Genomic DNA, 57,671 nt, shown 5'->3' on the forward strand with positions numbered 1-57,671 from the left:
TCAAGAGCGGATGAATATGTGTGAGTAATTATATAAACAATTTTGTATGTTTAGCGGACAAAAAAAGGCCCCCTGCATTGAGGGGGCATGAGAGCTCACGTTTAGATAGAGTGGGTAAAAGTTCGCGAAATTACATCCTGCTGCTGCTCGCGCGTCAGCGCATTAAACCGCACCGCATAACCTGAAACGCGGATTGTCAGGTTCGGGTAATTCTCCGGGTGCGCGATGGCATCGAGGAGCATTTCCCGGTTCATGACGTTGACGTTCAGATGCTGCCCTCCCTCAATAGAGGCTTCGTGATGGAAATACCCGTCCAGTAGCCCCACCAGGTTGGTTTTGCGCACCAGCTCGTCCTTGCCAAGCGCCTGCGGCACGATGGAGAAGGTATAGGAAATCCCGTCTTTCGCATAGGTGAACGGCAGTTTGGCAACCGACGTTAGCGAGGCCACCGCCCCTTTTCTGTCGCGCCCGTGCATTGGGTTCGCGCCTGGGGCAAACGGCGTGCCGCCGCGTCGTCCGTCCGGCGTGTTCCCGGTCTTCTGACCATAAACCACGTTGGAGGTGATGGTCAGGATCGACTGAGTTGGCACCGCGTTGCGGTAGGTCCGCAGCGCCTGAATTTTCTTCATAAAGCGCTCCACCAGGTCGCAGGCAATGCTGTCCACGCGGTCGTCGTTGTTGCCGTACTGCGGATAATCCCCTTCAATCACGAAATCGACTGCCAGTCCGGTATGGTCGCGCACCGGCTTCACCGTGGCATATTTAATGGCCGACAGGGAATCCGCGGCTACCGACAGCCCGGCAATGCCGCAGGCCATGGTGCGATAGACGTCCCGGTCGTGCAGCGCCATCAGCGAGGCTTCGTAGCTGTACTTATCATGCATGTAGTGAATGAGATTCAGGGCGCTAATGTACTGCACCGCCAGCCAGTCCATAAAGTGATCGAGGCTCGCCATCACGGTGTCGTAATCCAGCACGTCGTCCAGCAGCGGCTCGGTTTTAGGACCGACCTGGATCTTCAGCTTCTCGTCCACCCCGCCGTTGATCGCGTACAGCAGCGTTTTGGCGAGGTTGGCGCGCGCGCCAAAGAACTGCATCTGCTTGCCGATCACCATCGGGCTGACGCAGCAGGCAATGGCGTAGTCGTCACTGTTGAAGTCCGCACGCATCAGATCGTCGTTCTCATACTGCAGCGAAGAGGTGACGATCGACACCTGCGCGGCGTATTTCTTGAACGCGATCGGCAGCTGTTCTGACCAGAGGATCGTCAGGTTCGGCTCAGGTGCTGGCCCCATGGTGTGCAGCGTGTGCAGATAGCGGAAGCTGTTCTTGGTCACCAGCGTGCGCCCGTCCAGCCCCATGCCGCCGATCACTTCCGTCGCCCAGATCGGATCGCCGGAGAAGAGCGTGTCGAACTCCGGCGTGCGCAGGAAGCGCACCATGCGGATCTTCATGATGAAGTGGTCGATCAGCTCCTGCGCCTGGACTTCATTCAGCCTTCCTGCCTGCATGTCACGTTCAATGTAGATATCGAGGAACGAGGCCGTGCGCCCCAGCGACATCGCCCCGCCGTTCTGGGATTTCACCGCGGCAAGGTAGGCAAAATAGAGCCACTGCACCGCTTCCTGGGCGTTCATCGCCGGGCGTGCGATATCAAAGCCATAGTTCGCCGCCATCTGCTGGATCTGCAGCAGCGCGCGCTTATGCTCCGCCAGCTCTTCACGCAGGCGGATCGTCGCCTCCAGATCCTCACCGCGCTCCAGCCTGCCCTGCAGATCCGTAAACTGGAGTTCACGCTCGCGCACCAGATAAGCGATCCCGTACAGCGCCACGCGGCGATAGTCGCCGATGATGCGTCCGCGCCCGTAGCCGTCCGGCAAGCCGGTCAGCACGCCGGACTTACGGCAGCGCATCATCTCTGGCGAATAGACGTCAAACACGCCCTGGTTGTGGGTTTTGCGCAGGTCGGTAAAGAGATATTCAAACTGCGGATCCATCTCCCGACCGTAGGCTTCGAACGAGCTGCGGATCATGTTGATCCCGCCGTACGGATGCAGGGCGCGCTTGAGCGGCTTGTCGGTTTGCAGGCCGACGATCGTCTCCAGATCCTGGTCGATATAGCCCGGCCCGTGGGCCGTAATGGTGGTGGCAATGTTGGTGTCAAAATCCACCGGGGCGTGGGTGGCATTCTCCTGACGAATGCCGACCATCACCTTCTGCCACAGCGCCGTCGTTGCTGGCGTCGCCTGCGCGAGGAAAGCTTCATCGCCTTCATAAGGGGTGTAGTTATGCTGAATAAAATCGCGGACGTTGACGGCGTTTTTCCATTCTTCACCGCGAAACCCGGCCCATGCGTCGCTGTAGGGCGCGACGCCCGTATCGATTGTTACTTTCATGTGTTTCTCGCTTTATCAGGCGTAAGCCGCAGCCGGGGTAACCTTCCCAAGACGGAGGGCGTCCAGCGCGATCATTTTTTCTTCGTTGGTAGGGATCACCGCGCAGGCCACGCGGGACGACTCGGTGGAGATCACGCGCTCACCCGCGCTGCCCGGCAGGGCATTTTTGGCGTCGTCGAGGCGGATGCCGAACACGTTCAGATGTTCCGCCACCAGCGCGCGGACAAGCGTCGAGTTTTCGCCAATACCGCCGGTAAAGACCACCCCATCGAGGCGGTGCAGTGACGCAGCGTGCCCGGCGATATGCCGCGCTATACGGTGAACGAAGGTCTGGATAGCCAGCTGCGCCCGCTCGTTGCCAGCGTGCCAGGCTTTCTCCAGCGCGCGTAAATCGGAGGAGATGCCGGAAATCCCAAGCAACCCGGACTCTTTGTTGACCACGCGTTCCAGATCCTCGAACGACTGCCCGGTCTGCTGGGCAATCCACGCCACTGCGCCGAAGTCCACATCGCCGCAGCGCGTACCCATTACCAGCCCTTCCAGCGGCGTCATCCCCATGGAAGTATCCACGCTTTCGCCGTTGCGCACCGCGCAGATGGACGCTCCGTTGCCGAGGTGGGCAATCACCAGGCCGCTGTCATCGGGGGACAGCCCGAGAAGCGTATGCGCCTGCGCGGCCACGTAGCGGTGAGAGGTGCCGTGGAAGCCGTAGCGGCGCACGCCCAGCTCTTCAAAATAGCGGTACGGCAATCCGTACAGATACGCCTGCGGCGGCAGCGTCTGGTGGAAGCTGGTATCAAATACCGCGACCTGCTGCACGCCCGGGAACAAGCGCTCTGCGGCTTCCACGCCGCTCAGGTTAGCGTAGTTATGCAGCGGCGCCAGCGGAGAGACCTGGCGGATCTGCTCAATCACCGCTTCCGTAATCAGGGTCGACTCGCTGAAGAGGTCGCCGCCGTGCGCAATGCGGTGGCCAATTAAGGCCACGCTGCTCATCAGGTCACGCTTCTCCAGCTCCAGGGCGATGGCAGCCAGCGCCCCTTCGTAGTCCTGGTGAGCCAGTCTGGCTGGCTCACCCCCGTTCACGGAAATAAAGGCCTTCTCGGTGTTGATGCCGTCTGCAATGCCCGTCATCAGGGCGTCGCAGCTGCTGGCGTCGAGCACCGAAAACTTAACAGAGGACGAACCGCAGTTAATTACCAGTACAACCGGAAACTCAATCATCATGTGACTCCGCTCTTCCTGAGCAATGGGTTAGAACAGTTTGTAAACGATATTCAGAATGGTCAGCAGGCCGACCGCGGTAACGAAGATGTTCTCGGTACGCCCTTTGTATTTCGCCAGAGCCGGGGCTTTGCGGATGGCGTACATCGGCAGCAGGCACAGCAGAGAGGCGATGATTGGTGCGCCCATGGCTTCAATAAGGTCGAGAATGTTCGGGTTGGCGTAGGCCACAACCCAGGTGGAGCCCATGATGAACACCATGCTGATGGTGTTCAGTTTGCCAACGGAAACTTTCTTCTTATCGCCCTTGTAGCCGAACTTGAGGATCAGGCCATTCAGACCTTCCAGCGTGCCCAGGTAGTGCCCGAAGAAGGATTTGAAGATAGCCACCAGCGCGATGATGGAGGCACCGTATTCCAGTACCGTCGCGAACGTCGATTTAGTTCCGGACATTGACGCAAAGTGGTTCGCCAGGTAAGAGAGCACCGGAATATTCTGCGCCTTGGCGTCCGCCATGTTCTGCGGAGAGAGCGTAAACAGACAGCTAAAGGCGAAGAACATCACCACAGCCACCATCAGCAGGCTGGCGCGACCGATGATTTTGGAACATTTCTGCTCGGTGAACTCTTTACCGAACGTTGGCTCGTACTCTTCGCGCTTGGAGACCACAAACGAGGAGACGATAGGCGAGAAGTTGAAGGAGAAGACCATGATGGAGATACCCAGCCACACGGTGACCAGAATGCCGTCATGACCGGTGAAGGCGATATCGCTCAGGTTGACCTGGTCGATCACCGCCGAGTTCCAGTAAGGGATCAGCGACAGGGAAATCAGCACCAGGCTGGCGATAAACGGGAACACCAGGAAGCTCATGACCTTCACCATCAGGTCTTTACCAAACCAGATAACAAAGGCCATCAGCAGCAGCAGGAACAGCGCCACCACGCCGCGGTTCAGCGCTGGCAACTGGAGCTGGTTTTCCCAGAAGGTCATAAAGGTGTTGGTAATGGTGACGCCGTAAATCCACAGCAGCGGGCAAATGGCAAAGAAGTAGAGGAACGTGATCACCACCCCGCCGGTTTTACCGAAATGCTCTTCCACCGTTTCGGTGATGTTTCCGGAGACGTTGCTGCCGGACAGACACAAACGCGCCAGCGCGCGGTGGCAGTAAAACGCAATCGGGAATGCGAGAACCAGCATCAGCAGGATCGGGATCAATCCGCCAAAGCCTGCGCGAATGGGGAAGAACAGCACGCCTGCGCCAATGGCGGTACCAAACAGGCCAAGCGTCCAGGTGGTATCAGACTTACGCCAGGAGGACGTTTTTGTCTGGCCAACGATAATGCTTTCTGTGTTGCTCATAGGTCACCTTTATGCGTCAACGAAGCCGGTAATTTGGGAAACACGGGAGAGGTCGATATTGCCGCCGGAAATAATGCAGACGGTTTTGCGGCCCTGAATATAGTGGTCAAGTTTGCCGCTTAATAACGCAGCACAAGCCAGTGCGCCAGCGCCTTCCGTCACCACTTTATTTCGCTGAATAAGGGCAACCATGCTGTTGCGAATATCGTCTTCGCTCACCAGCACAATGTCATCGACCAGTTCACGAACGATTTCGAAGGTTAATTTCCCCGGACGAGAGACGTCGCAGCCGTCGGCTAACGTGCCGGTAACGCGATGGTTGGTTATTTCTCCTGCCTGCCAGGAGGCTGCCATTCCGTGCACGTTTTCAGACTGTACGCCGATAATATTAATGGTCGGGTTGATGGATTTAATCGCCGTCGCAATCCCGGCAATTAATCCGCCGCCGCCGATAGGTACAATGACGTTATCCACGTCGTATAAATCTTCGAGAATTTCCAGGCCGATGGTGCCCTGCCCGGCAATCACTTTTGGGTCATCGTAAGGCGGAATAAAAATACGCCCTTCCGTCTCAACGATTTCGCTCACTTTGGCGATGGTATCGTTGAAGTTCTCGCCGTGCAGCACCACTTCGGCGGAGTAGTCGCGGGTGGCGGCAACCTTGGATTTCGGTGCCCCCTTCGGCATCACCACTTTGCCGTCGATGCCGAGCATGGCGCAGGAGAGGGACACACCCTGCGCGTGGTTTCCCGCGGAGCAGGCGACAACGCCTTTGCGTTTTTCAGCGTCGGTCAGCGAGCTTAACTTGTTAAACGCGCCGCGGATCTTAAACGAGCCGGTACGCTGCATATTCTCAAATTTCAGGAATATTTCGCCCTTACAACGTTCGCTGAGATAATTCGAACGTGGCATACCGGTTTTATATATTTTTCCTGCCAGTCGTTTTCTGGCGTCCTGAATATCTTCAATCGTTACCGGGAGATCGTAGGTAATATGCATAATATCCTCGTTATAATAATTCATTCTTTTCAGGCAAAGTCAGGGTATCAGCGCGTTAACACGTTAACGCTCTGGGTGTTCTTTAAAATGGGTACTAATTATTCATCGTCGTCTTTCGATATTCATCGACGAATATTGTTTTGCCAGCTCAACTAATACTGACGCCGATTTTTTAATCCTGTAATTTTTTGACCACACGGCGGCATAACGCGCCACGGGTAATTCATCTTCCACTGGCAGCACAATAAACTGGTCAGAACCGAACGGTGCAATCATGTCGCGGGGAATAACCGTCAGATAATCGGCATTCAGCACAAGGTTATAAATGGTGACGACGGAATCGGTCTGGACGATGTTTTCGATGCTGATGTGATTGTCTTGCAGGGTGGTCAGAAGTTCTTTGTAGTAGCCCATATCGGTTTGCGGCATCACCCACTGCTCGTGCGTGAGCGATGCCAGTGTCGTCGGGCCGGTGCACGTTCGCGTTTTGCTGGCGACCAGCACAAACTCGGACTCAAACAGCGGTTCGACGTGCAGATCCTGCAGCAGCATTTCATCACTCAGCGTGCCGATAGCGAAATCCAGACGACCGTCGCGAATGGCCGGCAGGAAAGAGGAGAGCTGGGCTTCATACATCGAGACGCGTGCTTTCGGGAACACTTCCTTAAATTTTTTGATCATTTCGGACAGGAAGGTGAAACCGATCAGCGACGGGTAACCAAAGGAGACGTCCATAACGGTGCTGAAACTCAGGCTGTTAATCTCACTCACCATGTTTTTCATTTCGCGGGTGATGGACTCTGAGTACGAGAGCAGAACCTGGCCCGCAGCAGTGAGTTTTACGCCGGTGTTTTTACGCACCATCACTTCCACACCGAAGTAGGACTCAATATCGCTGATGATTTTGCTGACGGCGGGTTGCGTCAGACCCAGCTGTCTTGCTGCAGAACCTATGGAGCCACTTTTAATGACTTCCTGAAATACCACGAGGTGCTGTGTTTTCGGTAGAATAATAGTGTTCATAATATTCTGCACTTATTTCCCTATGACGGGGTGAATTCTACTCAATAATGTTTGAAGGGGTATGTGCTGTTACTCACAATTTGCTTTCCAGGCCCTTTATCACGCACAGCGAAAAACCATAAAAACGCTTACTTATCAAAGGAATAAATAGAGACAAATATGCTACTACGCTGATATTGATCAACAAAAATAGCGGTAATAAATTTATTTTATGGCGATAACCCGGATAAATTTTACCATCCGGAAAAAATCAATAAAGGCGATATTTCAGGCAATTAAAGACCAATAAATAACCGCTATTTGTTTGAAACATTCTTTCAATTTATCAAATTTTTCCGACGCGAATTTTCAGGCTGGCGGAAAAGAGTGGAATACGTCACATATTCACAGGAGAAATGTATTTGATTTCAATGTATGCATATCAAACGAGAAAAGTTTCGCGATCATTAAGATAACAATCATAACAAATTATCAATACTGAAAATCGCGATTTTTTTAGCGTGAAATTTTGTGATGACGATCGTCCGCAGACACAGGAGCGATACGGAAGGGGTAAAAACAGTGAAATGTGCTTAATGTCGCAAATATGAGAATTGATGTCGTTTGTCTGGTGCCGGGTGGCGCTGCGCTTACCCAGCCTACCCCCCCTGAAAGCAAAAACCCCGCCGAAGCGGGGTTTTCTAAGAAGTTGAAGCTGACCGATAAGCCGGGTTCTGTCGTTGGACAGTCATTCATCTAGGCCAGCAATCGCTCACTGGCTCAAGCAGCCTACCCGGGTTCAGTACGGGCCGTACCATGTGAACCCCTATTTGGCCTTGCTCCGGGTGGAGTTTACCGTGCCACGGACTGTTACCAGCCGCGCGGTGCGCTCTTACCGCACCCTTTCACCCTTACCTGATCCCGCTTGCGCGGGCCATCGGCGGTTTGCTCTCTGTTGCACTGGTCGTGGGTTTCCCCCCCAGGCGTTACCTGGCACCCTGCCCTATGGAGCCCGGACTTTCCTCCCCTCCGCCCGTCTCCCCCGAAAGGGACGACGACGAAGCGGCGACTGTCTGGTCAGCTTCGGCGCGCAGTATAGAGGGTTTGCGCGCCGCTGTCACCCTCAGGTATGGGCAAGGCGTGATTAACGCGCCACTTCCACCTTCGCCAGTTTTTCGTAGTAGCATGCAATCGCGCTGTGATCGGCCGTGCCCAGGCCATCGGCACGCAGCGCCTGCATCATCTCCATGACCGCCGCGGTCAGCGGCAGCTGCGCGCCCACGCCGTGTGACGTATCCAGCGCGTTGGCCAGATCTTTGATATGCAGGTCGATGCGGAAACCGGGTTTGAAATTACGATCCATGACCATCGGCGCTTTGGCCTCCAGCACGGTACTGCCCGCCAGGCCACCGCGAATGGCCTGATAGACCAGGTCCGGGTTGACGCCCGCTTTGGTTGCCAGCGTCAGCGCTTCGGACATGGCGGCAATGTTCAGCGCCACAATCACCTGGTTTGCCAGCTTGGTCACGTTACCCGCCCCGATATCCCCGGTATGCACCACGGAGCCCGCCATCGCTTTCATCAGGTCGTAATATCTATCGAAAACGGCTTTATCACCGCCGACCATCACCGACAGCGTACCGTCTATCGCTTTCGGCTCACCGCCGCTGACCGGCGCGTCCAGCATATCGACGCCCTTTGCTTTTAGCGCCTCGCTGATTTCACGACTTGCGAGCGGCGCAATAGAGCTCATATCAATCAGCACCAGGCCCGGCTTCGCGCCATCGATAATGCCGTTTTCACCCAGCGCGACCTCTTTAACATGCGGTGAGTTTGGCAGCATGGTGATGATGACGTCGCACTGCTCGGCAATCGCTTTGGCTGTGGTGGCCGTTTCTGCGCCCGCCGCCATCACTTCCGCCACGGCCTGTGGATTATGATCGGATACCACCAGCGAGTAACCCGCTTTGATGAGGTTCTTACTCATTGGTTTACCCATGATCCCCAGGCCAATAAAACCCACTTTCAGCGTCATAATCTGTATCCTCAATGATGGTTATTTTTTAAAAGCGTCCGCTAATTTCTGCGTGGCCGAGCGGAATACGCCGAGGTCGCTGCCGACGGCAACAAACGTGGCTCCCCACTCCAGATAGCGACGGGCGTCCGCCTCAACCGGCGCCAGAATGCCGCACGGTTTGCCGTGTGCTTTGGCGCGGGCAAAGATGTGCTGGATCGCGCGCTGTACGTCAGGGTGGCTGGCATTGCCCAGATGGCCAAAGGCGGCAGCCAGATCGCTTGGGCCGACGAAGATACCGTCCACGCCGTTTGTGGCGGCAATCGCGTCGACGTTATCAACGCCCTGCTGGCTCTCGATCTGAACCAGAATGGTGATGTTGCTGTTGGACTGCGCGAAATAGTCCGGCACGGTGCCAAACATATTGGCGCGGTGCGAAACGGAGACGCCGCGGATCCCTTCCGGGGGGTAGCGCGTTGACGCAACGGCCAGCGCCGCTTGTTCTTCCGTCTCCACAAACGGGATCAGAAAGTTGTAGAAGCCGATATCCAGCAGACGCTTGATAATCACCGGCTCGTTGGTGGGTACACGCACCACCGGGGCGCTGTGGCTGCCTTTCAGCGCCATCAGCTGCGGAATAAACGTGCTGATATCGTTCGGCGCATGTTCGCCGTCCAGCACCAGCCAGTCGAAACCGGCCAGGCCCAGCACTTCGGTGCTGATTGGGTTTGCCAGCGCGGACCAGCAGCCAATCTGAATCTGGTGCGCCGCGAGGGCCGCTTTAAATTTATTCGGGAAGATATCGTTACTCATCGTATTTACCTTTTTATTCCGCAGCCTTTTCCAGTGTCATTTTATTTATTCATTCAGACACCGTGCCAGCATGATATTTATTATTCTGACGTATTCTGGCGTGATAAAATCGTCATTCAGTATAAGACGCCATCCGCGACCGCACATTGTTTTAATGCTCAGGTATTACGGCATATTTTGATAAAAATTTTTGCATATGCACAAAGCACTGGGCGCTAATGCACAGAATCAAGGATTACGGGTTCGGGAGCGATCGAGATCACATTTTAATATCCCCTATGCTGACATGCTTTATTTCTGAAAGCCGCGTATTTATTTCTACCATTAGAAAATTGGCTGAATTTATTATCAGACACTTTGCTGGAGAATAGTGAACAATGGCCGACATTGAAATTCGACAGGCATCGCCGACGGCGTTTTATATCAAAGTACACGACATCGATAATGTGGCGATTATTGTCAACGACAATGGCTTAAAAGCGGGCACTCGATTCCCGGACGGGCTGGAACTGATTGAGCATATTCCACAGGGACATAAAGTCGCCCTGGTGGATATCCCTGCTAATAGCGAAATCGTACGTTACGGTGAAGTCATCGGCTATGCCGTTCGCGCTATACCACAGGGTAGCTGGGTTGAGGAGTCGCTGGTGGCACTTCCAGAAGCGCCGCCGCTGAACACGCTTCCGCTGGCAACCCGCGTGCCGGAACCGCTTCCTCCGCTGGAGGGCTATACCTTCGAAGGCTACCGCAATGCGGACGGCAGCGTCGGCACCAAGAATCTGCTCGGCATTACCACCAGCGTGCACTGCGTGGCGGGCGTAGTGGATTACGTGGTGAAAATTATCGAACGCGATCTGCTGCCAAAATACCCGAACATCGACGGCGTGGTGGGCCTGAACCACCTCTACGGCTGCGGCGTGGCGATTAACGCGCCCGCTGCCGTGGTGCCGATCCGGACCATCCACAATATCGCCCTCAACCCGAACTTTGGCGGCGAGGTGATGGTCATCGGCCTCGGCTGTGAAAAATTGCAGCCAGAACGCCTGCTGCAGGGTACCGAGGATGTCAAAGCCATCCCGGCAGACGAGGCCAGTATCGTGCGCCTGCAGGACGAACGCCACGTTGGTTTCCGCTCAATGGTCGATGACATTCTGCAGGTGGCAGAGCGACATCTGGACAAACTCAACCGCCGCCAGCGCGAAACGTGTCCGGCCTCGGAACTGGTCGTGGGCACCCAATGCGGCGGCAGCGATGCCTTCTCCGGCGTGACGGCCAACCCGGCGGTAGGCTTTGCATCCGATCTGCTTGTTCGCTGCGGCGCTACGGTGATGTTCTCCGAGGTGACCGAAGTGCGAGACGCCATCCATCTGCTTACGCCACGCGCCGTTAATGAAGAGGTCGGCAAGCGCCTGCTTGAGGAGATGGCCTGGTACGATAGCTATCTCGATATGGGCAAAACCGACCGCAGCGCCAATCCCTCCCCCGGGAACAAAAAAGGCGGCCTGGCAAACGTGGTGGAAAAAGCCCTTGGCTCCATTGCCAAATCCGGTCAGAGCGCCATTGCAGAAGTGCTCTCTCCGGGCCAGCGCCCGACGAAACGCGGCTTGATTTACGCGGCAACGCCGGCCAGCGATTTTGTCTGCGGCACGCAGCAGGTGGCATCCGGCATTACGGTACAGGTCTTTACCACCGGGCGCGGCACGCCGTACGGCCTGATGGCGGTGCCGGTGATTAAGATGGCGACCCGCACCGAGCTGGCAAACCGCTGGTATGACTTAATGGATATCAACGCGGGCACTATCGCCACCGGAGAAGAGAGTATTGAGGACGTGGGCTGGAAACTGTTCCACTTCATTCTGGATGTCGCCAGCGGACGGAAGAAAACCTTTTCGGATCAGTGGGGATTGCATAATCAGCTGGCGGTGTTTAACCCGGCACCGGTGACGTGACTTCCCGTCACCCAGCCCTCTCCCCCCAGGGGAGAGGGTAAAAAACCTTAAACCAACACCACCTCAATCCCGCTTTTTCGCAGCCCTTCCAGGCTCTCCGCCGGAATGCCTTCATCGACAATAATCATATCAATCCGTTGTGTATCAATGATTTTATGCAGGCTCGAGCGGTTAAATTTGCTGGAGTCCGTCACCACAATAATGCGTTCTGCCACCTCGCACATTTTGCGATTCAGACGGGCTTCGTCTTCGTTGTGCGTGCTCACGCCGCGGTCGAGATCGATGGCGTCAACGCCCAGGAACAGCAGGTCAAAATGGTAATTCTGTAGCGACTGTTCTGCCTGGTCACCGTAGAAAGATTGCGACTGACGGCGCAAATGTCCGCCGGTCATCAGCAGTTCCACCCCTTCCGCTTCCAGCAACGCATTCGCCACGTTCATCCCGTTGGTCATCGCGATGACGTCCGTGTGCTGACGCAGCATGCGGGCGATTTCAAACGTCGTGGTGCCAGAGTCCAGAATAATACGGTGCCCGGGTTTGACCAGCGCGGCAGCAGCCTGCGCGATACTGCGCTTCACCGCCGTATTCAGCGAGCTTTTATCCTCCACGGAAGGCTCAGCGCCCGGCATGTTGCCTTCGCAAATCAATGCCCCACCGTAAGCGCGAACGGCAATGCCCTGCTTCTCCAGGAACGCCAGGTCGTTGCGGATTGTTACCGTCGATACGCCGTACAGATGAGACAGATCGTTAACCTGTACGCTTCCCTGCGCCCGCAACCGCTGAATGATCTGCTCCCGCCTTTCACTGGTGCTGGTGATGCGCTTTTCCGCGGATGAATCGGTGCTGCTCATACGAGCTCCTTAATCAATATTCTTTCGTTTCATTTCGTTTTGCCTATTAAGGCCTTTCCTTTACGGGAATGCAAGCCCTGCATAGTGACGATACGCAAGCTGGCACCGCGCTGAAACCTTTCATTATGTTTCTTTTGTGAAACAGATCGGAAAACTATTATCTTTCGTTTTATTTTTAGATCACCATGATGCAGGATTAAATGAAACAAAACGAAAGATAAATATCATTACCATCCGAAATGGAGAGGAAAGTGAAACATCTGACAGAAATGGTGGAACACCATAAACGGGGGAATTCAAACGGGATTTACGCCGTCTGCTCCGCACATCCGCTGGTACTGGAAGCTGCAATTCGTTACGCGCATTCACATCGATCCCCGCTGTTGATCGAGGCCACCTCCAACCAGGTGGATCAGTTTGGTGGCTATACCGGCATGACGCCCGCTGATTTTCACGGGTTTGTCTGCCAGCTGGCCGAGTCGCTCGGTTTCCCGACGTCACAGCTGATCCTCGGCGGCGATCACCTGGGCCCTAACCGCTGGCAAAACCTGCCTGCGCAACAGGCGATGGCAAATGCCGACGATCTGATCAAAAGCTATGTTTCTGCCGGATTCAAAAAGATCCATCTCGACTGCAGCATGTCCTGCGCGGACGACCCGGTTCCCCTGACCGACGCGATCGTTGCCGGACGCGCCGCACGCCTGGCGAAGATTGCCGAAGCGACCTGTCGCGAGCAGTTTGGTGAATCCGATCTGGTCTACGTTATCGGCACGGAAGTGCCGGTTCCCGGTGGCGCGCACGAGACGCTCACCGAACTTGCCGTCACCACGCCAGACGCGGCCCGCGCCACGCTTGAAGCGCACCGCCACGCGTTCGAAAAGGAAGGCTTAAGCGACATCTGGCCGCGCATTATTGGCCTGGTGGTCCAGCCTGGCGTGGAGTTCGACCATGCGCACGTCTGCGACTATCAGCCGCAGAAAGCCGTTGCCCTGAGCAAAATGGTTGAAGCCTACGACACGCTGGTGTTTGAAGCACACTCCACCGACTACCAGACGCCGCAGGCGCTGCGAAAGCTGGTCAACGATCACTTCGCGATTCTGAAAGTTGGTCCTGCCCTGACCTTCGCCCTGCGCGAAGCGCTGTTCTCGCTGGCCGCTATAGAAGAGGAGCTGCTGCCGGCAAAAGCCAGCTCCGGCCTGCGTCACGTACTGGAAAACGTCATGCTCGACCGCCCGGAATACTGGCAAAGCCATTACCACGGTGACGGCAACGCGCGTCGCCTGGCGCGCGGCTACAGCTACTCTGACCGCGTGCGCTACTACTGGCCGGACAGTCAGATTGACGACGCCTTTGAACGCCTGGTGCGTAACCTGGCAGACGAGCCCATTCCGCTGCCGCTGATCAGCCAGTACCTGCCGTTGCAGTACAGCAAAGTTCGCGAGGGCGCTCTCAAGTCAACGCCACGGGAACTCATCATTGACCACATTCAGGACATACTCCAGCAGTACCACGCCGCCTGCGAAGGCGTAACAACGCAAAACGCATAATAAAAAGAGGAAAGCGCTATGCCAAACATTGTCTTATGCCGCATTGATGAACGCCTGATCCACGGTCAGGTGGGCGTGCAGTGGGTGGGGTTTGCGGGGGCAAACCTGGTACTCGTCGCCAACGATGAGGTGGCTGAAGATCCGGTTCAACAGAACCTGATGGAAATGGTGCTCGCGGAAGGGATCGCCGTGCGCTTCTGGTCGCTGCAAAAAGTGATCGACAACATTCACCGCGCCGCTGACCGCCAGAAAATCCTGCTGGTCTGCAAATCACCCGCCGATTTTCTGAAGCTGGTTGAGGGCGGCGTGCCCATCACCCGTATTAACGTCGGAAACATGCACTACGCCAGTGGCAAACAACAAATTGCCAAAACGGTCTCTGTCGACGCGAACGATATCGCCGCGTTCAACGGCCTGAAAGCGGCCGGTGTGGAATGCTTCGTTCAGGGCGTTCCAACAGAAACTGCTTTGGATCTCTTTAAACTGCTCTGAGGGATTCACAATGGAAATCAGTCTGTTGCAGGCGCTTGGGTTGGGCATACTCGCCTTTATCGCCGGTCTGGATATGTTTAACGGGTTAACACACATGCACCGCCCGGTGGTGCTCGGGCCGCTGGTCGGTCTGATTCTGGGCGACCTGCATACCGGTATTTTGACCGGCGGTACGTTAGAGCTGGTCTGGATGGGGCTGGCCCCGCTCGCCGGTGCCCAGCCGCCTAACGTCATTATCGGCACCATCGTGGGTACCGCATTTGCCATCAGCACCGGGGTGAAGCCAGAAGTTGCCGTTGGCGTCGCCGTCCCGTTTGCCGTCGCGGTACAGATGGGAATCACGTTCCTCTTCTCGGTGATGTCCGGCGTGATGTCACGCTGCGATCGCATGGCGGCCAATGCAGATACTCACGGTATTGAACGGGTTAACTATCTTGCGCTGCTGGCGCTCGGCATCTTCTATTTTCTGTGCGCCTTCCTGCCGATCTACTTCGGTGCGGAACATGCGAAAACCGCCATTGATGTTCTGCCGGCACGGTTGATTGACGGCCTCGGCGTCGCGGGCGGCATCATGCCAGCCATCGGCTTCGCCGTGCTGCTGAAGATCATGATGAAAAACGTTTACATCCCTTACTTCATTATCGGTTTTGTCGCCGCCGCCTGGCTCAAGCTTCCGGTGCTGGCGATTGCGGCGGCCGCGCTGGCGATGGCGCTGATCGACCTGATGCGTAAAACACCTGAGCCGACGGCTTCAGTAGCCCAGAAAGAGGAATTCGAAGATGGCATCTAACCAAACCACCCTGCCGGACGTGTCTGAACGCGAAGAGACGCTGCTGACCGGCGTGAATGAAAACGTCTACGAAGACCAGAGCATCGGTGTCGAGTTAACTAAAAAGGATATTAACCGCGTGGCCTGGCGTTCCATGCTGCTGCAGGCCTCGTTTAACTACGAACGTATGCAGGCCTCCGGCTGGCTGTACGGGTTGCTGCCCGCGTTGAAAAAGATCCACACCAACAAGCGGGACCTTGCGCGGGCAATGAAAGGCCATATGGGTTTCTTTAACACCCACCCGTTCCTGGTGACCTTTGTAATCGGCATCATTCTGGCGATGGAGCGCTCCAAGCAGGATGTGAACAGCATCCAGAGCACCAAAATTGCCGTCGGCGCGCCGCTCGGCGGTATTGGCGATGCCATGTTCTGGCTAACCCTGCTGCCCATCTGCGGTGGTATCGGCGCCAGCCTGGCGCTGCAAGGGTCGATTCTGGGGGCCGTGGTCTTTATCGTGCTGTTTAACGTGGTGCACCTCGGCCTGCGTTTTGGCCTGGCGCACTACGCTTACCGGATGGGCGTGGCGGCCATCCCGCTGATTAAAGCCAACACCAAAAAGGTCGGCCACGCGGCGTCTATCGTCGGGATGACGGTGATCGGCGCGCTGGTGGCAACCTACGTCCGCCTCAATACGACGCTTGAAATCAAGGCAGGTGATGCCGTTGTCAAACTGCAGGCCGACGTTATCGACAAGCTGATGCCCGCGTTCCTGCCGCTGGTCTACACCCTGACCATGTTCTGGCTGGTGCGTCGCGGCTGGAGCCCGCTGCGGCTGATTGGTATCACCGTGCTGCTGGGCGTTGTCGGTAAATTCTGTCACTTCCTGTAAAAGCAAAGAGGTTGCGATGTTAGGCATTATTTTGACGGGTCACGGCGGGTTTGCCAGCGGGCTTGAGCAGGCGATGAAGCAGATCCTCGGCGAACAGCCGCAGTTTATCGCCATCGATTTTCCTGAAACGTCCACCACCGCGCGGCTGACCGCTCAGCTTGAGCAGGCGGTGAGCGAACTCGATGCAGAGCACGATATTGTGTTTCTCACCGATTTGCTCGGCGGCACGCCGTTTCGCGTGGCATCGACGCTCGCCATGCAACGGCCGGGCAGTGAAGTGATCACCGGCACCAACCTGCAGCTGCTGCTGGAGATGGTGCTGGAGCGCGACGGATTAAGCAGTGAAGCATTTCGTCTGCAGGCACTGGAGTGCGGGCACCGCGGCCTGACGAGCCTCGTAGACGAGCTGGGACGCTGTCGCGAGGAAGCCCCTGCCGAGGAAGGGATATGAGCCAGCTGCTGCGCGCGAGGCGGGTGCTTACCGAACAGGGCTGGCTGGATGACCACCAGCTACGCATTGAAAACGGCGTGATTGCGGCTATTGAGCCTGTCCCGGCAGGCGTGACGTCGCGCGATGCAGAGCTGCTCTGCCCGGCGTATATCGATACGCACGTCCACGGCGGCGCGGGCGTGGACGTGATGGATGATGCGCCTGACGTGCTGGATATTCTCGCGATGCATAAAGCGCGCGAAGGCGTGGGCGCCTTTTTACCCACAACCGTGACCGCACCGCTGGAGACTATCAACGGCGCGCTCGCGCGAATCGCCCGGCGCGCTCAGTCGGGCGGCCCCGGGGCGCAGATCCTGGGCAGCTACCTGGAAGGACCGTACTTTACGCCGCAGAACAAAGGGGCGCACCCGCCCGAGTTATTCCGGGAACTGAATATCACGGAGCTGGATGCACTGATCGACGTCTCGCATAACACGTTGCGGGTAGTGGCGCTCGCGCCAGAAAAACCCGGCGCGCTGCAGGCGATCCACCATCTTAAACAGCGCGGTTTACGCGTGATGCTGGGCCACAGCGCTGCCACGTACCGGCAAACACTCGCCGCGTTTGATGCGGGTGCCGACGGGCTGGTTCACTGCTACAACGGCATGACGGGGCTGCACCACAGAGAGCCCGGCATGGTCGGTGCAGGGCTGACGGACAAACGGGCGTGGCTGGAGCTAATTGCCGACGGCCACCACGTCCATCCTGGGGCGATGCGCTTATGCTGTTGCTGTGCGAAGGATCGCGTGGTGCTGATTACCGATGCCATGCAGGCGGCAGGTATGCCGGACGGACGCTACACGCTCTGTGGTGAAGAGGTCTCAATGCAAAACGGCGTGGTTCGAACCGGCTCCGGCGGGCTGGCAGGTAGCACGCTGTCGCTGGATGCCGCGGTCAGGAATATGGTGGAGTATGCGGGCGTAACCGCCGAAGACGCTATCCATATGGCCTCGCTACACCCTGCCCGGCTGCTTGGCGTTGACGGTCAGCTCGGATCCTTAGCCCCGGGTAAACGCGCCAATATCATTGCGCTGGACGGGGGTTTGCACCTCCAGCAGATCTGGATTCAGGGCCAGGCTCTCCCCCTTTAGCCCTTTCATTGTGTCTCCTGTTGGCCTTACGGCACCCGATCGTATGGCCTTTCTTTTCCTTTCCTTAAATTTTCCCTTTCCTTTCACGATCACACTTTTCGTTTTATTTCTTTTCTTCCATTGAAGTTTCGATTTCTTTTCTATAGATTTTATTTAACTGCTAAAGTGAACAAGTGAAACGAAACGAAAGATAGCGACACGATTGCCAGCGTCTGATGTGGAATTCACACGACTAAGGACTGAGTTATGCCACAAACTACCACCGCCGCAACCGGCACCTGGACCGAGGAAGAGATCCGCCAGCAGCCTGCCAGCTGGATCCGCTCGCTCAACAATATCGATAGCCTGCGTGCTTCGATCGACAGCTTCCTGACGCCGCTGCTGCGCAAGCACGATCTGCGGATCGTCCTTACCGGCGCGGGCACGTCCGCCTTTATCGGCGATATCGTTTCTCCCTGGCTCGCGAGCTACACCGGGAAAAACTTCACTGCCGTCCCAACAACCGATCTGGTCACGAACCCGATGGACTACTTCAGCCCTGCGCATCCGCTGCTGCTGGTTTCGTTTGCCCGCTCCGGCAACAGCCCGGAAAGCGTCGCAGCCGTCGAGCTGGCAAACCAGTTCGTGCCGGAGTGCTACCACCTGTCGATTACCTGCAACGAGGCGGGGAGCCTGTACCAGAACGCCGTCGACAGCGATAACGCCTGTGCCCTGCTGATGCCTGCCGAAACGCACGATCGCGGGTTCGCAATGACCAGCAGCATCACCACCATGATGGCGAGCTGTCTGGCCGTATTCGCCCCTGAGACGATCAACAGTAAAACCTTCCGCGACGTCGCCGATCGCTGTCAGGCGATCCTCACCTCGCTCGGCGATTTCAGCCACGGCGTCTTTGGCAATGAAGCGTGGAAACGCGTCGTCTATCTGGGAAGCGGCGGCCTGCAGGGCGCGGCGCGCGAATCGGCTCTGAAGGTGCTGGAGCTGACGGCGGGCAAGCTGGCGGCATTCTACGATTCCCCGACGGGCTTCCGTCACGGGCCGAAGTCTCTGGTGGATAACGAAACGCTGGTGGTGGTGTTTATCTCGAGCCATCCGTATACGCGTCAGTACGATCTGGATCTGCTGGCCGAGCTGCGCCGCGATCGCCAGGCTATGCGCGTCGTCGCCATCGCCGCTGAAAACGATCCGGTCATTGAAGCGGGTCCGCACATTCTGCTGCCGCCTTCACGTCCGTTTATCGATATGGAACAGGCGTTCTGCTTCCTGATCTATGCCCAGGTCTTTGCACTCACCCAGTCGCTCAGCGTAGGCAATACGCCCGATACGCCATCCGCCAGCGGAACGGTCAACCGCGTGGTGCAGGGCGTTGTTATTCATCCGTGGCAGGCTTAAGAGGATCTGATTATGAGTATTATCTCGACGAAATATCTTCTGCTGGACGCGCAGGCAAAAGGCTACGCCGTTCCGGCGTTCAACATCCACAACGCGGAGACGATCCAGGCGATCCTCGAAGTGTGCAGCGAAATGCGATCGCCGGTGATCCTCGCGGGCACGCCGGGCACCTTCAAGCATATTGCGCTGGAAGAGATCTACGCCCTGTGCAGCGCGTACTCCCACACCTACGACATGCCGCTGGCGCTGCACCTCGATCACCACGAATCGCTGGACGATATTCGCCGCAAGGTCAACGCGGGCGTGCGCAGCGCGATGATCGACGGCAGCCACTATCCGTTTGAACAAAACGTGAAGCTGGTGAAGTCGGTGGTCGATTTCTGCCACCTCAACGACTGCAGCGTCGAAGCCGAGCTGGGCCGCCTGGGCGGCGTGGAAGATGACATGAGCGTGGACGCCGAAAGCGCGTTCCTTACCGATCCGCAGGAGGCGAAACGCTTCGTCGAACTGACCGGCGTCGATAGCCTTGCCGTCGCCATCGGCACCGCGCACGGCCTGTATACCAAGCGCCCAAAAATCGACTTCCAGCGGCTGGCAGAAATTCGCGAAGTGGTCACGGTGCCGCTGGTGCTGCACGGCGCGAGCGATGTGCCGGATGAGGATGTGCGTCGCACCATCGAACTGGGCGTGTGCAAAGTCAACGTGGCCACCGAACTGAAAATTGCCTTCTCTGACGCGGTTAAAGCCTGGTTTGCCGAAAACCCGCAGGGTAACGATCCGCGCTTCTATATGCGGGTCGGCATGGACGCCATGAAAGAGGTGGTCAGAAGCAAGATCGCCGTTTGCGGCTCGGCAAACCGATTGCTGCTTTCGGCAGAAGCCTGATTAAAAAGGAGCTTACGCTGATGAAAAAAATCTTCGCACTCTCAGTGCTGGCCCTGTGCGTTTCCCATAGCGCGGCGGCGGCGAACTACGCGCTCAATAACGACAATATTGCCCTCTCGTTTGATGACGCAAACTCAACGGTAGTGGTTAAGGATAATAAGGCTAACCATCCGCTCACGCCGCAGGAGCTGTTCTTTCTGACGCTGCCGGATGAGACAAAAATCCACACCGCTGATTTCACCATCAAGCACGTCGAAAAGCAGGACAACGCAATTGTCATCGACTTTACCCATCCGGACTTTAACGTGACGGTGAAGCTAAACCTGGTGAAGGGAAAATACGCCAGCATCGACTACACCATTTCCGCAGTCGGCCAGCCGCGAGACGTGGCGAAAATTACCTTCTTCCCGACCAAAAAACAGTCTCAGGCCCCCTATGTCGACGGAGCAATTAACAGCTCGCCGATCGTTGCTGACTCATTCTTTATTTTGCCGGACAAGCCAATCGTTAACACTTACGCCTATGAAGCGACCACTAATCTCAACGTAGAACTGAAAACGCCGATCCAGCCAGAGTCGCCGGTCAGCTTTACCACCTGGTTCGGCACTTTCCCGGAAACCAGCCAGCTGCGCCGCAGCGTGAACCAGTTTATTGATGCCGTTCGTCCGCGACCGTACAAGCCTTATCTGCACTACAACAGCTGGATGGATATCGGCTTTTTCAATCCGTACACCGAGCAGGATGTGCTGGGGCGGATGGACGAGTGGAATAAGGAGTTTATTACCGGACGCGGCGTGGCGCTGGACGCCTTCCTGCTGGACGACGGCTGGGACGACCTTACCGGGCGCTGGCTGTTTGGCCCGGCATTCAGCAACGGTTTTGGCAAGGTTCGGGAAAAAGCCGACAGCCTGCACAGCTCGGTTGGACTGTGGCTCTCACCGTGGGGAGGCTACAACAAGCCGCGCGACGTTCGCGTCTCGCATGCAAAAGAGTATGGGTTCGAAACCGTCGACGGGAAGCTGGCGCTGTCAGGGCCGAACTACTTTAAGAACTTCAATGAGCAGATCGTTAAGCTAATCAAAAACGAACACATTACCTCGTTCAAACTTGATGGGATGGGTAATGCCAACGCGCATATCCAGGGCAGCCCGTATGCCTCGGATTTTGACGCCTCCATCGCCCTGCTGCACAACATGCGCAGCGTCAACCCGAATCTGTTTATCAACCTGACGACAGGTACCAACGCCAGCCCGTCCTGGCTGTTCTATGCCGATTCTATCTGGCGCCAGGGCGATGACATCAACCTGTACGGCCCCGGCACGCCGGTGCAGCAGTGGATGACCTACCGCGATGCGGAAACGTACCGCTCCATTGTGCGCAAAGGCCCGCTGTTCCCGCTGAACTCGCTGATGTACCACGGGATCGTCAGCGCGGAAAACGCCTATTACGGGCTGGAGAAAGTGCAAACGGACAGCGATTTTGCCGACCAGGTCTGGAGCTACTTCGCCACCGGCACGCAGTTGCAGGAGCTGTATATCACCCCGTCAATGCTGAACAAGGCGAAGTGGGATACCCTGGCACAGGCGGCGAAGTGGTCGCGGGATAACGCCAGCGTGCTGGTGGATACGCACTGGATTGGTGGTGATCCAACCGCACTGCAGGTTTACGGCTGGGCATCCTGGAGCAAGGACAAAGCGATTCTCGGCTTGCGTAACCCGTCGGATAAGCCGCAAAGCTACTTCCTGGATTTGGCGAAAGATTTCGAAGTCCCGACAGGAAACGCGGCGCAGTTTAGTCTGAAGGCGGTGTATGGCCGTAATTCAACCGTACCGGAGGCGTACAAAAATGCGGTGGTGATTACACTGCAGCCGCTGGAAACGCTGGTGTTTGAGGCGATGCCAGTTAACTAAAAGGTGTATCAAGCTCTGTAGGCCGGGTAAGGCGCAGCCGCCACCCGGCAAAACAGGCGTCAGGGACTTACTCCCCCTGCTGCTCCAGCGCATACTTATACAGCGCATTTTTCTTCACGCCGTGAATTTCTGCCGCCAGCGCAGCGGCTTTCTTCAGCGGCAGTTCCGCCTGCAGCAGCGCCAGCGTACGCAGCGCGTCGGCAGGAAGCGCGTCTTCTTCCGCCTTGTGCCCTTCGACAATCAGCACCATTTCGCCCTTGCGGCGGTTTTCGTCTTCCTTCACCCACGCCAGCAGTTCACCCACCGGCGCGCCGTGGATCGTTTCCCAGGTTTTGGTCAGCTCGCGCGCCAGCACCACGTAGCGGGCTTCTCCCCAGACGGTCACCATATCTTCCAGGCTCTCCAGCAGGCGGTGTGTGGATTCGTAGAAAATCAGGGTGCGCGGTTCCGCTTCCAGGTCTTTTAAGACGTCGCGGCGGCCTTTGGATTTGGCAGGCAGGAAGCCTTCATAGCAGAAACGGTCAGACGGCAGACCTGCGGCGCTCAGCGCAGCAATGGCAGCGCATGGACCCGGCAGGGGCACAACGCGAATACCGGCTTCGCGACAGGTACGCACCAGGTGATAGCCAGGATCGTTGATCAGCGGCGTACCGGCGTCGGAGACCAGGGCGATGTTCTGCCCCTCTTTCAGCTTCGCCACCAGCGTTTCGGCTTTTTGTTGCTCATTGTGATCGTGCAGAGCGAACAAACGGGCGTTAATCGCGAAATGTTGCAGCAGCAGGCCAGTGTGGCGGGTATCTTCAGCAGCAATTAAATCAACAGCTTGCAGTACGGTGAGCGCACGTTGGGTAATATCAGACAAATTCCCGATAGGAGTAGGTACAATATAAAGCTGGCCTTGAGAATTATCTGCCGTTTCGTGTTGTTTCATTGTTTCGTCCGTATTGCCGATTTAATATTGAGCATTGCGTAAAAAAAATCACTGGATACAGTATGGTACCGTTAACGTTTCTTCGAAAAAAAGCCACGCGCAGCGTGCCGCTTCTGCTGGCAGCCCTGATCTTTGCAGGCTGTGGCACCCAGGCACCTGACCAGAGCACCGCCCATCTCCAGGGTTCTGCTCAGGCTGATTCTGGCTTTTATCTGCAACAAATGTCGCAGAGTTCAAATGATACCAAGACCAACTGGCAATTACTCGCCATTCGTGCACTGCTGAAAGAGGGTAAAACCCAGCGGGCAGCCGAGCTGTTTAACCAGTTGCCAAAAGATCTTAACGACGCCCAGCGTCGTGAGCAGAGCCTGCTCTCTGCCGAGCTGAAAGTCGCGCTGAAAGATTACGCCGCCGCGAAGAAGATCCTCGGGGATATTGACGTGAGCGCGCTGGATAAAAATCAGCAGGCGCGCTTCTGGCAGGCGGGCATTACCGCTGAGCAGGGACGCCCTTCGCTGACCTTGCTCCGCGCGCTCGTCGCGCAAGAGCCACTGCTTGGCGGTGCCGATAAGCAGAAAAATATCGATGCCACCTGGCAAGCGCTGGCGTCGATGACGCAGGAACAGGCGCAGGCGCTGGTCATCAACGCCGATGAAAACGTCCTGCAGGGCTGGCTGGATCTGCAGCAGATGTGGTTTAACAACCGCAGCGATCCAAAGATGCTGAAAGCCGGTATTACGGATTGGCAGACGCGCTACCCGCAAAACCCGGGCGCGAAAATGCTGCCAACCCAGCTAGTGAACGTGCAGAACTTTAAGCCTGCGTCTACCAGCAAAATCGCTCTGCTGCTGCCGCTCAACGGCCAGGCGGCGGTGTTTGGCCGCACCATTCAGCAGGGCTTTGAAGCGGCGAAAAACGGCACGACGTCGGTAACCGGCAGCGCGGTTCCCGCGCAGGCGGCCCAGGCGGCTAACGTGAATGATGTTGTCAGCCCATCTGCCGCAGAGACCAGCGACCTGACCACGGCGCAAGCGTCGGCGCAGGGCACGATGCAAAACCCGGTGACGGCTCCGACGACGCCGCCAGCTACAGCGGCACCGGCTACTACAGCACCTGCGACCCAGGCTCCGGCCGAGACGCAAGCGGCACCTGCACCTGTCACAACAGCAGAACAACCTCAACAGCAGCCTGCGCAACCCGCGGCCCAACCTGCCGCGCAGCCGCAGGCCGTGGCAACCACCAGCGCCAATCCGGGCGCTGAGTTGAAAATCTACGACACCAGTTCGCAGCCGCTTGATCAGGTGCTGGCGCAGGTTCAACAGGACGGGGCGAGCATCGTTGTCGGTCCGCTGCTGAAAAACAACGTGGAAGAGCTGATGAAGAGCAATACCACGCTGAACGTACTGGCGCTCAACCAGCCGGAGCAGGTTCAGAACCGGGCCAATATTTGCTACTTCGCGCTCTCTCCTGAAGATGAAGCCCGCGATGCGGCGCGTCATATTCACGAGCAGGGTAAGCAGGCTCCGCTGCTGCTCATCCCACGCAGCGCGCTGGGCGATCGCGTGGCCAATGCCTTTGCCGATGAGTGGCAGAAGCTGGGCGGCGGCGTGGTGCTGCAGCAGAAATTCGGTTCCGTCTCTGAACTGCGGGCTGGCGTAAACGGCGGGGCGGGCATCGCGCTTAACGGCAGTCCTGTCACCGCGAGCCTGCCACAGCAGCAGGGCGTGACGATTGGCGGCCTGACGATCCCTGCCCCACCTACCGACGCGCAGATCAGCGGTGGCGGTAAAGTGGATGCGGCTTATATCGTTGCCACGCCGCAGGAGATCGCCTTTATCAAACCGATGATTGCGATGCGTAACGGCAGCCAGAGCGGCGCAACGCTCTACGCCAGCTCCCGCAGCGCGCAGGGCACCGCGGGACCGGATTTCCGTCTGGAAATGGACGGTCTGCAGTACAGCGAAATCCCGATGCTGGCAGGCAGCAACCCGGCGCTGATGCAGCAGGCGCTGAGTACCGTACGTAACGATTATTCGCTGGCCCGTCTGTATGCGATGGGGGTTGATGCGTGGGCGCTGGCGAACCACTTTACCCAGATGCGTCAGGTGCCGGGCTTCGAGCTTAACGGCAACACTGGCGATCTGACCGCCACTCAGGATTGTGTGATTAACAGGAAGTTATCATGGCTCAAATACCAGCAGGGGCAGATCGTCCCGGCCAGTTAAGCCGCAAACAGACCGGCGATGCGTGGGAGTTAAGGGCGCGTCGCTGGCTTGAAGGCAAAGGACTGCATTTCATCGCCGCCAACGTCCGCGGGCGCGGCGGCGAAATCGACCTGATCATGAAAGACGGTCAGGTCATCGTGTTTGTAGAAGTGCGCTTTCGACAGTCCTCCCGTTTTGGCGGTGCTGCCGCCAGCGTGACGCTCGCCAAACAACATAAATTATTACAGACTGCCCACTTGTGGCTTGCCCGCCATAATGGGAGCTTTGATACTGTGGATTGCCGGTTCGATGTGATAGCCTTCACCGGAAATGAAATCGAATGGCTTAAAAACGCTTTTGGCGAAGACGCATAATTAAGATTTAAAAGGGATAACGTGCTCGAAAGAATTAAAGTGTGCTTCACAGAAAGCATCCAGACTCAGATTGCCGCGGCGGAAGCCCTTCCGGATGCTATCTCGCGTGCCGCAATGACGCTGGTGCAATCCCTGCTTAATGGCAACAAAATCCTCTGTTGTGGCAACGGCACGTCAGCCGCCAACGCACAGCATTTTGCTGCCAGCATGATCAATCGCTTTGAAACAGAACGCCCGAGTTTACCCGCCATTGCACTTAATACCGATAATGTGGTCTTAACGGCGATTGCTAACGATCGTCTGCATGACGAAATTTACGCAAAGCAGGTGCGAGCCCTGGGTCATGCCGGAGATGTGCTGCTGGCCATCTCTACGCGCGGCAATAGCCGGGATATTGTCAAAGCCGTTGAAGCCGCCGTCACCCGCGACATGACCATCGTGGCCTTAACCGGCTATGACGGGGGTGAGCTGGCGGGTCTGCTTGGGCCGCAGGATGTGGAAATCCGCATTCCGTCTCACCGGAGCGCGCGTATTCAGGAAATGCATATGCTCACGGTGAACTGCTTATGTGACTTGATCGATAACACGCTTTTCCCTCACCAGGATGATTAAGGAGTTCTTATGAAGGCTTTATCGACCCTCGCAGTCCTTATGTCTGCATTACTGCTTCAGGGATGTATCGCTGCGGCCGTTGTGGGTACCGCCGCAGTAGGCACCAAAGCGGCAACCGATCCGCGCTCTGTGGGGACACAGGTGGATGACGGTACGCTGGAGCTGCGCGTCAACAGTGCGCTGTCGAAAGACGAACAGATCAAGAAAGAGGCGCGTATTAACGTGACGGCTTACCAGGGCAAAGTGCTGCTGGCAGGCCAGGCGCCGAATATGGAACTCGCCTCTCGTGCGAAACAAATCGCAATGGGTGTTGAAGGAACCACAGAGGTGTTTAACGAAGTGCGTCAGGGCAAGCCAATTGGCCTGGGTGATGCCTCTTCCGATACCTGGATCACCACCAAAGTGCGTTCCCAGCTGCTGGGCTCGGACCAAGTGAAATCCTCCAACGTGAAAGTGACGACTGAAAACGGTGAAGTGTTCCTGCTGGGTCTGGTGACCGACCGTGAAGGGAAAGCGGCGGCCGATATCGCCAGCCGGGTGAGCGGCGTGAAGCACGTCACCACCGCGTTTACTTACATTAAATAAAAAAAAATCCCCTCACTTGAGGGGATTTTTTATAGGCCCGGTAAGCGTAGCGCCACCGGGCGTTTTTCACAGAAGCGCAATACTTCCCACCATCACCCCGCTCAACGCCACCAGCCCCGCGGTCAGCCAGAGCGCTTTCGCCGGGAATGACTTACGCAGCATAATCAGCGACGGCAGGCTGATCGCCGGCAGCGTAATCAGCAGCGCCAGCGCCGGCGCGGTGCCCATGCCGGCCAGCATCATGGTCTGAACAATCGGGATCTCCGCCGCCGTTGGGATCACAAACAGGCAGCCTGCAACGGCCATCGCAATGACCCACATCAGCGTGTTGTCGATAGCACCATCCGCATGCGGGAAGAGCCAGACGCGCGCCGCCCCCAGAACCAGTACCGCCAGGATATAGACCGGGATGGTGCTCCAGAAAAGTTGCCATAGCGCCCTGCCCCAGCGCGCAAAGAACCCGCCCTGCGGCTCGCTGACGTCCAGCTCAACGGCTGCGGGTTCTTCAGCAGTATCCTTCACCAGTTTTTGCACCAGCGTCGCCACCACCAGCACGGTCAGCAGCCCGGCGACCAGACGGATGAACGCGAAATGCCAGCCCAGCACAAAGCCCATAAACACCAGCGTCGCCGGATTGAGCAGCGGGTTGCCCATCCAGAACGCCAGCGCGCCGCCCATCGACACGCGCTGGCGGCGCATCCCTGCCGCCACAGGCGCGGCACAGCAGGAGCACATCATGCCTGGCAGGGAGAAAATCGTCCCCAGAAGCGTGCCCTGAAAGCGCGGCTGACCGAGGGTTTTCACCAGCCAGTTACGCGGGATCAGCACCTGAATCAGCGACCCCAGAATGACGCCTAAAACGGCGGCTTTCCAGACGGCAAGGAAGTAGACCATGGCATAGTCCCACGCCGCCTGCAGCGGGCTGGACTCAGCCTGAGCGAGAATAGATTTACCGATGCTGTGCGTTTCGGCGGCGGTGAAGGCTTTGCCGTAGTACGGCTGCCATTTCACGTACCAGAGGCCAATAATGACCACGAGAAAGAAGAGTGCGGGCTTCCACCATTGAACAGGTGTTGCCGCCTGAGATGAAGACTGACCAGTCATAGCATTCCCCGGAGAGTATTAGGTTATTAGCCGGGGGAGTTTACGCCTCGCCCTGCGCGATTTCACGCAGTTTTGCCGAAGGGATAATGTTTACGCCCGCTTTCGACGGGGCCAGTCCCTCTTTTAACATCGCCCGCGCGACGTCCCGCGCCTCGATGGCCTTCCAGTTGCCGGGAAGGATGCGAAACAGCGGGGCCAGGATCGACTCGTTAAAGCGGCGTTCGTCCCGGTGGCCGATCAGCATCGAAGGGCGCACAATCGTCAGCTGCTCCCATTTCTGCGCAATCAGCGCATCCTCCATCTTGCCCTTCACCTTGTTGTAGAAGAAAGGCGATCCGGCACTGGCGCCCAGCGCGCTGACCACCAGAAAATGTCTGGCCCCCAGTTTTTTCGCCGTAAGCGCGGTGTCCACCACCAGCGTATAGTCGGCGTGGATAAATGCCTCTTTGCTGCCCGCCTCCCGTCGCGTGGTGCCCAGACAGCAAAAGGCGATATCAATAGGATCCTGGACCTGCGCCAGCGCGTCCGTCAGCTGAGGATCGTGCGGATTAAAGACGCCAGATAAATCTGCCAGCGGTCGACGCGTCGGGGCGGCGATATAGTTCACGCGGCGATCCTGAATCAGCAGCCGCAGCAGATGATCGCCCACTAACCCGGTAGCCCCGGTAATCAATACCTGACTCATCGTATCCCCTTTACAGAATTGTCCGTTTGCGAACTCAGCGTCGTCGACCACACTTAGAAGTCTGTTACAGGTAAGTATTTACCACAAGCGGAGAAAAATCAGTCTGAAGCCAAAACAACGGAGGAAGCATGGGCAAGAAAATCGCAGTCTTGATTACCGACGAGTTTGAAGATTCAGAATTCACCTCGCCTGCAGAGGCGTTCCGCAAGGCGGGACATGAGGTCATCACCATTGAGAAAGAGGCGGGCAAAACGGTGACAGGCCATAAGGGCGAGGCGACCGTAACTATTGATGAGACTATCGATAACGTTAGCCCCTCAGATTTCGACGCCCTGCTGTTACCCGGTGGCCATTCCCCGGATTCCCTGCGCGGGGACGAACGCTTCGTGACCTTTACCCGGGACTTTGTTTCTACCGGCAAACCGGTCTTTGCCATCTGTCACGGTCCGCAGCTCCTTATCAGCGCGGAGGTTGTACGCGGGCGTAAGCTCACGGCGGTGAAACCGATCGTTATCGATCTGAAAAATGCGGGCGCCGAGTTTTACGATCAGGAAGTGGTCAACGACAAAGATCAGCTGATCACCAGCCGTACTCCGGACGATCTCCCGGCGTTTAACCGCGAAGCGCTACGCCTGCTCGGCGCGTAACCAGTGCAGCTTCTTGCCAAAGCCCAGGGTGTTGTCGGTAAATTTCAGCTCATCGAGGCGGATTTCCCACACCGGGGCTTTTAGCGCAGCGGCAACGGGAAAGCGGCGCGTGTAGAGCTTACGGCGCGCGTCGCTCTCTTCGCCATCCAGACGACGGATCTCCCCTTTGAACTGCACGCCGCGGATCAGCGCGACCGTTTTCGGCTGGCCATTCACCGTGCCCGCGACCTTCGCCTGCAGGCCAGTCATCTGCGCATGACGCGTTTTGTCTTCGCTCATGACATAAAACGCGACGCGCTCCGGATCGTAGTAGTAAAACGCGTTAGCGCACCACATCTCCCCCTCGTCATAGACGCACCAGGTGACAACATGCTGCTTCGCCAGCCAGCGGTTAATGGCGGCCAGTGTTTCCATTTTCGTTCTCTCTCATGCTATGGTGCGTTCACCTTAACATACTGAATCTGTTTATCGTGTGCTGGTTTCTCTATCTTGTCCGAACCGCTGATAACGCACTCTACACCGGGATCACCACCGATGTGGCGCGGCGTTTTTTACAACATCAAACGGGGAAAGGGGCAAAAGCACTGCGAGGGAAAGGGGAATTACAGCTCGCCTTTTCGGCGCCCGTCGGTGACCGATCGCTGGCGCTCAGGCTGGAATACCGCATCAAGCAGCTGACGAAGCGCCAGAAAGAGCGCCTCGTGACCGGAGACGGCTCCTTTGAGGCGCTACGCGAGAGCCTGATTAAAAGCGATTGAAATGGTCGTGGTACTCGACCAGGCCATTGACGCCGTTGAGCGCGTCATCCGCCAGACGGTGCACCTGGAAAGCGGATTCCGTACCCGGCCAGCGGCAGCGCAGATCGTAATGCGCGGCCTGCTCAAAGCCTAAACGGCCATAGAACGCCGGATCGCCCAGCGTGACAACGGCCGCATAACCGAACTCATTGAGCGAATCCAGCCCTTCATAGACCAGCTGGCGTGCCAGCCCCTGCCCGCGATAGCTTTCATCTACCGCCAGCGGTGCCATGCCTACCCACTGCAGCTCTTCGCCCTGAACGATGACCGGACTGAAGGCAACATAGCCCACCACCTGACCTTCGTCATCGGTGGCAACCAGCCCCAGCGTAATCAGGCCGTCTTCGCGAAGGTCGTGGACCAGTTGGGCTTCGGCATCGCTCGCAAAGGCGCGGCGTAACAACGCATCGATCCCCGGCGCATCAATCCCAATTTCGACTCGAATCAGCATGGCTCACCTACTGAAGTGTGTTTACCGTCCGGCGGGGTTTTCAGCCCGGCCTCAACGAAATCTGCCATTTGCATTAACATCACGCGCAGCGCTTTCGGCATCTGCTCCAGCTCAATGGCATCCATTAAATTCTTCACGTACAGACCGAGCTCCGTGTCGCCTTCAATCACCAGACGGCGCTGGAAGAAGAGCGTATCCGGATCCTGCTTACGCGCGGCGATCATCAGCAGATCGCTGGCGTTGGCGCTAAAGCTCACATCCGCCTCGGCGGTTTCGCGAACGATCAGCTGGTCATTCTCAACGGAGGTAAACCAGCGCAGCCCGATATCACGCACCTCAATGCTCAACCAGCGCCCTTCCAGGAATTCCAGCTCGCCATCCTGCAGCGCCTGGCGGAACTGCCAGCTCAGGACCTGCTCCAGCACCTGACGTTTAAGCGCGAACGGCGCCAGCTTTACCGGCACGCTCAGCATTGATGGACCAAATTGTACGAGACGTGAACGCAGTTTATCCAGCACGAGCTTTACTCCCTGATATCTATAGTCCTGCTATTTTGCCATATCCGAAGCGCAACATAGCGGCGTAAATCAACAAACCGTCGTCCGCCGTACCTCATTATTGGTGTCATCAATACGCCATTAGCTGCCTTAAATCAAAAATTGTCGCCTATGGGTTAATTAAAATCCCAGCTCGTTAACAATTTTGCGATCGACTACATCAGGATAAATTATGGAGCTGCTCTGCCCTGCCGGAAATCTTCCGGCGCTTAAGGCGGCCATCGAAAATGGGGCCGATGCGGTCTATATCGGGCTAAAAGATGACACCAACGCCCGCCATTTTGCTGGCCTCAACTTTACGGAGAAAAAGCTTCAGGAAGCCGTTAACTTCGTTCACCAGCACCGCCGCAAACTGCATATCGCCATCAATACCTTTGCTCATCCTGACGGCTACGCCCGCTGGCAGCGCGCGGTGGATATGGCGGCACAGCTGGGTGCCGATGCGCTGATCCTGGCCGACCTCGCCATGCTTGAGTATGCGGCAGAACGCTATCCCCATATTGAGCGCCACGTCTCTGTTCAGGCATCTGCCACCAACGAAGAGGCCGTGCGTTTTTACCATCAACACTTTGACGTGGCTCGCGTGGTGCTGCCGCGCGTGCTCTCTATTCATCAGGTTAAGCAACTCGCACGCGTCACGCCAGTGCCGCTGGAAGTTTTTGCCTTTGGCAGCCTGTGCATCATGGCCGAAGGCCGTTGCTATCTTTCCTCTTATTTAACCGGTGAATCGCCGAATACCGTCGGGGCCTGCTCCCCTGCCCGCTTTGTTCGCTGGCAGCAGACCCCTCAGGGGCTGGAATCCCGCCTGAATGAGGTGCTGATTGACCGCTATCAGGACGGTGAAAACGCCGGTTATCCCACCCTGTGTAAAGGCCGCTATCTGGTCGACGGCGAGCGCTATCACGCGCTGGAGGAGCCGACCAGCCTCAACACGCTGGAGCTGTTGCCGGAACTGCTGGCGGCCAATATTGCCTCGGTGAAAATCGAAGGTCGTCAGCGCAGCCCGGCCTATGTGAGCCAGGTGGCGAAAGTGTGGCGTCAGGCCATCGACCGCTGCATGGCGGACCCGCAGAACTATGCTCCACAGCAGGCCTGGATGGAGACGCTCGGATCGATGTCCGAAGGCGCGCAAACCACGCTTGGCGCATATCACCGTAAATGGCAGTGAGATAACCATGAAATATTCATTAGGACCGGTGCTCTACTACTGGCCAAAAGAGACGCTGGAAGATTTTTACCAACAGGCCGCCACCAGCAGCGCCGATGTGATTTACCTCGGCGAAGCGGTGTGCAGCAAGCGCCGCGCCACTAAAGTGGGCGACTGGCTGGATATGGCGAAAAGCCTGGCCGGCAGCGGCAAGCAGGTGGTGCTCTCGACGCTTGCGCTGGTGCAGGCCTCTTCTGAACTGGGCGAGCTGAAGCGCTATGTCGAAAACGGCGAGTTCCTGCTGGAAGCGAGCGATCTCGGCGTGGTGAACATGTGCGCTGAACGTAAGCTGCCGTTTGTCGCGGGCCATGCTCTGAACTGCTATAACGCCGTGACCCTGCGCCTGCTTCTCAAACAGGGCATGACGCGCTGGTGCATGCCGGTGGAGCTCTCCCGCGACTGGCTGGCTAACCTGCTTAACCAGTGCGACGAGCTGGGCATTCGCAATCAGTTTGAAGTGGAAGTGCTGAGCTATGGGCATCTGCCGCTGGCCTATTCTGCCCGCTGCTTTACCGCGCGCTCGGAAGACCGTCCGAAAGACGAGTGCGAAACCTGCTGCATTAAGTATCCGAACGGGCGCAGCATGCTGTCGCAGGAGAATCAGCAGGTGTTTGTCCTCAACGGCATTCAGACCATGAGCGGCTATGTCTATAACCTCGGCAACGAGCTGGCGTCGATGGACGGGCTGGTGGATATGGTGCGCCTGTCGCCGCTGGATACCGGCGTGTTTGCGATGCTGGATGCCTTCCGCGCCAACGAAAACGGCGCCGCTCCGCTGCCGCTGACGGCAAACAGCGACTGCAACGGCTACTGGAAGCGTCTGGCTGGGCTGGAACTGCAGGCCTAAAAAAGGCTCACTTTGTTAACAACGGTTATCATTTTTTAATGCAGTATTAAAGATTGACCGTCGACAAAGTGAGCTGTTATGACTGACAAAACTATTCCGTTTTCGGTGCTGGATCTGGCGCCGATCCCACAAGGCTCCTCGGCAAGAGAAGCCTTTTCGCACTCTCTGGATCTGGCTCAGCTGGCCGAAAAGCGTGGCTATCACCGCTACTGGCTGGCCGAGCACCACAACATGGTGGGCATTGCCAGCGCCGCCACCTCGGTACTGATTGGTTATCTGGCGGCAAATACCACCACTCTGCACCTGGGCTCCGGCGGCGTGATGCTGCCGAACCATGCCCCGCTGGTGATCGCCGAGCAGTTCGGCACGCTGAATACCCTCTATCCGGGCCGTATCGATTTGGGGCTTGGCCGTGCGCCCGGCAGCGACCAGCCAACGATGCGCGCCCTGCGCCGCCATATGAGCGGCGATATCGATAACTTCCCGCGCGACGTGGCAGAGCTGGTGGACTGGTTCGACGCGCGCGATCCGAACCCGCACGTGCGCCCGGTACCGGGCTACGGTGAGAAGATCCCGGTATGGCTGTTGGGATCAAGCCTCTACAGCGCACAGCTGGCCGCAAAGCTGGGGCTGCCGTTTGCGTTTGCCTCGCACTTCGCGCCGGATATGCTGCATCAGGCGCTGCATCTTTACCGCACGCACTTCAAACCGTCCGAGCGTCTGGAGAAACCGTACGCGATGGTGTGCATCAACATCATTGCCGCCGACAGCAATCGCGACGCGGAATTCCTGTTCACCTCTGTGCAGCAGGCGTTTGTGAAGCTGCGCCGCGGTGAGACGGGCCAGCTTCCGCCGCCGGTGGAGAATATGCATCAGCTGTGGTCAGCGTCAGAGCAGTATGGCGTTCAGCAGGCGCTGAGCATGTCGCTGGTAGGCGATAAGGCGAAAGTGCGTCACGGGCTGGAGGCGGTGCTGCGCGAAACGCAGGCGGATGAAATTATGGTTAACGGCCAGATTTTCGATCACCAGGCGCGATTGCATTCGTTTGAGCTGGCGATGCAGGTGAAAGAGGAGCTGGTGGGGTAGTTTTTTGCCGGATGGCGGCTTCGCCTTATCCGGCCTACGCGATCCCTGTAGGCCCGGTAAGCGCAGCGCCACCGGGCTTTCTGTTTATTGATACACAGGCAGCAGGTTAAAACTCGACAGCACGTGGACCAGCGCATTGCCAGCACCGAACACCAGAATCAGCGCAATCATCGGCTTGCCGCCCCAGACGCGGAATTTCGGGCTGCCGAAGCGTTTACGTGATTTACGTGCCAGCAGCGCTGGCACAATCGCCGCCCAGATTGTTGCCGCCAGTCCGGCATAGCCGATGGCGTACAGGAAGCCGTTCGGCCACAGCAGGCCACCCACAATCGGCGGCAGGAAGGTCAGCAGCGCGGTTTTGAAGCGCCCCATCGCAGAATCATCAAAGCCGAACAGATCCGCCAGGTAGTCAAACAGGCCCAGCGTCACGCCGAGGAAAGAGCTCGCCACCGCAAAGTTAGAGAAGATAACCAGCAGCAGATCCAGGCTGCGGCTGTTCAGCACGCCGCTCAGCGCCTGCACCAGCACGTCAATGTTACCGCCCTTCTGCGCAATACCGATAAATTCCGGGCGCGGGATGTTGCCCATCGTTCCGAGCAGCCAGATGACGTACAGAGCCAGCGCCAGCAGCGTGCCGTAGACCAGACACTTCACAATGGTGCGCGGATCTTTGCCGTAGTACTTCATCAGGCTCGGCACGTTGCCGTGGTAGCCGAACGACGCCAGACAGAACGGCAGCGTCATCAGCAGGTACGGCGTGTAGGAGGTATTCACTTCGGCAACGTTAAACAGCGTGGCGGGCGTCACGTGCCCCAGCAGGCTGCCGAAGGTCAGGAAGAAGGTGATGACCTTCGCGCCCAGTACGATTGCCGTCATCCGGCTTACCGCTTTGGTACTCATCCAGACGATAAACGCCACGCCCAGCGCAAAGCACAGCCCGGCCAGACGCGCCGGAACGTTCAGCGACATCTCAGAGAAGGTGTGATGCAGAATCGAACCGCTCGCCGAAATATACGCGTAGGTCAGGATATAGAGCACAAAGGCGATGGACAGCCCGTTAACCAGGTTCCAGCCTTTGCCCAGCAGATCTTTGGTGATGGTGTCGAAGCTGGAGCCAATGCGGTAGTTCAGGTTGGCTTCGAGGATCATCAGCCCGGAATGGAGCATACAGAACCAGGTAAAGACCAGCGCAGCCAGCGACCAGAAGAACCACGCACCGGACATGACCACGGGCAGGGAGAACATCCCGGCACCTATAATGGTTCCGCCGATGATCACCACGCCGCCAAGCAGCGAAGGTGACGTTTGGGTGGTGGTTAGTGTCGCCATACAGCCTTTTCTCCAGTCAATCATGCGGTTCTGCATTTTAATGTGACGCACTGTACCAGTACAAGAGTACAAAGGGAATAAAAAAAGCCCCGATAGCATGTATCGGGGCTGTATATTTTACTTTACGTCAGAAGCGTAAGGCTTACGCGTCACCGAAACGACGACGGCTGGTGCCTTCTTCACGACGCGGGCCACGGCTTTCGCGGCGCTCGCCGGAGAAACGACGACCTTCACCACCGCGACCTTCGCTGCGACCGCCTTCACGACGCTCGCCGCCGAAGCTGCGACCACCGCCACGGCGTTCGCCGCCACGGTCAGGACGTGGCTGTGCATCGCCCAGCAGCTGCATGTTCATCGGCTTGTTCAGGATGCGGGTACGCGTAAAGTGCTGCAGTACTTCACCCGGCATGCCTTTTGGCAGCTCGATGGTAGAGTGGGATGCGAACAGCTTGATGTTACCGATGTAACGGCTGCTGATGTCGCCTTCGTTAGCGATCGCGCCAACGATGTGACGAACTTCAACGCCATCATCACGGCCCACTTCAATGCGGTACAGTTCCATGTCACCTGCGTCGCGACGTTCACGACGTGGACGGTCTTCACCACCACGCTCTGGACGGTCACCACGTGGGCCACGATCGTTACGGTCGCCACGACGTTCGAAGCGATCGTCACGGTCACGGAATTCACGTTTAGGACGCATCGGCGCATCTGGCGGCACGATCAGGCTACGTTCGCCCTGAGCCATTTTCAGCAGTGCTGCAGCCAGGGTTTCCATGTCCAGCTCTTCGCCTTCAGCAACAGGCTGAATCTGCGACAGCAGCGCACGGTACTGATCCAGATCGCTGCTTTCCAGCTGCTGCTGTACTTTGGCGGCGAATTTTTCCAGACGGCGTTTGCCCAGCAGCTCTGCGTTTGGCAGGTCCGCTTCTGGAATGGTCAGCTTCATGGTACGTTCGATGTTACGCAGCAGACGACGCTCGCGGTTCTCAACGAACAGCAGCGCACGGCCAGCACGACCCGCACGACCGGTACGGCCGATACGGTGAACGTAAGACTCGGAATCCATCGGGATGTCGTAGTTAACAACCAGGCTGATACGCTCAACGTCCAGACCACGTGCTGCCACGTCGGTGGCAATCAGGATATCCAGACGACCGTCTTTCAGACGCTCCAGAGTCTGCTCACGCAGGGCCTGGTTCATATCGCCGTTCAGCGCTGCGCTGTTGTAGCCGCTACGCTCCAGGGCTTCAGCCACTTCCAGGGTCGCGTTTTTGGTACGAACGAAGATAATCGCCGCATCAAAATCTTCCGCTTCCAGGAAACGTACCAGCGCTTCGTTTTTACGCATGCCGTACACAGACCAGTAGCTCTGGCTGATGTCCGGGCGAGTGGTTACGCTGGACTGAATACGCACTTCCTGCGGCTCTTTCATGAAGCGGCGGGTAATGCGACGGATAGCTTCCGGCATGGTTGCAGAGAACAGCGCGGTCTGATGACCGTCCGGGATCTGCGCCATGATGGTTTCAACGTCTTCGATGAAGCCCATACGCAGCATTTCATCTGCTTCATCCAGTACCAGACCGCTCAGTTTAGAGAGGTCCAGGGTACCGCGCTTCAGGTGATCCAGCAGACGGCCCGGCGTACCGACAACAATCTGTGGGCCCTGACGCAGGGCGCGTAACTGCACGTCATAACGCTGGCCGCCGTACAGGGCAACCACGTTTACGCCGCGCATATGTTTAGAGAATTCCGTCATGGCTTCTGCAACCTGAACAGCCAGTTCACGGGTTGGAGCCAGAACGAGGATCTGCGGTGCACGCAGGTCCGGATCAATGTTGTTCAGCAGCGGCAGCGAGAATGCTGCAGTTTTACCGCTACCAGTCTGGGCCATGCCCAGCACGTCACGACCAGAAAGCAGGTGTGGGATACACTCAGCCTGGATCGGAGATGGTTTTTCGTAACCCAGATCGTTAAGGGCTTCAAGGATAGGAGCCTTCAGGCCCAGATCTGCAAAAGTGGTTTCGAATTCAGCCATGTAGTACGAGTGCCTCAATGTCAATGGCGGCCAGTCTACTTAGCTCATCGTGAAAATGATTAGCAATTTTCATTGAAAAGTGTGAACCGGCTCAAAGTAGGTGTATTGACGAACAACAACGCCCTCACCAGTTAAGGTGATGGCAATCAAAAGATTACGGGCTGATGTTTATGTCGTCAGCTATTGCTGGTCCGATTCTGCCAGGTCGTCATGCTCCTGGCCCAAGAGCGATAATTCCAACAATGCATAACGGTGCTCAACGAAGTTGTGTACGTTGTTAGCAACCGCTAATTTGAACAGTGCCGTAGCGCTGTCCATATCCCCCAGACTTAGGTAGTACTTACCTAAATAGAAGTTGGTTTCACTGAGATGCTCAGCGAGCGAGGTGTTATCCGTTGCGTCCGCCTTGAGGCGTTCCATCAGCGTTGCTTCGCTAATGTTGCCCAGGTAGAACTCGACAATGTTCCATCCCCACTGTTCCTTGTCCGATTTATCGAAGCGCTGTTTCAGTGCCTCTTTTGCCTGCTTCTCATCGAGCTTCCGCTCAACGATGTAAAGCCACAGGCTACGGAAAGGATCATTAGGATCGTCTTGATAAAACGCCAGCAGATCATCTTGTGCTAACTTGTCACGACCGCCGTAATACAATGCGATACCGCGATTCAAGTGCGCGTAGTTGTAAGTTGGATCAAGCTCAAGTACAGAATCAAACGCTTCATAGGCAGCATCAAAATTGCCTGCCTGCGTTAAATAAATGCCTAAGTAATTGAATACTTCAGGCATATCAGGTCGGATAGCCAGCGCTTGTGAAAAATCATTCCGCGCCAATGCCCTCAGACCGAGACTATCATACAACACTCCGCGCTCATATAAAAGCTGTGCGCGTTCTTCATCGGTTAAAGCCCGACTGGCAAGTATTTGTTCCATGCGTGCCAGGATCACTTCCTGCTGCAAAGTCGGTTGCAATGGCACTGCGAGGACTTCGCTCTTACGCCAGGCAGAGTTGCTGCATCCTGCCAGCGTTAAAGCTGTCGCAACGAAACACCAGCGCAAAAAAGGCTTCATTTCCCACTCCCGAAGACAACTATTGGATGAACGTCCTGTCCCCCGGCGGCTTAACAAGGCGTCCTGCCTGATAATAGGCCCTCCGCAAAGCGGAGGGCAAATGGCAACTTACTCGCCTTGCTGTTCTGCTGCCTGTGCTTCTGGCGCAGCAGCTGGCTGAGACTGCTCGGTTGCTTCTTTAATGCTCAGACGGATACGGCCCTGGCGATCAACTTCCAGAACTTTCACCGGTACTTCCTGACCCATCTGCAGGTAATCAGTCACTTTCTCAACGCGCTTGTCAGCGATCTGAGAGATGTGAACCAGACCTTCTTTACCGCCACCGATGGCAACGAACGCGCCAAAGTCAACGATACGGGTCACTTTACCTGCGTAGACACGGCCCACTTCGATTTCTGCAGTAATTTCTTCGATGCGACGGATCGCGAATTTCGCTTTCTCGCCGTCGGTTGCTGCGATCTTCACAGTACCGTCATCTTCGATTTCGATGGTGGTGCCAGTCTCTTCGGTCAGCGCACGGATTACGGAACCGCCCTTACCGATAACATCTTTGATCTTGTCTGGATTGATCTTGATGGTGTGGATACGTGGAGCGAACTGAGAAATGTCGCCACGCGGCGCGTTAATCGCCTGTTCCATCACGCCCAGGATGTGCAGACGCGCACCTTTAGCCTGGTTCAGAGCAACCTGCATGATCTCTTTGGTGATACCTTCAATTTTGATATCCATCTGCAGTGCAGAGATACCTTCGCGGGAACCCGCTACTTTGAAGTCCATATCGCCCAGGTGGTCTTCGTCACCCAGAATGTCAGACAGAACAACGAAGTTGTCGCCTTCTTTCACCAGGCCCATTGCGATACCCGCAACGGCGGCTTTGATTGGCACGCCTGCATCCATCAGCGCCAGAGAGGCACCACACACGGAAGCCATGGAAGAGGAACCGTTGGATTCGGTGATTTCAGACACTACACGTACGGTGTACGGGAATTTGTCTGCTTCTGGCATGACGGCCAGTACGCCGCGCTTCGCCAGACGACCGTGACCAATTTCACGACGCTTCGGCGAGCCAACCATACCGGTTTCGCCTACGGAGTACGGAGGGAAGTTGTAGTGGAACAGGAAGCTGTCAGTGCGCTCGCCCATCAGTTCGTCGATGATCTGCGCATCACGTGCAGTACCCAGGGTCGCGGTAACCAGCGCCTGCGTTTCGCCACGGGTGAACAGCGCGGAACCGTGAGTACGTGGCAGAACGCCAGTACGCACATCCAGACCACGGATCATGTCTTTTTCGCGGCCATCGATACGCGGCTCGCCTGCCAGTACGCGGCTACGAACAACGTTTTTCTCGATAGCGTGCAGGATGTCGCTCAGTTCATTAGCGTCCAGCGTTTCATCTTCCGCAACCAGGGTCGCGATAGTTTCAGACTTGATCACGTCAACCTGAGCGTAACGCTCCTGTTTGTCAGTGATGCGGTACGCATCGCTCAGACGAGATTCTGCCAGTGCAGCAACGCGTGCGTTCAGCGCGTCGTTTGCCGCTTCTGGCTGCCAGTCCCAACGTGGTTTACCGGCTTCTTTCACCAGGTCGTTGATGTTCTGGATAACGATCTGCTGCTGGTCGTGGCCAAATACCACAGCGCCCAGCATCTGGTCTTCGCTCAGCAGTTCAGCTTCGGATTCAACCATCAGTACAGCCGCTTCAGTACCCGCAACCACCAGGTCCAGCTTACTTTCTTTCAGCTCTTCCTGGGTTGGGTTCAGCACGTACTGGTCGTTGATGTAGCCAACGCGCGCGGCACCGATTGGACCATTGAATGGAATACCAGACAGTGACAGGGCAGCGGACGCACCGATCATCGCTACGATGTCCGGGTTAACCTGCGGGTTAACGGAAACAACGGTCGCGATAACCTGTACTTCGTTAACGAAGCCTTCCGGGAACAGTGGACGAACCGGGCGGTCAATCAGACGCGCGATCAGGGTTTCGCCTTCGCTTGGACGGCCTTCACGACGGAAGAAACCACCCGGGATTTTACCGGCAGCGTAGGTACGCTCCTGGTAGTTAACGGTCAGCGGGAAGAAGTCCTGACCTGGTTTAGCTTTTTTCTGGCCAACAACGGTAACGAATACCGCAGTGTCATCCATGCTTACCATAACGGCAGCAGTAGCCTGACGAGCCATCATGCCGGTTTCCAGCGTGACGGTATGTTGACCATACTGGAATTTACGAACGATCGGATTCAGCAAAGTTCTGTCCTTTCTTAAATGTTTGACAGCACACCACCGGTGTGCTGTCGATTTAACCCGACCTTCTTCGCATCCTCGCGACTAATGACAACCAACACCCCCATGGGTGAAGCCTCTCATTAGCCGCGCGAACCTCTGCAATGAAGATCATTTATAGCAACAATACAATAGTTTCCAGTGAATTGCTGCCGTCTGGTTGAAAAAAGGGGCCATCAGGCCCCCTTTTCTGAAACTCGCAAGACTTAGCGACGCAGACCCAGACGCTCGATCAGCGCGGTGTAGCGTGCAACATCTTTACGTTTCAGGTAGTCGAGCAGTTTACGACGCTGAGAAACCATACGCAGCAGACCACGACGGCTGTGGTGATCTTTTTTGTGCTCTGCAAAGTGACCCTGCAGGTGGTTAATCTGTGCAGTCAGCAGTGCAACCTGAACTTCGGTAGAACCGCTGTCGTTAGTACCACGACCAAACTCAGAAACGATTTTAGCTTTAGCTTCAACGCTTAGAGACATTTTCAAACTCCAAAGTATAAAGAATGTAAGGATGCCGATCTCTAATTCAGCGACCCCATGTACGCCCCGCAGATTGTTAAACAATTTACCAGGCGTTAAGCGGCGATATTCTACTCGTCTCCCCTGCTTATCGCAAGGTGAGCCGTCATCACCGTCATGCTTCGATCGGATACTCGACGACCAGACGACGCGGCGCAACGCGCCCCTCACCATCCATTTCGCCCATACCGATGAATTTCCCTTCGTCGCCTTCGGTCACGCGTACCAGTCCTTCCAGCGGCGCTTCCGCCGTACGAACCGGGTTGCCGTTCTTAAAGTAAACGGAGGATGTTAAAGGAAGATTAACAACCGGGAAGTCCGCTGCCGGACTGTCCATCGGCATCAGCAAAGGATCCAGCAAATCTGCCGGCGCGATCCCCTGCGCTTCCGCCTGTTCTACCAGCTCGCGCAGTTGCTCCAGGGTCACCATCCGCTCTACCGGGTACTTGCTCACCGCCAGACGGCGCAGGTAAATCACATGTGCGCCGCAGCCCAGCTTTTCACCGAGGTCGTCGATGATGGTGCGAATATAGGTCCCTTTCGAACAGTGCACCTCCAGCTCCAGCTCATCACCTTCGTGGCGAATAAACAGCAGCTCATACACGGTTATCGGACGGGCTTCACGCGGGACGTCAATGCCCTGGCGCGCATATTCGTAGAGTTTTTTCCCCTGATACTTCAGCGCCGAATACATCGACGGTACCTGCATCGTATCCCCACGGAAGCTCTCCAGCGCCGCATCAAGCTGCTCCGCGCTGAAGGTCACCGGACGCTCTTCTATCACCTGGCCATCCGCGTCGGAGGTATCCGTGCGCTGGCCCAGTTTAGCGATAACGCGGTAGCGCTTATCGGAGTCGAGCAGGTACTGGGAAAACTTTGTCGCCTCTCCCAGACAGACCGGCAGCATGCCGGTTGCCAGCGGGTCGAGCGCGCCGGTGTGGCCCGCACGGTTGGCGTTATAAATACGCTTAACTTTCTGCAGCACGTCGTTGCTGGAAGCGCCCTGGGGTTTATCCAGCAGCAGCACACCATGCACGTCGCGACCACGACGACGAGGACGACTCATCAGTCCTCCTTGCTGTCGTCCGCCGGGTTAACACGACGCTCATCGTCATGTTTAACCACGCTGGTCACCAGGTTGGACATACGCATACCTTCGACCAGCGAGTTGTCGTAGAAGAAGGTCAGTTCAGGCACGATACGCAGGCGCATCGCTTTGCCAAGCAGGGAGCGGATGAAACCAGAGGCTTCCTGCAGCGCTTTAATGCCGTTTTTCACTGCCGCTTCGTCCTGATCGTTCAGGAAGGTGACGAACACTTTGGCATAGGCCAAATCACGGGACATTTCGACACCGGAAACGGTGGTCATCATGCCGACGCGCGGGTCTTTAATTTCACGTTGCAGAATGAGTGCGATCTCTTTCTGCATTTCCTGCGCTACGCGCTGAGGGCGACCAAATTCTTTCGCCATAATAAATTCTCCAGACAAAAAAGGGGCTAAAGCCCCTTTTTGAAATTATTGCCGGGTGGCGCGAGGCGATCCCGGCTTACAATCGGTAATTAAGCGATGGTACGCTGAATTTCGATGATCTCGAACACTTCGATCATATCGCCAACGCGAACGTCGTTGTAGTTCTTCACGCCGATACCACATTCCATGCCGTTACGGACTTCGTTAACGTCATCTTTGAAGCGGCGCAGGGATTCCAGCTCGCCTTCGTAGATAACCACGTTGTCACGCAGTACGCGGATTGGGTTGTGACGCTTGATGTTACCTTCGGTAACCATACAGCCCGCGATCGCACCGAATTTCGGTGATTTGAACACGTCACGTACTTCAGCCAGACCGATGATCTGCTGTTTCAGCTCAGGAGACAGCATACCGCTCATCGCGGCCTTCACTTCGTCGATCAGGTTATAGATGACGGAGTAGTAACGCAGATCCAGGCTTTCGGATTCAATCACTTTACGCGCAGACGCATCCGCACGAACGTTGAAGCCAACCAGGATAGCGTTAGAGGCAGCAGCCAGGGTAGCGTCGGTCTCGGTGATACCACCTACGCCCGAACCGATGATCTTCACTTTCACTTCGTCAGTAGACAGTTTCAGCAAGGAGTCGGAGATCGCTTCCACAGAACCCTGAACGTCGGCTTTCAGAACGATGTTCACTTCGTGAACTTCGCCCTCGGTCATGTTGGCAAACATGTTCTCGAGTTTAGATTTCTGCTGACGAGCCAGTTTAACTTCACGGAATTTGCCCTGGCGGTACAGTGCCACTTCACGCGCTTTCTTCTCGTCACGCACAACGGTCACTTCGTCACCGGCAGCCGGAACACCGGACAGACCCAGGATTTCCACTGGAATGGACGGACCCGCTTCCAGCACTTCCTGACCCAGTTCGTTACGCATCGCACGAACGCGGCCGTATTCGAAACCGCACAGAACGATATCGCCTTTATGCAGTGTACCTTCACGAACCAGAACGGTAGCAACCGGGCCACGACCTTTATCCAGGAAGGATTCGATCACCGCGCCGCTCGCCATACCGTTACGGATGGCCTTCAGCTCCAGAACTTCGGCCTGCAGCAGGATCGCGTCCAGCAGTTCGTCGATACCGGTACCCGCTTTCGCAGACACGTGTACGAACTGGCTTTCACCGCCCCACTCTTCCGGCAGGATACCGTACTGGGAAAGTTCGTTTTTAACACGATCGGGATCCGCTTCTGGCTTATCGATCTTGTTCACTGCAACCACAACTGGCACACCTGCAGCCTTCGCGTGCTGGATAGCTTCGATGGTCTGTGGCATCACGCCGTCGTCTGCGGCAACAACCAGAACAACGATATCCGTCGCCTGAGCACCACGAGCACGCATTGAGGTAAACGCGGCGTGGCCTGGGGTATCCAGGAAGGTGATCATACCGTTGTCAGTTTCTACGTGGTATGCACCGATGTGCTGGGTAATGCCACCCGCTTCACCCGAGGCAACCTTAGTAGAACGAATGTAGTCAAGCAGAGAGGTTTTACCGTGGTCAACGTGACCCATGATGGTCACAACCGGTGCACGCGGTTCAGCCGCAGCGCCAGTATCACGGTCGCTCATTACTGCTTCTTCCAGCTCGTTTTCACGACGCAGGATTACTTTGTGGCCCATCTCTTCAGCAACCAGCTGTGCGGTTTCCTGATCGATCACCTGGTTGATGGTCGCCATGGCGCCCAGTTTCATCATCGCTTTGATGACCTGAGAGCCTTTAACCGCCATCTTGTTCGCCAGTTCGCCAACGGTAATGGTTTCGCCGATCACAACGTCACGGTTAACGGCCTGAGCAGGCTTCTGGAAGCCCTGCTGCAGAGCGGAACCTTTACGCTTGCCGCCTTTACCACCGCGAACAGCCGCGCGTGCTTCTTCACGATCAGCTTTGGATTCAGCGTGCTTGTTGCCTTTTTTCGCCGGACGCGCAGCTTTTGCATTACGGCCACGTCCACGACCGCCTTCCACTTCACGGTCGTTATCATCTTCAGCCTGACGCGCATGCTGAGAAGTGGTCACGTGATAGTCGCTGGTGTCTTCAGTCGGCTCAACGGTATTCACACCATTCTTCTCGTTTTCTTCTGCCATACGGCGCGCTTCTTCGGCGACGCGGCGAGCTTCTTCTTCCAGCTTACGGCGGGCTTCTTCTTCCGCTTTACGCTTCAGCTCGGCAGCTTCATTTTCACGGCGGGCTTTTTCAGCCTGGGCGGTTTTGGTCATTTCGTCTGTCTGTTGATTGCTCACTTTGTCTTTTTCCGCAGCGTCACGCTTCACTTTATCACTTGCGTCGCGTTTCGCTTTTTCTGCGGCCTCACGTTCAGCTTTTAATTCTGCTTCACGTTTGGCGGCTGCTTCCGCCTCACGCTGAGCTTGTTCTTCCGCTTCACGCTGTGCCTGCTCTTCCGCGGCAAGGCGTTCTGCCTCTTGCGGATCACGTTTTACAAAGGTGCGCGTCTTGCGGACTTCAATTTGTACCGATTTGCTTTTGCCACCGGTACCAGGGATGTTTAACGTGCTACGCGTTTTGCGCTGCAGCGTTAACTTGTCAGGCGTAGAGCCGTGTTCACGGTTCAGGTGCGTTAACAAGGTTTGTTTTTCTTGCGCGGTCACCGAGTCATCAGCGGACTTCGGGATCCCTGCATCAGCAAATTGCTGTACCAGGCGGTCCACGGAGGTCTGAATCTCAGCAGCCAGCGATTTTACAGTTACATCAGTCATGCTGTTCCTTCCTGCTACAGTTTATTACGCTTCGTCGCCGAACCAGCAAATATTACGTGCGGCCATGATGAGCTCGCCGGCTTTCTCGTCGGTTAAACCTTCGATATCAGCCAGGTCATCAACGCCTTGCTCAGCGAGATCTTCCAGCGTACAAACACCACGGGCAGCCAGCTTGAACGCAATCGCACGATCAAGACCTTCCAGATTCAGCAGGTCATCAGCCGGCTTCTTATCGCCAAGGCTTTCTTCCTGAGCCAGTGCCAGGGTGGTCAGTGCGTTTTTAGCGCGTTCACGCAGGGCTTCAACGGTTGGTTCATCCAGACCGTCAATTTCCAGCAGCTCTTTCATTGGCACATAGGCCAGTTCTTCCAGCGTAGAGAAACCTTCTTCAACCAGAACAGTGGCGAAGTCTTCGTCAATATCCAGGTATTTCGTGAAGGTATCGATCGCCGCATGGGCTTCAGCCTGATGCTTAGCCTGCAGGTCATCAACGGTCATCACGTTGAGTTCCCAGCCGCTCAGCTGTGACGCCAGGCGTACGTTCTGGCCGTTACGGCCGATTGCCTGCGCCAGGTTGCCCGCTTCAACAGCGATATCCATGGTGTGTTTGTCTTCGTCAACAACGATAGACGCCACATCAGCTGGAGCCATTGCGTTGATCACGAACTGCGCCGGGTTGTCATCCCACAGAACGATATCAATACGTTCGCCGCCCAGCTCAGTAGACACTGCCTGGACACGCGCACCGCGCATACCGACGCAAGCACCGACCGGGTCGATACGCTTGTCGTTGGTTTTCACCGCAATTTTCGCACGGGAGCCCGGATCGCGAGCCGCCGCTTTAATCTCGATAACTTCTTCACCGATTTCCGGTACTTCGATACGGAACAGTTCTACCAGCATTTCTGGTTTAGAACGGGTCACGAACAGCTGTGCGCCACGCGCTTCAGGGCGAACGGCGTACAGAACGCCGCGAATACGGTCGCCTGGACGGAAGTTTTCACGCGGCAGCATATCTTCACGCAGGATCACGGCTTCAGCGTTACCCGGCAACCCTTCGGATTTGATCTCCAGGGAGATATTGTCGCGGTTCACTTTCTTCACCACGCCGGTGATGATTTCGCCTTCCTGATCGCGGAACTGATCGACAACCAGCGCGCGCTCGGCTTCGCGCACTTTCTGCACGATAACCTGTTTAGCGGTCTGGGTGGTGATACGGTCGAAGGTCACAGATTCAATCTGATCTTCAACGTAGTCACCCACGTTCAGACTTTCGTCTTCAAAACGGGCGGCTTCCAGGGTGATCTCTTTGGTCGGCTGGGTTACTTCTTCAACGATTACCCAACGACGGAATGTATCGAAGTCACCGCTTTTACGATCGATTTCTACGCGAACATCGATCTCTTGTTCGTATTTTTTCTTGGTTGCTGTAGCCAGTGCACTTTCCAGCGCTTCAAAAATCTTCTCACGCGGCAGTGATTTCTCGTTGGAGACGGCTTCAACAACAGCCAAAATTTCTTTGTTCATCGCGGGCTTTTCACCTCAATCCAGACTGTTAAAAGTGGGGAACCAGGTTCGCCTTCTGGATATTACTCAGCGCGAACACTTCATCTTTGCCTTCGACTGTCACCGTGATCATTTCACCATCAACAGCTTTGATAATTCCCTGCCATTTACGGCGGTTCTGTACGGCCATACGCAGAACGAGAGCCACTTCTTCACCGGTAAAGCGCACATAGTGCTCGGCCGTGAACATCGGGCGATCGAGGCCAGGTGAGGAAACTTCCAGGTTGTACGCAACGGTAATCGGGTCTTCAACATCAAGAACCGCACTCACCTGGTGGCTGACATCAGCACAATCATCAACATTGATGCCATCTTCACTATCAATATAGATGCGCAGCGTCGATGTACGGCCGCGAACGAATTCGATGCCGACCAGTTCGTAGCCCAGTGCTTCGACCGGTGCAGTAATCATCTCTGTTAATTTTTGCTCTAATGTGGACAAGCCCACCCCCAAGACATAAAAAAAGGGCGTAAAGCCCAGTTATTCTGTAGTCAGATAACAAAAAACCCCGATAAATCGGGGCTTTAGATAACTGAACCCTATAGCCACAACTGTGGCCTGGAGCACTTTCCGAAAGAATTTTTTCAAATCCAGCTACGAAGGCTCTAAGTCTTCACAGTATATTTGAAAAAGAACTTTATGGGAAAGTGGTTGCGGGGGCCGGATTTGAACCGACGACCTTCGGGTTATGAGCCCGACGAGCTACCAGGCTGCTCCACCCCGCGCCTGAAACGTGGCAAATTCTACGCGTTTTGGACAGAATTTGCAAATAATGCTGGGATTTGGTACCGAAGACGGGACGTAAAATCGGCGTTTAGTATATTGATAGTTGACCCCACCTGTCAAGGCGACTTCCGCCAGATCGATCAGACCAAAATTTTTACAAAAAACGCATGACTCTCTTCCGGTCTTCGCCAAAAGATGATTAAATGAATACTCACTTATTTTGCATAAAAATGCACAAGAGAGCGAAAGCGGTCTCTAATCAGTCAATCAAGCAGGGTTTTATTCTATGACGACGATTCTCAAGCATCTTCCGGTAGGACAACGTATTGGCATCGCTTTCTCAGGTGGCCTGGATACCAGCGCTGCACTGCTGTGGATGCGCCAGAAGGGAGCGGTTCCGTATGCCTATACTGCGAACCTGGGTCAGCCGGATGAGGACGACTATGATGCCATTCCTCGTCGCGCTAAAGAGTATGGTGCAGAGAACGCGCGCCTGATTGACTGCCGTAAGCAACTTGTCGCGGAAGGTATCGCGGCTATTCAGTGTGGTGCATTCCATAACACCACCGGCGGTCTGACCTATTTCAACACCACCCCGCTGGGCCGTGCGGTCACCGGCACCATGCTGGTTGCGGCGATGAAAGAAGACGGCGTCAACATCTGGGGTGACGGTAGCACCTATAAAGGTAACGATATCGAACGTTTCTATCGTTATGGCCTGCTGACCAACGCCGAGCTGCAGATTTACAAACCATGGCTGGACACCGACTTCATCGACGAGCTGGGTGGTCGTCATGAGATGTCCGAGTTTATGATCGCCTGCGGTTTCGACTATAAGATGTCAGTCGAGAAAGCCTATTCCACCGACTCCAACATGCTGGGTGCAACGCACGAAGCGAAAGACCTGGAATTCCTGAACTCCAGCGTGAAGATCGTTAACCCGATCATGGGCGTGAAGTTCTGGGACGAGAACGTCAAAATCCAGGCGGAAGAGGTGACCGTACGTTTCGAGCGCGGCCATCCGGTTGCGCTGAACGGTAAAACCTTCTCTGACGATGTTGAGCTGATGCTGGAAGCTAACCGTATTGGCGGTCGTCACGGTCTGGGCATGAGCGATCAGATTGAAAACCGTATCATCGAAGCGAAAAGCCGTGGCATTTATGAAGCCCCGGGAATGGCGCTGCTGCACATCGCTTACGAGCGTCTGCTGACCGGCATTCACAACGAAGACACCATTGAGCAGTATCACTCTCATGGCCGTCAGCTGGGCAAACTGCTGTATCAGGGCCGCTGGTTCGATCCACAGGCGCTGATGCTGCGTGATGCGCTGCAGCGTTGGGTGGCAAGCGCGATCACCGGTGAAGTGACGCTGGAACTGCGTCGCGGTAACGACTACTCCATCCTGAACACCGTGTCTGACAACCTGACCTATAAAGCAGAGCGTCTGACTATGGAGAAAGGTGAATCTGTGTTCTCACCAGACGATCGTATTGGTCAGCTGACCATGCGTAATCTGGACATCACCGATACACGTGAGAAGCTGTTCAACTATGTTGAGAATGGCCTGCTCTCCGCCAGCTCCGGTAACGGCCTACCGCAGGTTGAAAACCTGGAACACAGCGATAAGAAGTAATCGACAGCAAGACATGCAAAAGGCGCCCAACAGGCGCCTTTTTATTTGGTATTTGTAGGGCGGGTAAGCGCAGCGCCACCCGCCATTTTGCCCGCTACCACAATATACAGACGAAAAAAAAGACGTCTTTCGACGTCTTTCTTCTGGAATATTGGTACCGAGGATGGGACTCGAACCCACAAGCCCGTTAGGGCACTACCACCTCAAGGTAGCGTGTCTACCAATTCCACCACCTCGGTACAGAATACTTAGTGCGGGATATCGCTGGTTGGCTTAGCCGGTGCAGCTGGCTGAGTCTGCTCAGTTTTCGCTGGCGCGCTCAGGTTTTCCCACTCGCTTCCTTTGCTGGTCTTATTGCTGTTGATATTGCCAAGCACCAGACTGATGATGAAGAACAGCGTAGCCAGAATCGCCGTTGTGCGGGTCATGAAGTTCGCAGAACCACTTGAACCGAACAGCGTACCGGAAGCGCCTGCTCCGAAGGAGGCTCCCATATCAGCGCCTTTACCTTGCTGCAGCATAATCAGCGCTACGAGAGCGATGGCTACAATAAGGAAAACAACTAAAAGAGCTTCGTACATAATCAACCTGTTCCTTGCGGATTTGCCGCATACCAATGCTTCGACCAATTAGCAGGATTTTTGTTTCCCACTGAAGCGGGTGTGAATACTAACCAAAGCGAATCACCTTCGCAAGGGCATTTTCGACGCATTGTATCAACTGCGGAAAAAAACAGCAAAAAGCCATGAATTGCTTAAAACAAAGGCGGCAAACGCCGCCTTTTTAAACATTTAGCGTGCAAGATTATGCAGCTTTTACGGCATCCGCAATACGGTGCGCAAATTCGGTGACCTGCGCTTCGTCTTCACCTTCCACCATCACGCGGATCAGCGGTTCGGTACCGGACTTACGCAGCAGCACGCGTCCACGGCTGCCCAGAGCCGCTTCAACATCAGCCATCACCGCTTTGACGTTCTCATTTTCCAGCGGATCGCCTTTGCCAGCAGTAAAGCGCACGTTCACCAGGATCTGTGGGAACATTTTCATCCCGCTGCACAGATCGTGCAGGCTCATATGGTTGCGCGCCATCGCGGCAACCACCTGCAGCGCGGCCACGATACCGTCACCGGTGGTAGTTTTGTCGAGCAGGATGACGTGACCCGAGTTTTCTGCACCGATGCGCCAGCCCTTCTCCTGCAGTTTTTCCAGCACGTAGCGGTCACCCACTTTCGCGCGCACGAACGGAATACCGAGCTGTTTCAGCGCCAGTTCCAGGCCCATGTTACTCATCAGCGTACCTACCGCACCGCCGCGCAGCTGGCCCTGACGCAGACCTTCACGTGCAATGATGTAGAGGATCTGATCGCCGTCGACCTTGTTACCTTCGTGGTCGACCATGATCACGCGGTCACCGTCGCCGTCCAGCGCAATACCGAGATCGGCTTTCTCCGCCAGAACACGCGCCTGCAGGGCACGAACGTCAGTTGCCCCCACCTGCTCGTTAATGTTCAGACCATCCGGCTCGCAGCCGATGGCGATCACTTTCGCACCCAGTTCGCGGAAAACATTTGGGGCGATGTGGTAGGTCGCACCGTTCGCACAGTCCACCACAATTTTCAGATGAGCCAGGCTCAGCTCATTCGGGAAGGTACCTTTACAGAATTCGATGTAACGCCCCGCCGCATCGACGATACGGTTCGCTTTACCCAGCTCTGCGGAATCAACACAGGTGATCTCTTTTTCCATTTCGGCTTCAATCGCCTCTTCCACGTCATCCGGCAGCTTGGTGCCGTCAATGGAGAAGAATTTAATGCCGTTGTCGTAGAACGGGTTGTGAGAAGCCGAGATGACAATCCCCGCTTCCGCACGGAAGGTGCGCGTCAGATACGCGACTGCAGGCGTTGGCATTGGGCCCGTAAAGGAGGCGGACAGTCCGGCAGCTGCCAGACCCGCTTCAAGCGCGGACTCCAGCATATAGCCCGAAATACGGGTGTCTTTACCGATGATAATTTTACGTGAGCCATGACGCGCCAGTACCTTGCCAGCAGCCCAGCCGAGCTTCAGGACAAAATCAGGGGTGATGGGAGCATCGCCTACACGCCCACGGATACCGTCGGTACCAAAATATTTACGATTACTCATAGCGTTTGTTTTCCTTCGCTGCCAGTGTGGCTTCCACCACACGCATGGCTTCTACTGTTTCTTTGACGTCATGGACACGAATAATGTGCGCACCCTGCATCGCCGCAATCACTGCGCAGGCCAGGCTGCCGCTCAGGCGTTCGCTCGGCCCCACGTTCAGCAACTGCCCAATCATCGACTTTCTCGACATCCCCACCAGTAACGGCAGGCCAAAATGATGGAATTCCGACAGGCGCGCAAGCAACGCATAGTTGTGGGAGAGATTTTTACCGAAACCGAACCCCGGGTCGAGCAGCAATTTCTCTTTTGGGATACCTGCACGTTCACAGCGTGCAATATGCTCAATAAAGAAGCGATTCACGTCGGCAAAGACATCATCATACTTCGGTGCTTCCTGCATGGTTTTCGGTTGGCCCTGCATGTGCATCAGGCATACCGGTAACCCCGTCTCTGCCGCGGCTTCAAGTGCGCCAGGCTCGGTGAGTGAGCGAATATCATTAATAATGTGAGCGCCCACTCTCGCCACTTCACGAATCACTTCGGGTTTGGAGGTATCAACGGAGATCCACACTTCAAACCGCTGCGCGATGGCTTCAACGACCGGCACGACGCGCGCCAGCTCTTCTTCCACAGACACGTCAGCCGCACCAGGACGCGTCGATTCGCCGCCAACGTCAATGATGGTGGCACCCGCATTAATCATTAAATTCGCGTGCTTAACCGCCTCGATAAGCGTGTTATGCGTGCCGCCGTCAGAGAAGGAGTCAGGGGTAACATTCAGGATCCCCATCACATGGGGATGTGAGAGATCGAGATGCGAGTCCTGAGCGAATAATTTCATGGCGAAATCCCTGATATCTATATGGTTAAACAGAAATGAAAAACCCCGGAGCAAGCTCCAGGGTTTGAGGTACAGACAAACGCGTCAACAGCAGTAACTTACTTATCGCCCAACTGTTCTGACATGGTGTTGCCCGGGTTTGGCGTACGCGGTTCATCAACCGGACGCGGCGCACGCGGGGTGCCATTGTTGTCAGAATTATTGGAAGCGCCTGGGTCTTCCCAGCCTGCTGGCGGACGCACTTCACGGCGCGCCATCAGGTCGTCAATCTGCGGTGCATCGATGGTCTCATACTTCATGAGCGCATCTTTCATCGAATGCAGGATGTCCATATTGTCGTTCAGGATCTGGCGAGCACGTGCATAGTTACGCTCTACCAGAGATTTTACTTCCTGGTCGATGATACGTGCCGTCTCATCGGACATATGTTTCGCTTTCGCCACAGAACGGCCCAGGAAGACTTCACCCTCTTCCTCTGCATACAGCAGCGGACCGAGTTTGTCGGAGAAGCCCCACTGCGTCACCATGTTACGCGCCAGGTTGGTCGCGACTTTAATGTCGTTGGACGCACCGGTAGAAACATGTTCCACACCGTAGATAATCTCTTCTGCCAGGCGACCACCGTAGAGGGTAGAAATCTGACTTTCCAGTTTCTGACGGCTGGCGCTGATCGCGTCGCCTTCAGGCAGGAAGAAGGTCACACCCAGCGCACGACCGCGCGGAATAATCGTCACTTTATGCACCGGATCGTGTTCCGGTACGAGGCGACCAATAATCGCGTGACCCGCTTCGTGGTATGCCGTGGACTCTTTCTGCGCTTCCGTCATCACCATGGAGCGACGTTCCGCACCCATCATGATTTTGTCTTTCGCTTTCTCGAACTCCACCATGGACACCACGCGCTTGTTACCGCGAGCGGCAAACAGAGCTGCTTCGTTGACCAGGTTAGCCAGGTCCGCACCGGAGAAGCCAGGAGTACCGCGCGCAATGATTGCCGCGTCGATATCTGGTGCCAGCGGTACGCGACGCATGTGAACTTTCAGAATCTGTTCACGACCGCGAACGTCCGGCAGACCCACAACAACCTGACGGTCGAAACGGCCTGGACGCAGCAGCGCAGGGTCAAGTACGTCCGGACGGTTAGTCGCCGCGATAACGATGATACCTTCGTTACCTTCGAAGCCGTCCATCTCAACCAGCATCTGGTTCAGCGTCTGTTCACGTTCATCATGACCACCGCCCAGACCTGCGCCACGCTGGCGGCCTACGGCGTCGATTTCATCGATGAAGATAATGCACGGTGCTGCCTTCTTGGCCTGCTCGAACATGTCACGCACACGAGATGCACCGACACCCACGAACATTTCAACGAAGTCAGAACCTGAAATAGTAAAGAACGGCACCTTCGCTTCGCCCGCAATGGCTTTCGCCAGCAGGGTTTTACCGGTACCCGGAGGGCCAACCATCAGCACGCCTTTCGGGATCTTACCGCCCAGCTTCTGGAAACGGCTCGGTTCACGCAGGTATTCAACCAGTTCGCCGACCTCTTCTTTCGCTTCGTCACACCCGGCAACGTCTGCAAAAGTGGTCTTGATCTGATCTTCCGTTAACATACGCGCCTTGCTCTTACCGAACGACATGGCACCTTTGCCACCGCCGCCCTGCATCTGGCGCATAAAGAAGATCCAGACGCCGATAAGAAGCAGCATCGGGAACCAGGAAATGAAGATAGAAGCCAGCAGGCTTGGTTCTTCTGGCGGCTCGCCAACTACCTTGACGTTTTTGGTCAGAAGGTTATCAAGCAGCTTAGGATCGTTCACCGGGATGTAAGTCGTGTAACGGTTACTATCTTTCTTGGTAACGTTGATCTCACGTCCGTTGATACGCGCTTCGCGAACCTGGTCCTGATTGACCTCCTGCAGGAAGGTAGAATAATCCACCTTGCGGCCATTCGACTCGCTGGGCCCAAAGCTCTGGAATACTGACATCAGCACAACGGCAATGACCAGCCAGAGTATTAGGTTTTTCGCCATGTCACTCAAGGGATTAACCTCATATTACAACTGTGTTAAAAACAGCGTCAGGATACTCTATATCCAGTTTCATTCAAACTTTCGTCTGAAATCTCCCGGTTATCATTTTCGCCCGGTCGCTACAATATACACTTCACGGGAACGGGCCCGGGAAGAGTCCGGCTTACGAACTTTGACCTTCGCAAACAGGGAGCGAATTTCCTTAAGATACTCCTCGAAACCTTCGCCCTGAAACACCTTCACAACAAAACTACCACCAGGCGCTAGTACATCACGACACATTTCTAACGCTAGCTCCACCAGATACATGGCGCGGGGGATATCCACCGCCGGTGTTCCGCACATATTTGGTGCCATATCTGACATGACAACCTGGACCTTACTGTCACCTACACGATCAAGTAACGCTTTCAGCACTAATTCATCACGAAAGTCGCCCTGAAGGAAGTCGACACCGACGATGGGATCCATTGGTAAAAGATCGCACGCGATGATTCGGCCCGTTCCGCCGATCTGCGTGACCGCATACTGGGACCATCCGCCAGGTGCCGCACCGAGGTCAACAACCGTCATCCCCGGCTTAAAAAGTTTGTCACTTTGCTGTATTTCATCAAGTTTAAACCAGGCACGGGAACGCAACCCCTTTTTCTGTGCCTGTTGAACATATTTATCGCTAAAGTGTTCCTGGAGCCAGCGGCTGGAGCTGGCAGAACGCTTTTTACCTGTCATTTAACATTTCCGTCCTGGTTCATCGTTGCTTGCCTGTGACGTAAATTTCTACGCAGCTATTTGGCGATATAAGGGAGATGGCGGTAGAATGAACCGTTTTCAATCCCAACGTAAGCAAAAATATACGATGAATCTGAGTACTAAACAAAAACAGCACCTTAAAGGTCTGGCACATCCGCTCAAGCCTGTAGTGATGCTTGGCAACAATGGTTTGACCGAAGGGGTGCTTGCCGAGATTGAACAAGCGCTGGAACACCACGAGCTGATCAAGGTGAAAATCGCCTCTGAAGACAGAGACACTAAAAACCTGATCGTGGAAGCCATCGTGCGCGAAACCGGCGCCTGTAATGTACAGGTCATCGGTAAAACGCTGGTGCTCTACCGCCCGTCTAAAGAGCGTAAAATCTCGCTGCCACGTTAAGGATATCCTGAATTAAACACATTTTCTGTGTGAAACGAGGGATTTCTGTCAGCAGGCGAGCAAAATGCCATGCTCCTTGAGTTGATAAAAGGCCGCTACGCGGCCTTTTTCTTTTCTTTACAATGTATCAACATCTTAGTAGAGAAGCGAATTACAGGTATTCAACCTTAATAATTTCGTATTCTACTTCACCGCCAGGGGTGCGGATGGTGACAACATCGTCCTGCTCTTTGCCAATCAGGCCGCGAGCAATCGGCGAGTTCACCGAAATCAGGTTCTGTTTGAAATCAGCTTCATCATCACCCACGATGCGATAGGTCTGCTCTTCGTCGTTGTCCAGGTTCAGCACGGTCACGGTAGAACCAAAGATCACACGCCCGTTGTTAGGCATTTTGGTGATGTCGATAACCTGTGCATTGGACAGTTTTGCTTCGATATCTTTAATACGCCCTTCACAGAAGCCCTGCTGCTCACGCGCGGCGTGGTATTCAGCATTCTCTTTCAGGTCGCCATGCTCGCGCGCATCCGCGATAGCGGCGATGATTTCAGGACGACGCACGGATTTCAGGAAATCCAGCTCTTCGCGCAGTTTTTCGGCACCACGTAAGGTCATCGGAATAGCTTGCATTTGTTATACCTCTTAAACATTCCTGTTGGGAGCAGTGTTCCCTGCTCCTGCCCCCCTAAGCGGGCAAGAAGCAAAAAGAAAACCGACCCGGGAGCAATGCCCCAGGTCAGCAGCAATTTTTCAATTTGATATGCATTTTACCGCGAAGTTCACTATGGGTCATCGTTTACTTTGCAGTGCCATGCACCGTAGTATGACGGTTTGTTTTCGGGTTGTTAGCGCGAGATTATGCGATTTTCCAGATTTATCATCGGATTGACTACCAGTATAACGTTCACCGCCCAGGCCGCGAATGTTGATGAGTACATTAATCAGCTCCCCGCAGGCGCGAACCTTGCCCTGATGGTGCAGAAGGTTGGCGCACAGGCTCCCGAGATTGACTATCACAGTCAACAGATGGCGCTGCCTGCCAGTACCCAAAAGGTGATCACTGCCCTCGCCGCCCTGCTCCAGCTCGGGCCTGACTTCCGTTTTACGACCACTCTTGAAACCAAAGGTAACGTTGAGGGTGGCGAACTGAAAGGCGATCTTATCGCCCGTTTTGGCGGCGATCCGACCTTTAAGCGCCAGGATATCCGCAATATGGTTGCGGTGCTGAAAAAATCTGGCGTGCAGAAAATTGATGGCAATGTGCTGATCGACACGTCCATCTTTGCCAGTCACGATAAAGCCCCAGGCTGGCCGTGGAACGACATGACCCAGTGCTTTAGCGCCCCGCCCGCCGCCGCGATTGTCGACCGTAACTGCTTCTCGGTTTCGCTTTACAGCGCGCCAAAGCCGGATGATTTAGCGTTTATCCGCATAGCGTCCTACTACCCGGTCACGATGTTTAGCCAGGTCCGCACGCTGGCGAAAGGCTCCCCGGATGCGCAATATTGTGAGCTGGACGTCGTGCCAGGCGATCTTAACCGCTTCACGCTGACCGGCTGCCTGACCCAGCGCGCCGATCCGCTGCCGCTGGCCTTTGCGATACAGGATGGCGCAAGCTATGCGGGCGCCATCCTGAAAGATGAACTGAAACAAGCGGGAATAACCTACTCGGGCACGCTGCTTCGTCAGACGCAGGTCAACCAGCCCGGTACGGTCATCGCCAGCAAACAGTCTCCACCGCTGCACGATTTATTGCGCATCATGCTGAAAAAGTCGGACAACATGATTGCCGATACGGTGTTCCGCATGATTGGTCACGCCCGTTTCGGCGTGCCGGGAACCTGGCGCGCGGGTTCAGACGCGGTTCGGCAGATCCTGCGCCAGCAGGCGGGGATCGATCTGGGTAATACCATCGCTGTCGATGGCTCCGGACTATCGCGCC

The 57,671-nt window shown here is 55.9% G+C and carries 52 protein-coding genes, 2 tRNA genes, 1 other RNA gene and 1 pseudogene (1 of these 56 running past the window's edge); 22 read left to right on the forward strand and 34 right to left on the reverse strand.

All coding sequences use genetic code 11. From position 1 onward, the window contains the following. Positions 1-101 precede the first annotated feature (101 nt). The 8 genes from pflB to garL form a co-directional block, all read right to left on the reverse strand. Complete coding sequence (pflB, locus tag BM007_RS11370; protein WP_024906396.1) at positions 102-2,396, reverse strand: formate C-acetyltransferase; 2,295 nt, start codon at positions 2,394-2,396, stop codon at positions 102-104. 15 nt (positions 2,397-2,411) lie between these two features. After that, positions 2,412-3,620, reverse strand: a complete 1,209-nt coding sequence (tdcD, locus tag BM007_RS11375; RefSeq protein ID WP_090418950.1) for a propionate kinase — start codon at positions 3,618-3,620, stop codon at positions 2,412-2,414. 30 nt (positions 3,621-3,650) lie between these two features. After that, positions 3,651-4,982: a threonine/serine transporter TdcC gene (gene tdcC / locus BM007_RS11380; protein ID WP_024906394.1), complete on the reverse strand. Its 1,332-nt coding sequence runs from the start codon at positions 4,980-4,982 to the stop codon at positions 3,651-3,653. Positions 4,983-4,991: 9 nt separating this feature from the next. Further along, positions 4,992-5,981 carry a bifunctional threonine ammonia-lyase/L-serine ammonia-lyase TdcB gene (tdcB, locus tag BM007_RS11385; protein ID WP_024906393.1) on the reverse strand — a complete coding sequence of 330 codons (990 nt, stop codon included), beginning with the start codon at positions 5,979-5,981 and terminating at the stop codon, positions 4,992-4,994. A 102-nt stretch (positions 5,982-6,083) separates the two neighbouring features. Continuing rightward, positions 6,084-7,004: a transcriptional regulator TdcA gene (gene tdcA / locus BM007_RS11390; RefSeq protein ID WP_008501504.1), complete on the reverse strand. Its 921-nt coding sequence runs from the start codon at positions 7,002-7,004 to the stop codon at positions 6,084-6,086. Positions 7,005-7,690: 686 nt separating this feature from the next. Beyond that, an RNA gene (rnpB, locus tag BM007_RS11395) (RNase P RNA component class A) lies at positions 7,691-8,068 on the reverse strand. Between the two features lie 59 nt (positions 8,069-8,127). Further along, positions 8,128-9,018, reverse strand: a complete 891-nt coding sequence (garR, locus tag BM007_RS11400; protein ID WP_090418824.1) for a 2-hydroxy-3-oxopropionate reductase — start codon at positions 9,016-9,018, stop codon at positions 8,128-8,130. Between the two features lie 21 nt (positions 9,019-9,039). Further along, complete coding sequence (gene garL / locus BM007_RS11405; RefSeq protein ID WP_032650347.1) at positions 9,040-9,810, reverse strand: 2-dehydro-3-deoxyglucarate aldolase; 771 nt, start codon at positions 9,808-9,810, stop codon at positions 9,040-9,042. A 377-nt stretch (positions 9,811-10,187) separates the two neighbouring features. Between garL and garD the strand changes: the two genes are divergently transcribed. Next, positions 10,188-11,759 carry a galactarate dehydratase gene (gene garD / locus BM007_RS11410; RefSeq protein ID WP_090418827.1) on the forward strand — a complete coding sequence of 524 codons (1,572 nt, stop codon included), beginning with the start codon at positions 10,188-10,190 and terminating at the stop codon, positions 11,757-11,759. 47 nt (positions 11,760-11,806) lie between these two features. On the opposite strand, the gene BM007_RS11415 is transcribed toward garD, so the two are convergent. Then, positions 11,807-12,610 (reverse strand): DeoR family transcriptional regulator, encoded by an 804-nt coding sequence (locus BM007_RS11415; RefSeq protein ID WP_024906389.1) that lies wholly within the window; start codon positions 12,608-12,610, stop codon positions 11,807-11,809. Between the two features lie 239 nt (positions 12,611-12,849). Here BM007_RS11415 and kbaZ point away from each other — a divergent pair, with 239 nt between their 5' ends. The 9 genes from kbaZ to BM007_RS11465 all read left to right on the forward strand — a co-directional run bounded on the left by kbaZ (position 12,850) and on the right by BM007_RS11465 (position 22,075). Further along, positions 12,850-14,157 carry a tagatose-bisphosphate aldolase subunit KbaZ gene (gene kbaZ, locus BM007_RS11425; RefSeq protein ID WP_090418831.1) on the forward strand — a complete coding sequence of 436 codons (1,308 nt, stop codon included), beginning with the start codon at positions 12,850-12,852 and terminating at the stop codon, positions 14,155-14,157. 18 nt (positions 14,158-14,175) lie between these two features. Beyond that, positions 14,176-14,649, forward strand: a complete 474-nt coding sequence (agaV, locus tag BM007_RS11430; RefSeq protein WP_023333561.1) for a PTS N-acetylgalactosamine transporter subunit IIB — start codon at positions 14,176-14,178, stop codon at positions 14,647-14,649. Positions 14,650-14,659: 10 nt separating this feature from the next. Next, complete coding sequence (agaW, locus tag BM007_RS11435) at positions 14,660-15,439, forward strand: PTS N-acetylgalactosamine transporter subunit IIC (protein ID WP_090418834.1); 780 nt, start codon at positions 14,660-14,662, stop codon at positions 15,437-15,439. Further along, positions 15,429-16,307: a PTS N-acetylgalactosamine transporter subunit IID gene (gene agaE, locus BM007_RS11440; protein WP_090418837.1), complete on the forward strand. Its 879-nt coding sequence runs from the start codon at positions 15,429-15,431 to the stop codon at positions 16,305-16,307. Before agaW ends, agaE begins: the two co-directional genes overlap by 11 nt. A gap of 16 nt (positions 16,308-16,323) precedes the next feature. Beyond that, a complete protein-coding gene (gene agaF / locus BM007_RS11445; RefSeq protein ID WP_045355421.1) occupies positions 16,324-16,758 on the forward strand; it encodes a PTS galactosamine/N-acetylgalactosamine transporter subunit IIA in 435 nt (144 codons plus the stop codon). After that, a complete protein-coding gene (gene nagA / locus BM007_RS11450) occupies positions 16,755-17,888 on the forward strand; it encodes an N-acetylglucosamine-6-phosphate deacetylase (protein ID WP_090418840.1) in 1,134 nt (377 codons plus the stop codon). Before agaF ends, nagA begins: the two co-directional genes overlap by 4 nt. A gap of 246 nt (positions 17,889-18,134) precedes the next feature. Next, positions 18,135-19,280: an SIS domain-containing protein gene (locus BM007_RS11455; RefSeq protein ID WP_090418843.1), complete on the forward strand. Its 1,146-nt coding sequence runs from the start codon at positions 18,135-18,137 to the stop codon at positions 19,278-19,280. Between the two features lie 12 nt (positions 19,281-19,292). After that, on the forward strand, positions 19,293-20,165 hold the full coding sequence (gene kbaY / locus BM007_RS11460) for a tagatose-bisphosphate aldolase subunit KbaY (RefSeq protein ID WP_090418845.1): 873 nt from the start codon (positions 19,293-19,295) through the stop codon (positions 20,163-20,165). A 20-nt stretch (positions 20,166-20,185) separates the two neighbouring features. Continuing rightward, on the forward strand, positions 20,186-22,075 hold the full coding sequence (locus BM007_RS11465; RefSeq protein ID WP_090418848.1) for an alpha-galactosidase: 1,890 nt from the start codon (positions 20,186-20,188) through the stop codon (positions 22,073-22,075). Between the two features lie 67 nt (positions 22,076-22,142). On the opposite strand, the gene rsmI is transcribed toward BM007_RS11465, so the two are convergent. Then, positions 22,143-23,006, reverse strand: a complete 864-nt coding sequence (gene rsmI / locus BM007_RS11470; protein WP_045331026.1) for a 16S rRNA (cytidine(1402)-2'-O)-methyltransferase — start codon at positions 23,004-23,006, stop codon at positions 22,143-22,145. Positions 23,007-23,068: 62 nt separating this feature from the next. On the opposite strand from rsmI, the gene BM007_RS11480 reads away from it, so the two are divergent. Genes BM007_RS11480 through dolP form a run of 4 tightly spaced genes read left to right on the forward strand, consistent with a single transcriptional unit; the run spans position 23,069 to position 26,781 of the window. Then, on the forward strand, positions 23,069-25,231 hold the full coding sequence (locus BM007_RS11480) for a penicillin-binding protein activator (protein WP_090418850.1): 2,163 nt from the start codon (positions 23,069-23,071) through the stop codon (positions 25,229-25,231). Further along, entirely contained in the window at positions 25,189-25,584 is a 396-nt protein-coding gene (locus BM007_RS11485; protein WP_090418853.1) for a YraN family protein, read from the forward strand. The genes BM007_RS11480 and BM007_RS11485 overlap by 43 nt, the downstream gene beginning before the upstream one ends. Positions 25,585-25,605: 21 nt before the next feature. After that, positions 25,606-26,196: a DnaA initiator-associating protein DiaA gene (gene diaA, locus BM007_RS11490; protein WP_003861754.1), complete on the forward strand. Its 591-nt coding sequence runs from the start codon at positions 25,606-25,608 to the stop codon at positions 26,194-26,196. 9 nt (positions 26,197-26,205) lie between these two features. Continuing rightward, positions 26,206-26,781 (forward strand): division/outer membrane stress-associated lipid-binding lipoprotein, encoded by a 576-nt coding sequence (gene dolP, locus BM007_RS11495; RefSeq protein ID WP_024906379.1) that lies wholly within the window; start codon positions 26,206-26,208, stop codon positions 26,779-26,781. Between the two features lie 66 nt (positions 26,782-26,847). On the opposite strand, the gene BM007_RS11500 is transcribed toward dolP, so the two are convergent. Beyond that, a complete protein-coding gene (locus BM007_RS11500; protein ID WP_090418856.1) occupies positions 26,848-27,885 on the reverse strand; it encodes a permease in 1,038 nt (345 codons plus the stop codon). 40 nt (positions 27,886-27,925) lie between these two features. Continuing rightward, positions 27,926-28,570, reverse strand: a complete 645-nt coding sequence (locus BM007_RS11505) for an NAD(P)H-binding protein (RefSeq protein WP_024906377.1) — start codon at positions 28,568-28,570, stop codon at positions 27,926-27,928. A 128-nt stretch (positions 28,571-28,698) separates the two neighbouring features. On the opposite strand from BM007_RS11505, the gene BM007_RS11510 reads away from it, so the two are divergent. After that, positions 28,699-29,217, forward strand: a complete 519-nt coding sequence (locus tag BM007_RS11510; RefSeq protein WP_023333577.1) for a type 1 glutamine amidotransferase domain-containing protein — start codon at positions 28,699-28,701, stop codon at positions 29,215-29,217. Here the strand turns inward: BM007_RS11510 and BM007_RS11515 are convergent. After that, on the reverse strand, positions 29,197-29,631 hold the full coding sequence (locus tag BM007_RS11515; RefSeq protein WP_024906376.1) for a YhbP family protein: 435 nt from the start codon (positions 29,629-29,631) through the stop codon (positions 29,197-29,199). The genes BM007_RS11510 and BM007_RS11515 overlap by 21 nt on opposite strands. A gap of 53 nt (positions 29,632-29,684) precedes the next feature. On the opposite strand from BM007_RS11515, the gene BM007_RS11520 reads away from it, so the two are divergent. Next, positions 29,685-29,975 (forward strand): GIY-YIG nuclease family protein, encoded by a 291-nt coding sequence (locus BM007_RS11520; protein ID WP_139210910.1) that lies wholly within the window; start codon positions 29,685-29,687, stop codon positions 29,973-29,975. Here BM007_RS11520 and BM007_RS11525 read toward each other — a convergent pair. Beyond that, positions 29,962-30,465: a GNAT family N-acetyltransferase gene (locus BM007_RS11525; RefSeq protein WP_023309324.1), complete on the reverse strand. Its 504-nt coding sequence runs from the start codon at positions 30,463-30,465 to the stop codon at positions 29,962-29,964. The genes BM007_RS11520 and BM007_RS11525 overlap by 14 nt on opposite strands. Then, positions 30,459-30,983 carry a ubiquinone anaerobic biosynthesis accessory factor UbiT gene (locus BM007_RS11530; protein WP_024906374.1) on the reverse strand — a complete coding sequence of 175 codons (525 nt, stop codon included), beginning with the start codon at positions 30,981-30,983 and terminating at the stop codon, positions 30,459-30,461. Before BM007_RS11530 ends, BM007_RS11525 begins: the two co-directional genes overlap by 7 nt. Before the next feature lie 211 nt (positions 30,984-31,194). On the opposite strand from BM007_RS11530, the gene BM007_RS11535 reads away from it, so the two are divergent. From BM007_RS11535 to BM007_RS11545, 3 genes are all read left to right on the forward strand, one after another. Continuing rightward, positions 31,195-32,190 (forward strand): ubiquinone anaerobic biosynthesis protein UbiU, encoded by a 996-nt coding sequence (locus BM007_RS11535; RefSeq protein WP_048992077.1) that lies wholly within the window; start codon positions 31,195-31,197, stop codon positions 32,188-32,190. A 7-nt stretch (positions 32,191-32,197) separates the two neighbouring features. Continuing rightward, complete coding sequence (locus BM007_RS11540) at positions 32,198-33,076, forward strand: U32 family peptidase (protein ID WP_090418859.1); 879 nt, start codon at positions 32,198-32,200, stop codon at positions 33,074-33,076. 78 nt (positions 33,077-33,154) lie between these two features. Further along, a complete protein-coding gene (locus BM007_RS11545) occupies positions 33,155-34,162 on the forward strand; it encodes a luciferase-like monooxygenase (RefSeq protein WP_090418862.1) in 1,008 nt (335 codons plus the stop codon). Positions 34,163-34,246: 84 nt separating this feature from the next. Here the strand turns inward: BM007_RS11545 and mtr are convergent, their stop codons facing one another. From mtr to BM007_RS11600, 12 genes and pseudogenes are all read right to left on the reverse strand, one after another. Next, complete coding sequence (mtr, locus tag BM007_RS11550; protein ID WP_090418953.1) at positions 34,247-35,491, reverse strand: tryptophan permease; 1,245 nt, start codon at positions 35,489-35,491, stop codon at positions 34,247-34,249. 142 nt (positions 35,492-35,633) lie between these two features. Then, entirely contained in the window at positions 35,634-37,529 is a 1,896-nt protein-coding gene (locus BM007_RS11555) for a DEAD/DEAH family ATP-dependent RNA helicase (RefSeq protein ID WP_024906370.1), read from the reverse strand. Beyond that, positions 37,522-37,602 carry a protein YrbN gene (gene yrbN, locus BM007_RS23555; RefSeq protein WP_100122156.1) on the reverse strand — a complete coding sequence of 27 codons (81 nt, stop codon included), beginning with the start codon at positions 37,600-37,602 and terminating at the stop codon, positions 37,522-37,524. The genes BM007_RS11555 and yrbN overlap by 8 nt, the downstream gene beginning before the upstream one ends. Before the next feature lie 107 nt (positions 37,603-37,709). Continuing rightward, entirely contained in the window at positions 37,710-38,594 is an 885-nt protein-coding gene (gene nlpI, locus BM007_RS11560) for a lipoprotein NlpI (protein ID WP_023309331.1), read from the reverse strand. Positions 38,595-38,644: 50 nt separating this feature from the next. Further along, a pseudogene (pnp, locus tag BM007_RS11565) lies at positions 38,645-40,841 on the reverse strand (polyribonucleotide nucleotidyltransferase). Between the two features lie 242 nt (positions 40,842-41,083). Then, entirely contained in the window at positions 41,084-41,353 is a 270-nt protein-coding gene (gene rpsO, locus BM007_RS11570) for a 30S ribosomal protein S15 (protein ID WP_003861789.1), read from the reverse strand. 154 nt (positions 41,354-41,507) lie between these two features. Next, complete coding sequence (truB, locus tag BM007_RS11575) at positions 41,508-42,458, reverse strand: tRNA pseudouridine(55) synthase TruB (protein ID WP_090418867.1); 951 nt, start codon at positions 42,456-42,458, stop codon at positions 41,508-41,510. Continuing rightward, complete coding sequence (gene rbfA / locus BM007_RS11580; protein WP_003024988.1) at positions 42,458-42,862, reverse strand: 30S ribosome-binding factor RbfA; 405 nt, start codon at positions 42,860-42,862, stop codon at positions 42,458-42,460. The genes truB and rbfA overlap by 1 nt, the downstream gene beginning before the upstream one ends. An 89-nt stretch (positions 42,863-42,951) precedes the next feature. Further along, positions 42,952-45,639, reverse strand: a complete 2,688-nt coding sequence (infB, locus tag BM007_RS11585) for a translation initiation factor IF-2 (RefSeq protein WP_048992084.1) — start codon at positions 45,637-45,639, stop codon at positions 42,952-42,954. A 24-nt stretch (positions 45,640-45,663) separates the two neighbouring features. Beyond that, positions 45,664-47,166 carry a transcription termination factor NusA gene (nusA, locus tag BM007_RS11590; RefSeq protein ID WP_003861798.1) on the reverse strand — a complete coding sequence of 501 codons (1,503 nt, stop codon included), beginning with the start codon at positions 47,164-47,166 and terminating at the stop codon, positions 45,664-45,666. A 28-nt stretch (positions 47,167-47,194) separates the two neighbouring features. Beyond that, positions 47,195-47,647: a ribosome maturation factor RimP gene (gene rimP, locus BM007_RS11595; protein WP_014833432.1), complete on the reverse strand. Its 453-nt coding sequence runs from the start codon at positions 47,645-47,647 to the stop codon at positions 47,195-47,197. Between the two features lie 207 nt (positions 47,648-47,854). After that, positions 47,855-47,931, reverse strand: a tRNA-Met gene (locus tag BM007_RS11600). Positions 47,932-48,218: 287 nt separating this feature from the next. On the opposite strand from BM007_RS11600, the gene argG reads away from it, so the two are divergent. Next, positions 48,219-49,565, forward strand: coding sequence for an argininosuccinate synthase (gene argG / locus BM007_RS11605; RefSeq protein ID WP_024906366.1), 1,347 nt, complete (start codon positions 48,219-48,221; stop codon positions 49,563-49,565). A gap of 152 nt (positions 49,566-49,717) precedes the next feature. Here the strand turns inward: argG and BM007_RS11610 are convergent. From BM007_RS11610 to rlmE, 6 genes are all read right to left on the reverse strand, one after another. After that, positions 49,718-49,804: transfer RNA gene (locus tag BM007_RS11610), tRNA-Leu, on the reverse strand. 9 nt (positions 49,805-49,813) lie between these two features. After that, a complete protein-coding gene (secG, locus tag BM007_RS11615) occupies positions 49,814-50,146 on the reverse strand; it encodes a preprotein translocase subunit SecG (protein ID WP_023309338.1) in 333 nt (110 codons plus the stop codon). A gap of 223 nt (positions 50,147-50,369) precedes the next feature. Then, a complete protein-coding gene (glmM, locus tag BM007_RS11620) occupies positions 50,370-51,707 on the reverse strand; it encodes a phosphoglucosamine mutase (protein ID WP_024906365.1) in 1,338 nt (445 codons plus the stop codon). Then, a complete protein-coding gene (folP, locus tag BM007_RS11625) occupies positions 51,700-52,548 on the reverse strand; it encodes a dihydropteroate synthase (protein WP_024906364.1) in 849 nt (282 codons plus the stop codon). Before folP ends, glmM begins: the two co-directional genes overlap by 8 nt. A 98-nt stretch (positions 52,549-52,646) precedes the next feature. Next, entirely contained in the window at positions 52,647-54,581 is a 1,935-nt protein-coding gene (gene ftsH, locus BM007_RS11630) for an ATP-dependent zinc metalloprotease FtsH (protein ID WP_010436002.1), read from the reverse strand. A 102-nt stretch (positions 54,582-54,683) separates the two neighbouring features. Continuing rightward, positions 54,684-55,310: a 23S rRNA (uridine(2552)-2'-O)-methyltransferase RlmE gene (gene rlmE / locus BM007_RS11635; RefSeq protein ID WP_003861812.1), complete on the reverse strand. Its 627-nt coding sequence runs from the start codon at positions 55,308-55,310 to the stop codon at positions 54,684-54,686. Positions 55,311-55,437: 127 nt separating this feature from the next. Here rlmE and yhbY point away from each other — a divergent pair, with 127 nt between their 5' ends. Then, positions 55,438-55,731, forward strand: a complete 294-nt coding sequence (gene yhbY, locus BM007_RS11640) for a ribosome assembly RNA-binding protein YhbY (protein ID WP_003861814.1) — start codon at positions 55,438-55,440, stop codon at positions 55,729-55,731. Between the two features lie 151 nt (positions 55,732-55,882). On the opposite strand, the gene greA is transcribed toward yhbY, so the two are convergent. Continuing rightward, positions 55,883-56,359 carry a transcription elongation factor GreA gene (gene greA, locus BM007_RS11645; protein WP_014171793.1) on the reverse strand — a complete coding sequence of 159 codons (477 nt, stop codon included), beginning with the start codon at positions 56,357-56,359 and terminating at the stop codon, positions 55,883-55,885. A gap of 228 nt (positions 56,360-56,587) precedes the next feature. Between greA and dacB the strand changes: the two genes are divergently transcribed. Beyond that, a protein-coding gene (gene dacB / locus BM007_RS11650; RefSeq protein WP_032650378.1) for a serine-type D-Ala-D-Ala carboxypeptidase crosses the window boundary here: on the forward strand, positions 56,588-57,671 show its 5' portion. Its footprint extends 350 nt past the window's final position; the window shows 1,084 of its 1,434 coding nt (coding positions 1-1,084); its start codon is at positions 56,588-56,590; its stop codon lies beyond the right edge, outside the window.

This window comes from Enterobacter sp. NFIX59, from assembly GCF_900113755.1.
In the GTDB taxonomy this organism is placed as follows: Bacteria; Pseudomonadota; Gammaproteobacteria; order Enterobacterales; family Enterobacteriaceae; genus Enterobacter; species Enterobacter pseudoroggenkampii.

Coding starts and splice junctions, on each gene's coding strand:
- truB (WP_090418867.1), bottom strand. CDS start 42,458: ATGAGTCGTCCTCGTCGTCGTGGTCGCGACGTGCATGGTGTGCTGCTG.
- BM007_RS11535 (WP_048992077.1), top strand. CDS start 31,195: ATGGAGCTGCTCTGCCCTGCCGGAAATCTTCCGGCGCTTAAGGCGGCC.
- BM007_RS11465 (WP_090418848.1), top strand. CDS start 20,186: ATGAAAAAAATCTTCGCACTCTCAGTGCTGGCCCTGTGCGTTTCCCAT.
- kbaZ (WP_090418831.1), top strand. CDS start 12,850: ATGGAGAGGAAAGTGAAACATCTGACAGAAATGGTGGAACACCATAAA.
- ftsH (WP_010436002.1), bottom strand. CDS start 54,581: ATGGCGAAAAACCTAATACTCTGGCTGGTCATTGCCGTTGTGCTGATG.
- nlpI (WP_023309331.1), bottom strand. CDS start 38,594: ATGAAGCCTTTTTTGCGCTGGTGTTTCGTTGCGACAGCTTTAACGCTG.
- folP (WP_024906364.1), bottom strand. CDS start 52,548: ATGAAATTATTCGCTCAGGACTCGCATCTCGATCTCTCACATCCCCAT.
- dolP (WP_024906379.1), top strand. CDS start 26,206: ATGAAGGCTTTATCGACCCTCGCAGTCCTTATGTCTGCATTACTGCTT.
- nusA (WP_003861798.1), bottom strand. CDS start 47,166: ATGAACAAAGAAATTTTGGCTGTTGTTGAAGCCGTCTCCAACGAGAAA.
- garD (WP_090418827.1), top strand. CDS start 10,188: ATGGCCGACATTGAAATTCGACAGGCATCGCCGACGGCGTTTTATATC.
- garR (WP_090418824.1), bottom strand. CDS start 9,018: ATGACGCTGAAAGTGGGTTTTATTGGCCTGGGGATCATGGGTAAACCA.
- rbfA (WP_003024988.1), bottom strand. CDS start 42,862: ATGGCGAAAGAATTTGGTCGCCCTCAGCGCGTAGCGCAGGAAATGCAG.
- greA (WP_014171793.1), bottom strand. CDS start 56,359: ATGCAAGCTATTCCGATGACCTTACGTGGTGCCGAAAAACTGCGCGAA.
- tdcA (WP_008501504.1), bottom strand. CDS start 7,004: ATGAACACTATTATTCTACCGAAAACACAGCACCTCGTGGTATTTCAG.
- BM007_RS11510 (WP_023333577.1), top strand. CDS start 28,699: ATGGGCAAGAAAATCGCAGTCTTGATTACCGACGAGTTTGAAGATTCA.
- secG (WP_023309338.1), bottom strand. CDS start 50,146: ATGTACGAAGCTCTTTTAGTTGTTTTCCTTATTGTAGCCATCGCTCTC.
- BM007_RS11505 (WP_024906377.1), bottom strand. CDS start 28,570: ATGAGTCAGGTATTGATTACCGGGGCTACCGGGTTAGTGGGCGATCAT.
- BM007_RS11515 (WP_024906376.1), bottom strand. CDS start 29,631: ATGGAAACACTGGCCGCCATTAACCGCTGGCTGGCGAAGCAGCATGTT.
- rlmE (WP_003861812.1), bottom strand. CDS start 55,310: ATGACAGGTAAAAAGCGTTCTGCCAGCTCCAGCCGCTGGCTCCAGGAA.
- BM007_RS11545 (WP_090418862.1), top strand. CDS start 33,155: ATGACTGACAAAACTATTCCGTTTTCGGTGCTGGATCTGGCGCCGATC.
- agaW (WP_090418834.1), top strand. CDS start 14,660: ATGGAAATCAGTCTGTTGCAGGCGCTTGGGTTGGGCATACTCGCCTTT.
- tdcC (WP_024906394.1), bottom strand. CDS start 4,982: ATGAGCAACACAGAAAGCATTATCGTTGGCCAGACAAAAACGTCCTCC.
- agaE (WP_090418837.1), top strand. CDS start 15,429: ATGGCATCTAACCAAACCACCCTGCCGGACGTGTCTGAACGCGAAGAG.
- BM007_RS11555 (WP_024906370.1), bottom strand. CDS start 37,529: ATGGCTGAATTCGAAACCACTTTTGCAGATCTGGGCCTGAAGGCTCCT.
- yrbN (WP_100122156.1), bottom strand. CDS start 37,602: ATGAAAATTGCTAATCATTTTCACGATGAGCTAAGTAGACTGGCCGCC.
- agaF (WP_045355421.1), top strand. CDS start 16,324: ATGTTAGGCATTATTTTGACGGGTCACGGCGGGTTTGCCAGCGGGCTT.
- agaV (WP_023333561.1), top strand. CDS start 14,176: ATGCCAAACATTGTCTTATGCCGCATTGATGAACGCCTGATCCACGGT.
- pflB (WP_024906396.1), bottom strand. CDS start 2,396: ATGAAAGTAACAATCGATACGGGCGTCGCGCCCTACAGCGACGCATGG.
- glmM (WP_024906365.1), bottom strand. CDS start 51,707: ATGAGTAATCGTAAATATTTTGGTACCGACGGTATCCGTGGGCGTGTA.
- BM007_RS11455 (WP_090418843.1), top strand. CDS start 18,135: ATGCCACAAACTACCACCGCCGCAACCGGCACCTGGACCGAGGAAGAG.
- rsmI (WP_045331026.1), bottom strand. CDS start 23,006: ATGAAACAACACGAAACGGCAGATAATTCTCAAGGCCAGCTTTATATT.
- BM007_RS11415 (WP_024906389.1), bottom strand. CDS start 12,610: ATGAGCAGCACCGATTCATCCGCGGAAAAGCGCATCACCAGCACCAGT.
- BM007_RS11485 (WP_090418853.1), top strand. CDS start 25,189: ATGGCTCAAATACCAGCAGGGGCAGATCGTCCCGGCCAGTTAAGCCGC.
- infB (WP_048992084.1), bottom strand. CDS start 45,639: ATGACTGATGTAACTGTAAAATCGCTGGCTGCTGAGATTCAGACCTCC.
- BM007_RS11540 (WP_090418859.1), top strand. CDS start 32,198: ATGAAATATTCATTAGGACCGGTGCTCTACTACTGGCCAAAAGAGACG.
- kbaY (WP_090418845.1), top strand. CDS start 19,293: ATGAGTATTATCTCGACGAAATATCTTCTGCTGGACGCGCAGGCAAAA.
- argG (WP_024906366.1), top strand. CDS start 48,219: ATGACGACGATTCTCAAGCATCTTCCGGTAGGACAACGTATTGGCATC.
- tdcD (WP_090418950.1), bottom strand. CDS start 3,620: ATGATTGAGTTTCCGGTTGTACTGGTAATTAACTGCGGTTCGTCCTCT.
- rpsO (WP_003861789.1), bottom strand. CDS start 41,353: ATGTCTCTAAGCGTTGAAGCTAAAGCTAAAATCGTTTCTGAGTTTGGT.
- BM007_RS11525 (WP_023309324.1), bottom strand. CDS start 30,465: ATGCTGATTCGAGTCGAAATTGGGATTGATGCGCCGGGGATCGATGCG.
- BM007_RS11500 (WP_090418856.1), bottom strand. CDS start 27,885: ATGACTGGTCAGTCTTCATCTCAGGCGGCAACACCTGTTCAATGGTGG.
- mtr (WP_090418953.1), bottom strand. CDS start 35,491: ATGGCGACACTAACCACCACCCAAACGTCACCTTCGCTGCTTGGCGGC.
- garL (WP_032650347.1), bottom strand. CDS start 9,810: ATGAGTAACGATATCTTCCCGAATAAATTTAAAGCGGCCCTCGCGGCG.
- nagA (WP_090418840.1), top strand. CDS start 16,755: ATGAGCCAGCTGCTGCGCGCGAGGCGGGTGCTTACCGAACAGGGCTGG.
- yhbY (WP_003861814.1), top strand. CDS start 55,438: ATGAATCTGAGTACTAAACAAAAACAGCACCTTAAAGGTCTGGCACAT.
- tdcB (WP_024906393.1), bottom strand. CDS start 5,981: ATGCATATTACCTACGATCTCCCGGTAACGATTGAAGATATTCAGGAC.
- BM007_RS11480 (WP_090418850.1), top strand. CDS start 23,069: ATGGTACCGTTAACGTTTCTTCGAAAAAAAGCCACGCGCAGCGTGCCG.